The organism is Synechococcus sp. RedBA-s (genome assembly GCF_024345495.1).
In the GTDB taxonomy this organism is placed as follows: Bacteria; Cyanobacteriota; Cyanobacteriia; order PCC-6307; family Cyanobiaceae; genus Regnicoccus_A.
In genome coordinates this window covers 1-57671 of sequence record NZ_JAGQBF010000009.1, presented here as the reverse complement: position 1 = coordinate 57671, position 57671 = coordinate 1, and the positions used below count along the sequence as shown (strand labels likewise).

47 protein-coding genes, 1 tRNA gene and 1 pseudogene (1 of these 49 running past the window's edge) are annotated in these 57671 nt (G+C 65.8%); 31 read left to right on the top strand and 18 right to left on the bottom strand.

All coding sequences use genetic code 11. The features are described 5' to 3' along the window. The 3 genes from KBY67_RS05320 to KBY67_RS05310 all read right to left on the bottom strand — a co-directional run. A protein-coding gene (locus KBY67_RS05320; RefSeq protein ID WP_255109488.1) for a hypothetical protein crosses the window boundary here: on the bottom strand, positions 1 to 347 show its 5' portion. Its footprint begins 259 nt before the window's first position; 347 of the gene's 606 nt are visible here — the first part of the coding sequence; the start codon lies at positions 345 to 347; its stop codon lies off the left edge, out of view. A gap of 26 nt (positions 348 to 373) precedes the next feature. Continuing rightward, positions 374 to 1012, bottom strand: a complete 639-nt coding sequence (locus KBY67_RS05315; protein ID WP_255109486.1) for a pentapeptide repeat-containing protein — start codon at positions 1010 to 1012, stop codon at positions 374 to 376. A 150-nt stretch (positions 1013 to 1162) separates the two neighbouring features. Continuing rightward, a complete protein-coding gene (locus KBY67_RS05310; protein ID WP_255109484.1) occupies positions 1163 to 2131 on the bottom strand; it encodes a formylglycine-generating enzyme family protein in 969 nt (322 codons plus the stop codon). Positions 2132 to 2420: 289 nt separating this feature from the next. Here KBY67_RS05310 and KBY67_RS05305 point away from each other — a divergent pair, with 289 nt between their 5' ends. Together KBY67_RS05305 and KBY67_RS05300 are read left to right on the top strand one after the other, a co-directional pair. Further along, on the top strand, positions 2421 to 4808 hold the full coding sequence (locus KBY67_RS05305; protein WP_255109482.1) for an arylsulfatase: 2388 nt from the start codon (positions 2421 to 2423) through the stop codon (positions 4806 to 4808). A gap of 90 nt (positions 4809 to 4898) precedes the next feature. Further along, positions 4899 to 7628: a DUF1254 domain-containing protein gene (locus KBY67_RS05300; RefSeq protein WP_255109481.1), complete on the top strand. Its 2730-nt coding sequence runs from the start codon at positions 4899 to 4901 to the stop codon at positions 7626 to 7628. Positions 7629 to 7705: 77 nt separating this feature from the next. On the opposite strand, the gene KBY67_RS05295 is transcribed toward KBY67_RS05300, so the two are convergent. After that, positions 7706 to 8494, bottom strand: a complete 789-nt coding sequence (locus tag KBY67_RS05295; RefSeq protein ID WP_255109479.1) for a MarC family protein — start codon at positions 8492 to 8494, stop codon at positions 7706 to 7708. Between the two features lie 302 nt (positions 8495 to 8796). Between KBY67_RS05295 and KBY67_RS05290 the strand changes: the two genes are divergently transcribed. The 3 genes from KBY67_RS05290 (at position 8797) to KBY67_RS05280 (ending at position 13989) form a co-directional block, all read left to right on the top strand. Then, positions 8797 to 11151: an arylsulfatase gene (locus KBY67_RS05290; RefSeq protein ID WP_255109478.1), complete on the top strand. Its 2355-nt coding sequence runs from the start codon at positions 8797 to 8799 to the stop codon at positions 11149 to 11151. A gap of 347 nt (positions 11152 to 11498) precedes the next feature. Beyond that, entirely contained in the window at positions 11499 to 12776 is a 1278-nt protein-coding gene (locus KBY67_RS05285; protein ID WP_255109476.1) for a carbohydrate porin, read from the top strand. Positions 12777 to 12972: 196 nt separating this feature from the next. After that, positions 12973 to 13989, top strand: a complete 1017-nt coding sequence (locus KBY67_RS05280) for an HAD family phosphatase (RefSeq protein WP_255109474.1) — start codon at positions 12973 to 12975, stop codon at positions 13987 to 13989. 476 nt (positions 13990 to 14465) lie between these two features. Here the strand turns inward: KBY67_RS05280 and KBY67_RS05275 are convergent, their stop codons facing one another. Both KBY67_RS05275 and KBY67_RS05270 read right to left on the bottom strand, forming a co-directional pair. Next, complete coding sequence (locus KBY67_RS05275) at positions 14466 to 15968, bottom strand: arylsulfatase (protein ID WP_255109472.1); 1503 nt, start codon at positions 15966 to 15968, stop codon at positions 14466 to 14468. A 78-nt stretch (positions 15969 to 16046) separates the two neighbouring features. Continuing rightward, complete coding sequence (locus KBY67_RS05270; protein WP_255109471.1) at positions 16047 to 16172, bottom strand: hypothetical protein; 126 nt, start codon at positions 16170 to 16172, stop codon at positions 16047 to 16049. A 473-nt stretch (positions 16173 to 16645) separates the two neighbouring features. Between KBY67_RS05270 and KBY67_RS14890 the strand changes: the two genes are divergently transcribed. Next, positions 16646 to 16897 (top strand): helix-turn-helix domain-containing protein, encoded by a 252-nt coding sequence (locus tag KBY67_RS14890; protein ID WP_399213966.1) that lies wholly within the window; start codon positions 16646 to 16648, stop codon positions 16895 to 16897. A gap of 208 nt (positions 16898 to 17105) precedes the next feature. On the opposite strand, the gene KBY67_RS05260 is transcribed toward KBY67_RS14890, so the two are convergent. From KBY67_RS05260 to KBY67_RS05250, 3 genes are all read right to left on the bottom strand, one after another. Continuing rightward, entirely contained in the window at positions 17106 to 17852 is a 747-nt protein-coding gene (locus KBY67_RS05260; protein ID WP_255109467.1) for an HAD family phosphatase, read from the bottom strand. A 68-nt stretch (positions 17853 to 17920) separates the two neighbouring features. Next, complete coding sequence (rdgB, locus tag KBY67_RS05255; protein ID WP_255109465.1) at positions 17921 to 18559, bottom strand: RdgB/HAM1 family non-canonical purine NTP pyrophosphatase; 639 nt, start codon at positions 18557 to 18559, stop codon at positions 17921 to 17923. Beyond that, on the bottom strand, positions 18556 to 20064 hold the full coding sequence (locus KBY67_RS05250) for a phosphoglucomutase/phosphomannomutase family protein (RefSeq protein WP_255109463.1): 1509 nt from the start codon (positions 20062 to 20064) through the stop codon (positions 18556 to 18558). Before KBY67_RS05250 ends, rdgB begins: the two co-directional genes overlap by 4 nt. Positions 20065 to 20166: 102 nt before the next feature. Here KBY67_RS05250 and KBY67_RS05245 point away from each other — a divergent pair, with 102 nt between their 5' ends. Next, on the top strand, positions 20167 to 21759 hold the full coding sequence (locus KBY67_RS05245; protein ID WP_255109461.1) for a TM0106 family RecB-like putative nuclease: 1593 nt from the start codon (positions 20167 to 20169) through the stop codon (positions 21757 to 21759). Here KBY67_RS05245 and KBY67_RS05240 read toward each other — a convergent pair. Beyond that, positions 21648 to 22616 carry a folate-binding protein YgfZ gene (locus KBY67_RS05240; protein WP_255109459.1) on the bottom strand — a complete coding sequence of 323 codons (969 nt, stop codon included), beginning with the start codon at positions 22614 to 22616 and terminating at the stop codon, positions 21648 to 21650. The genes KBY67_RS05245 and KBY67_RS05240 overlap by 112 nt on opposite strands. Before the next feature lie 19 nt (positions 22617 to 22635). Next, complete coding sequence (pyrE, locus tag KBY67_RS05235; RefSeq protein WP_255109457.1) at positions 22636 to 23226, bottom strand: orotate phosphoribosyltransferase; 591 nt, start codon at positions 23224 to 23226, stop codon at positions 22636 to 22638. A gap of 252 nt (positions 23227 to 23478) precedes the next feature. Here pyrE and KBY67_RS05230 point away from each other — a divergent pair, with 252 nt between their 5' ends. Next, on the top strand, positions 23479 to 24033 hold the full coding sequence (locus KBY67_RS05230) for an occludin/ELL family protein (RefSeq protein ID WP_255109455.1): 555 nt from the start codon (positions 23479 to 23481) through the stop codon (positions 24031 to 24033). Positions 24034 to 24048: 15 nt separating this feature from the next. Continuing rightward, positions 24049 to 24121: transfer RNA gene (locus tag KBY67_RS05225), tRNA-Ile, on the top strand. Between the two features lie 12 nt (positions 24122 to 24133). Here KBY67_RS05225 and KBY67_RS05220 read toward each other — a convergent pair. Further along, positions 24134 to 24610 carry a redox protein gene (locus KBY67_RS05220; protein WP_255109453.1) on the bottom strand — a complete coding sequence of 159 codons (477 nt, stop codon included), beginning with the start codon at positions 24608 to 24610 and terminating at the stop codon, positions 24134 to 24136. A 230-nt stretch (positions 24611 to 24840) separates the two neighbouring features. Here KBY67_RS05220 and KBY67_RS05215 point away from each other — a divergent pair, with 230 nt between their 5' ends. After that, the gene (locus KBY67_RS05215; RefSeq protein WP_255109451.1) at positions 24841 to 25725 is read left to right on the top strand and encodes a CsgG/HfaB family protein; all 885 of its coding nucleotides are present in this window, start codon (positions 24841 to 24843) and stop codon (positions 25723 to 25725) included. A gap of 28 nt (positions 25726 to 25753) precedes the next feature. Here KBY67_RS05215 and KBY67_RS05210 read toward each other — a convergent pair whose 3' ends face one another. From KBY67_RS05210 to KBY67_RS05200, 3 genes are all read right to left on the bottom strand, one after another. Further along, a complete protein-coding gene (locus tag KBY67_RS05210; RefSeq protein WP_255109449.1) occupies positions 25754 to 25936 on the bottom strand; it encodes a hypothetical protein in 183 nt (60 codons plus the stop codon). Between the two features lie 80 nt (positions 25937 to 26016). After that, positions 26017 to 26832, bottom strand: coding sequence for a uroporphyrinogen-III C-methyltransferase (gene cobA, locus KBY67_RS05205; protein ID WP_255109447.1), 816 nt, complete (start codon positions 26830 to 26832; stop codon positions 26017 to 26019). Beyond that, positions 26829 to 28133 carry a CbiX/SirB N-terminal domain-containing protein gene (locus KBY67_RS05200; RefSeq protein ID WP_255109446.1) on the bottom strand — a complete coding sequence of 435 codons (1305 nt, stop codon included), beginning with the start codon at positions 28131 to 28133 and terminating at the stop codon, positions 26829 to 26831. The genes cobA and KBY67_RS05200 overlap by 4 nt, the downstream gene beginning before the upstream one ends. Before the next feature lie 149 nt (positions 28134 to 28282). On the opposite strand from KBY67_RS05200, the gene KBY67_RS05195 reads away from it, so the two are divergent. Then, on the top strand, positions 28283 to 28738 hold the full coding sequence (locus KBY67_RS05195; RefSeq protein ID WP_255109445.1) for a hypothetical protein: 456 nt from the start codon (positions 28283 to 28285) through the stop codon (positions 28736 to 28738). Here the strand turns inward: KBY67_RS05195 and KBY67_RS05190 are convergent. Further along, on the bottom strand, positions 28662 to 30242 hold the full coding sequence (locus KBY67_RS05190; protein ID WP_255109443.1) for a ferredoxin--nitrite reductase: 1581 nt from the start codon (positions 30240 to 30242) through the stop codon (positions 28662 to 28664). The genes KBY67_RS05195 and KBY67_RS05190 overlap by 77 nt on opposite strands. Positions 30243 to 30366: 124 nt before the next feature. Between KBY67_RS05190 and KBY67_RS05185 the strand changes: the two genes are divergently transcribed. The 7 genes from KBY67_RS05185 (at position 30367) to KBY67_RS05155 (ending at position 37694) form a co-directional block, all read left to right on the top strand. After that, positions 30367 to 31395 carry an anthranilate phosphoribosyltransferase gene (locus tag KBY67_RS05185; protein ID WP_255109592.1) on the top strand — a complete coding sequence of 343 codons (1029 nt, stop codon included), beginning with the start codon at positions 30367 to 30369 and terminating at the stop codon, positions 31393 to 31395. Continuing rightward, a complete protein-coding gene (locus tag KBY67_RS05180; RefSeq protein ID WP_255109440.1) occupies positions 31392 to 31847 on the top strand; it encodes a nitrate reductase associated protein in 456 nt (151 codons plus the stop codon). Before KBY67_RS05185 ends, KBY67_RS05180 begins: the two co-directional genes overlap by 4 nt. Positions 31848 to 32039: 192 nt before the next feature. Beyond that, positions 32040 to 33347, top strand: coding sequence for a CmpA/NrtA family ABC transporter substrate-binding protein (locus KBY67_RS05175; RefSeq protein WP_255109439.1), 1308 nt, complete (start codon positions 32040 to 32042; stop codon positions 33345 to 33347). A gap of 24 nt (positions 33348 to 33371) precedes the next feature. Continuing rightward, entirely contained in the window at positions 33372 to 34205 is an 834-nt protein-coding gene (ntrB, locus tag KBY67_RS05170) for a nitrate ABC transporter permease (protein ID WP_255109437.1), read from the top strand. Positions 34206 to 34207: 2 nt separating this feature from the next. Then, positions 34208 to 36235, top strand: coding sequence for a nitrate ABC transporter ATP-binding protein (locus KBY67_RS05165; protein ID WP_255109435.1), 2028 nt, complete (start codon positions 34208 to 34210; stop codon positions 36233 to 36235). A gap of 20 nt (positions 36236 to 36255) precedes the next feature. Further along, positions 36256 to 37095, top strand: a complete 840-nt coding sequence (locus KBY67_RS05160; protein ID WP_255109433.1) for a nitrate ABC transporter ATP-binding protein — start codon at positions 36256 to 36258, stop codon at positions 37093 to 37095. 41 nt (positions 37096 to 37136) lie between these two features. Next, a complete protein-coding gene (locus KBY67_RS05155; RefSeq protein WP_255109431.1) occupies positions 37137 to 37694 on the top strand; it encodes a Crp/Fnr family transcriptional regulator in 558 nt (185 codons plus the stop codon). Between the two features lie 3 nt (positions 37695 to 37697). Here the strand turns inward: KBY67_RS05155 and KBY67_RS05150 are convergent, their stop codons facing one another. Further along, entirely contained in the window at positions 37698 to 39899 is a 2202-nt protein-coding gene (locus KBY67_RS05150; protein WP_255109429.1) for a molybdopterin oxidoreductase family protein, read from the bottom strand. A gap of 241 nt (positions 39900 to 40140) precedes the next feature. Here KBY67_RS05150 and KBY67_RS05145 point away from each other — a divergent pair, with 241 nt between their 5' ends. The 8 genes from KBY67_RS05145 (at position 40141) to KBY67_RS05110 (ending at position 47909) form a co-directional block, all read left to right on the top strand. Beyond that, positions 40141 to 40656, top strand: a complete 516-nt coding sequence (locus KBY67_RS05145; protein WP_399213986.1) for a phosphate-starvation-inducible PsiE family protein — start codon at positions 40141 to 40143, stop codon at positions 40654 to 40656. A 39-nt stretch (positions 40657 to 40695) separates the two neighbouring features. Beyond that, entirely contained in the window at positions 40696 to 41376 is a 681-nt protein-coding gene (locus tag KBY67_RS05140; RefSeq protein WP_255109427.1) for a molybdenum cofactor guanylyltransferase, read from the top strand. Positions 41377 to 41461: 85 nt separating this feature from the next. Continuing rightward, positions 41462 to 42487 carry a GTP 3',8-cyclase MoaA gene (locus tag KBY67_RS05135; RefSeq protein WP_255109587.1) on the top strand — a complete coding sequence of 342 codons (1026 nt, stop codon included), beginning with the start codon at positions 41462 to 41464 and terminating at the stop codon, positions 42485 to 42487. Further along, positions 42487 to 42942, top strand: a complete 456-nt coding sequence (locus tag KBY67_RS05130) for a hypothetical protein (RefSeq protein ID WP_255109425.1) — start codon at positions 42487 to 42489, stop codon at positions 42940 to 42942. Before KBY67_RS05135 ends, KBY67_RS05130 begins: the two co-directional genes overlap by 1 nt. 244 nt (positions 42943 to 43186) lie before the next feature. Further along, entirely contained in the window at positions 43187 to 44638 is a 1452-nt protein-coding gene (locus tag KBY67_RS05125) for a glutamine synthetase (protein WP_255109423.1), read from the top strand. Next, positions 44635 to 45246: a transglutaminase family protein gene (locus KBY67_RS05120; RefSeq protein WP_255109421.1), complete on the top strand. Its 612-nt coding sequence runs from the start codon at positions 44635 to 44637 to the stop codon at positions 45244 to 45246. Before KBY67_RS05125 ends, KBY67_RS05120 begins: the two co-directional genes overlap by 4 nt. Continuing rightward, positions 45243 to 46433 (top strand): MFS transporter, encoded by a 1191-nt coding sequence (locus KBY67_RS05115; protein WP_255109419.1) that lies wholly within the window; start codon positions 45243 to 45245, stop codon positions 46431 to 46433. The genes KBY67_RS05120 and KBY67_RS05115 overlap by 4 nt, the downstream gene beginning before the upstream one ends. A gap of 99 nt (positions 46434 to 46532) precedes the next feature. Next, positions 46533 to 47909, top strand: a complete 1377-nt coding sequence (locus KBY67_RS05110; RefSeq protein ID WP_255109417.1) for an APC family permease — start codon at positions 46533 to 46535, stop codon at positions 47907 to 47909. Here KBY67_RS05110 and KBY67_RS05105 read toward each other — a convergent pair. Then, positions 47854 to 50151 (bottom strand): FdhF/YdeP family oxidoreductase, encoded by a 2298-nt coding sequence (locus KBY67_RS05105; RefSeq protein WP_255109415.1) that lies wholly within the window; start codon positions 50149 to 50151, stop codon positions 47854 to 47856. The two genes, KBY67_RS05110 and KBY67_RS05105, sit on opposite strands and share 56 nt — an antisense overlap. Position 50152: 1 nt before the next feature. Here KBY67_RS05105 and KBY67_RS05100 point away from each other — a divergent pair, with 1 nt between their 5' ends. From KBY67_RS05100 to KBY67_RS14885, 5 genes and pseudogenes are all read left to right on the top strand, one after another. Beyond that, positions 50153 to 51472, top strand: a complete 1320-nt coding sequence (locus tag KBY67_RS05100) for an MFS transporter (protein WP_255109585.1) — start codon at positions 50153 to 50155, stop codon at positions 51470 to 51472. Then, positions 51469 to 52767: a chloride channel protein gene (locus tag KBY67_RS05095; RefSeq protein ID WP_255109413.1), complete on the top strand. Its 1299-nt coding sequence runs from the start codon at positions 51469 to 51471 to the stop codon at positions 52765 to 52767. The genes KBY67_RS05100 and KBY67_RS05095 overlap by 4 nt, the downstream gene beginning before the upstream one ends. Positions 52768 to 53560: 793 nt before the next feature. After that, positions 53561 to 55699, top strand: coding sequence for an HAD-IIB family hydrolase (locus tag KBY67_RS05090; RefSeq protein ID WP_255109411.1), 2139 nt, complete (start codon positions 53561 to 53563; stop codon positions 55697 to 55699). A gap of 53 nt (positions 55700 to 55752) precedes the next feature. After that, positions 55753 to 56592, top strand: coding sequence for an HAD-IIB family hydrolase (locus KBY67_RS05085; RefSeq protein ID WP_255109409.1), 840 nt, complete (start codon positions 55753 to 55755; stop codon positions 56590 to 56592). 238 nt (positions 56593 to 56830) lie between these two features. Continuing rightward, a pseudogene (locus tag KBY67_RS14885) lies at positions 56831 to 57405 on the top strand (alpha-amylase family glycosyl hydrolase). Positions 57406 to 57671 lie beyond the last annotated feature (266 nt).

Genomic DNA, 57671 nt, shown 5'->3' with positions numbered 1-57671 from the left:
TGTCCGGCGACGCAACCGGCCAGGGCAAGACAACCGAGCAGCAGGGCCCTGGTGGCGAGATCTCCCTGCGGTTCGCTCTGCTGGAGTTTCTCCGCCAGCATCACGGCGGAGCCCAGCACCGCGCCACAGGTGGTACCGAGCAGGGCCCACCAGCGCAGCGGGCTGTGGTTACGGCCGATGACCGTGGAGGTGGCGGCCAGAACCAGGGAACTGAACAGCGTGGAAGGCAGAAAGGCCAGATGGCGGCTGATCGCGTAGGCCGCGGCAATGCCGACGAAGGCACCGGCGATCCGGCTCGCCTGGGCAGAGGGGGAATTGGCGTCAGCAACCGGGGGATGGGCCAGCATTCGGATCCACAAGGAGTCTTATCGAATCACGGACGATCAGTCACGACAGAGGCACTCGGATCGAGGACCGTTCCCCTGAGATCAGCATCCTGGAAGACGGCCCCGGTGAGTAGGGCAGCGGTGAGATCAGCGTTGGTGAGGATGGCTCGAGTGAAAATGGCCTGAGTGAGATCGACTCCGGTGAGATCGGCCTCCGTGAAGTTGGCTCCCTTCAGATCCGTACCCTGGAAATTCGCCTTCCGCAAGACGGAGTTGGCGAAGTTGGCCCCACGCCAACGGCTAAAAGGAATCCTCACTCCCTCAAGGTTCGTGTCTCGTAAGTCAACGCCATCCTGCCAGACACCGTCCGATGCGAGATCCTCGATGGCACGGATACGGCTGATACTGACCTGGATTCCCGCTTCTCGCTGCGATATGATTAGTTTCATCAACTCTTGATGTTCTCGCTCCTTGCGCCGACCAGCCTCCAGGATGTACACGAAAGCCGTCGTCACGATACTGAACGATTCCACATTGCCAATACTGATGACGTCCAGATAATTACTAGTTAGGCAGTCCTCTCTTGCTTCAGCCCCCTGGCAGTTGTCGAAACGATTCACAGCAGAGAGCAACACAAAGAACAGGGTCGCTGCGATCAGAATTCTAAAACCAAAGGATTGATCCACCAGCAAAAAGAACGGCGAGGCCCGGCGGCGCTGCTGGCGGGTGTACCAGGTGAACCTCTTTGGAGTTGACACAAGGGAAATGATTGCCGTGCGGCACGTGCCAGGGAAGGGGGAAGGGGCCAGATGTGTCGATAGGCGGAAGCCATGGCTTCAGAGTCGCACGACACAACGGAAACCCATGTGGCAGGTTGAGGTGTCGATGCCCTGGGCCATGCGTGCCGCCGGCCTGTAGCGGCGGCAGTAGCTGGGGGCACAAAGGAACGAGCCACCCTTCACCACCTTGCGGGGCATCGCACCGTGCTGGCTGGTGGGGTCGATGCTGGCCTCACGCGCTGCATCTGCCGCAACGCAACAGCCGCTTCTCCCCTCGGCCGGGAGCCCCCCATCGGCCGCCAGGACATGGTCGCCATACCAGCTGTCGGTCCACTCCCAGACGTTGCCGATGCAATCGAGGAGACCGAAGCCGTTGGCGGGGAAGGCACCCACCGGCGAGGTGCCCGCGTAGCCATCAAGCAGGCTGTTGTGGTGGGGGAAATCGCCCTGGAACGTGTTGGCCACCGGGCGGCCTTCCGGGTGAAGTTCATCTCCCCAGGCGAATTCGGCGCCTTCAAGGCCTCCCCAGGCGGCCCGCTCCCATTCGGCCTCACTGGGCAACTGCTTGCCGCTCCAGGCGGCATAGGCCGCCGCATCCTCATGGGCCACATGCACCACTGGATGGTTGGGGCGGTTCTTGATCGAACTGCCGCGGCCTTCCGGATGGCGCCAATCGGCACCGGGGATGTACTGCCACCACTGGTAGGGGTCCCCCTTTCCCACGGGCCCCGGCGGGGGTACGAACACGATCGAGGCGGGCGCCAGCAGCTCCGGTAGCGCGTCGGGATAGAGGGCTGGATCGGCCGGCCGCTCGGCCAAGGTGATGTAGCCCGTGGCCTTCACGAACTTCAGGAACTGGGCATTGGTGACCGGTGAGCGGTCGATCCAGAACCCCTCCACGCTCACCGGATGGGCCGGAGCCTCCTCGGGGTAGTGGACATCCGAGCCCATCAGGAAGCTGCCCGCGGGGATCCACACCATCTCCCTCGCCGGCGGGCGACCGGGGAGGTTGCGTGATTCCGGCATGGGGTTAGAAACGGAACTGAAGCGGGCCATTGGAGGAGTCTGGCCCCATCGATGGCCCTGGGCGCATGGGCCGGATGGAGGGGGACGCTGGCTGTCAGAGACAGGGCACGCTTCTTGCCAACCACCTCACAACTTAACGATTGGCGCCAATGGGCCTTCGGATCCTTGATGGGCAGGCGAGGCTGTTCGCTACAGGCAACAAGCTCCTGGGGATGCCTCCTGGCAGCGTCAGCTGACCACAAAAGCACTCCAGTGAAACAGAACCATCCAGTCAATCTTGAGGGACCCAATGAAGGCTGAAACGACCCCCTCGAATGCAGGTGACAATCCCGGGGCCGATCGGGATCGTTCAAAGCTCCCGCTGCCGGAATTGCCCTTTCGGGGCAAGGTCGGCAAGACCTATCTCGAATCCGAAGGGGACTGGCCCCGGCTTCCAGCACCGCCGGAGGGTGCCCCGAATGTTGTCGTCATTCTGCTGGACGATGTGGGCTTCGGCCAGGTCAGTACGTTCGGTGGTCCGGTACCGACGCCACAACTGGACAAACTCGCCGCGGAAGGGCTGCGCTACTCGCGTTTTCACACCACGGCGATCTGTGCGCCCTCACGCGCTGCGCTGATCACAGGACGCAATCATCACAACTGTGCTTCCGGCTTTCTCACGGAATGGGCCACGGGCTTCCCCAGCTACAACAACATGATTCCAAAGAGCACCGCGACCATCGGCGAGGTGCTGAGGGGCAACGGCTACAACACGTCGTGGTTCGGCAAGAACCACAACACGCCCGACTGGGAGAGCAGCGTCGTTGGCCCCTTTGACCGCTGGCCGACCGGCATGGGATTCGATTACTTCTACGGCTTCATCGGTGGTGAAACGCACCAGTACTACCCAGTGCTGTTCGAGAACACCGTCGCTGTGGAACCTGCGAAGACGCCAGAAGAGGGCTACCACTTCATGACGGACATGACTGACAAGGCGATCGACTGGATGCAGTACAGCAAGTCCGTGGCGCCGGACAAGCCTGTCTTCATGTACTTTGCCCCCGGTGCGGCCCATGCCCCTCACCATTCACCGCGAGACTGGCGTGAAAAATTCAAAGGTCAGTTTGATGCCGGCTGGGATGCCGTGCGTGAGGAGACCTACCGGCGACAGTTGGAGATGGGCATCATCCCGCCTGATACCGAACTGACGCCTCGCCCCGAATGGGTTCAGCCGTGGGATTCCCTCACTGCCGATGAGAAAACCCTGTACGCGCGGTTCATGGAGAACTTCGCCGGCTATCTCGCCTTCACCGATCACGAGTGCGGCCGCCTGCTCGATGCGGTGAAGGAACTGCCCGACGGCGAAAATACGTTGGTCTTTTACATCGTCGGCGACAACGGTGCCAGCTCCGAAGGAGGCTTTTCTGGCACCGCCAACGAGGTCATGAACCTCAACGGTGTTCCCTCCTCCCTGGCGGACACCATGAAGATCCTCGATGAGATCGGCGAGCCCCATACGGAGCCGCACTATCCGCTCGGGTGGGCCTGGGCAGGCAATGCCCCGTTCCAGTGGGTCAAGCAGGTGGCCTCTCACCTGGGTGGTACCCGTAACCCGATGGTGGTCTCATGGCCGGCAAAGATCAAAGACACCGGGACCATGCGCTCCCAGTTCACGCACCTGATCGACATTGCATCGACCATCCTGGATGTCGCGAAGATCCCAGCCCCGGAAAGCGTCAACGGTGTGGAGCAGAAGCCGATGGATGGCGTCTCCATCGCCTCAACCTTCTACGACGCCGAGGCACGCCCCGTGCGCGAGCGTCAATACTTCGAGATTTTCACCAATCGAGCCATCTACGACAAGGGTTGGATTGCCTGCGCCCAGCACTCGCTGCCCTGGCGGCAGGATCTTGCTCCTGCCCATTGGGAGAATGATCGGTGGGAGCTCTACAACATCGATGAGGATTTCAGCGAAGCCAAGGACCTGGCGGCTCAATTTCCAGACAAACTGGCAGAACTCAAGGCGATTTTCGACGAAGAGGCCGAGAAGAACCACGTCTACCCACTCGATGACCGAGGTTCCGGGAGGCTGGCCGTGCTGAAGCCATCTCCTGGCGGATCGGACCCGAATCGCAGGCACTTCACGTACTACAGCGGTTGTTCGCGGTTGCCGGAGAACGCGGCACCGAACACGAAGAACGTTTCCCATCGGATCACCGCGCAGATCGACATGCCTGAAGGTGGGGAAGGGGTGATCCTGGCGTTAGGTGGCCAGGCCGCGGGCTTCGCCTTGTATGTGCAGAACGGCAAGCTCGTTTATCACTACAACTGGTTTGAGCGTGAGCGCACCAACCTCGTCTCGAATTGTCCTGTCCCCGCAGGGGCGTCCACCGTCTCCATGGAGTTTGCCTACGACGGTGGTGGGTTGGGTAAGGGTGGCGAAGCCGTGATCGGGATCAACGGCAAGGAAGTGGGCCGAACCCGGATTGCCAATACCGTCGCTGGCCGTTTCGGCATCGATACCTTCGGCCTGGGCTCGGACACGGGTTCACCCGTCAGCGATACCTATCGCAAGCCGTTTGCATTTACTGGAACGATCAAGCGCCTGGACATCGAATTGGGGCCGCGCAATCTTAGTCCGGAGGATGAACTAAGGCTCCACGCCATGCATACGGCATTCGCTGGCGCCCATGACTAGGCATGGGGGCTACCGGCCATTCAGAAGATAAGGTAAACGCAGATCCGTCAGTTAACCCGCCCTTGGTCGGCAATTCTTGAGGCAATGTGCATGAATCTCGAACAGCTCATGGGACTATCGCCGCTGGCAGGCGCAGTCGCCAAAGAGGCGTTCATCTACGGCTTTCCGATCGTGGCTGGCTACGAGACGCTCTACAAGCAGGCGGTGGACCTTGAAGGCACCGCCTTCAAGGCGCCTTTCAACGCCATGGGTCACTCCTCTCGAGTGGCGACACCCCAGGATCAGCAGTTCATTACTCCGAACTCCGATACGCCGTATTCCTATATCTGGATGGATCTGCGCGCCGAACCTGTTGTCATCACGATGCCAAAGATCGATGACAATCGCTACTACTGCGCACAACTGATTGATCTTTACACGCACAACTTCGGCTACCTCGGTACGCGCACCCACGGTAACAGTGGTGGTGACTTTCTCATTGCCGGACCCGATTGGAAGGGCGAGAAGCCGGAGGGCATCAAGGCGATCATTCGCTCGGAAACCCAGATCGCCTATGCACTGATCCGCACCCAGCTGTTCAACCCGGCCGACCTTGAGAACGTGCGTGCGATTCAGGCGCGCTACCAGGTGCGTCCATTGAGCCGGTATCTGGGCAACCAGACGCCCCAGGCACCGAGCATCACCTGGCCCAAGCCTGAGGCGGGCATGACCAAAACCTCAGCTCTGTTTCCGTACCTCAACGTCCTGCTTCAGTTCTGCCCGACCCATCCTTCGGAAGAGGAGAAACTCGCGCGCTTCGCCACCCTGGGCATCGGTGCCGGACTGCCCTTCGATCCGGCGAAACTGCCGGCCGATACGGCCAAGGCAGTGGACGATGGAATCGCTGACGCCTGGACGGACGAGGAGGAGCTACGACGGCGACTGAACGCGGGAGAGATCTCGAAGATCGATCTCTTTGGCGATCGGACATTCCTGGAGGGCAACTACCTGCGCCGCTTCCTGGCGGCCAATCTGGGGATCTATGGAAATTCCAAAGAAGAAGCTGTCTATCCGAACTACGGCAATGACAGCGAAGGCCAGCCCTTGGACGCCTCCTCCAACTGCTACACCTTGCGGTTCGAGAAGGGGGCGTTGCCTCCGGCCCATGCGTTCTGGTCGCTCACGATGTACGACGGCAACACCCGCACGCTGGTGGAAAACCGTCTGAATCGCTACCTGATCAATTCACCGATGGCCGAGTCGTTCAAGCAAGACCCAGACGGCTCGGTGACGATCTATCTCCAGAAGGATTCACCGGGGGCGGCGCTGGAATCCAACTGGCTGCCGGCGCCAGCAGGTCCGTTCTACGCGGTGCTGCGCATCTATCTCCCCAAAGCTGAAGTGCTCGATGGCCGCTGGCAGCAACCGGCGATGCACCGAGTGGACAGCCCTGTGCTGGAAACAATCGACACGCGCATCGGCAGGCTCGAGTTCGAGCGCGGCTACCCCTCGCAAGCCACCGTCAAGACACTGTTTGATCAGATGGATTTCCAGCGGGCCACCCAGGCCTACCTGTGGTCGCTGCCGTTGATGGGCTTCGCCCGATGGCAGCAACAGCATGAGCAGGTGTTCGGGGCGAAGGACACCGACCTGGTCATCTACAACAGCTACCGCGACAAGCTGGGCCTGCTCACGGCCAACGCCACCACCCCCTATATCCTCGGCTTCCCCAATCTCGGGCGCACCGGGCCGCTGGTCGTCGAAATCCCGGCCGGGCCAACGGCCGGGGGCATCAGCAGCATGTGGCAACTCGGCGTTGACGGCGGCGAGTTTGGCGAAGCAGGCCCCGACAAGGCCATGGGCGACAAGATCCTCGTGCTGAGCCCGGTACACGAGGATCCGATGGCTGCGGGGTACCGCGTGGTGCGTGCACCGACCGTCAGTGTGTTCATCGGTTTTCGCGTGCTCAGTCCCGACCCGCAGGTCGCCAAGGCGCTGCTCGAGAAGTTCCGCATCTACCCCTACAGCGAGCGCGCAGCACCTCAGGCCACTCGATTCGTTTCTCCCGGCGGCAAGCCCTGGAGCGGCACCCATCCGCGCGGCATGGCCTATTGGGACTTACTTGCCGCCACACTCAACCAGGAGCCTGTTCGCGAACGTGACCGCCTCATGATGGCGATGCTCAAGCCCCTGGGCATCGAGAAAGGCAAGCCCTTCGAGCCGGACGCGCGACAGACCGAACTCCTGAGCGAAGCGGTGCTGGTCGGTGAAGCGATGGCACGTGCCAATGCCTATCAGAAACGCTTCGCGACTGCGGCCATCTGGCCGGACCGGCGCTGGGAGATCTCGCTGGGTTTTGAGCCCGGCGCGGAACCCGAGTTTTCGGCGCCGCTGGATGAATATGCGTCGTGGTTCTACGAGGCGGTGACCGCCGCCAAGGCCATGGCCACCAAGGTGCCCGGCGTGGGACAGACCTACCTCGAAGCCACCAAGGACCGGGACGGCAACTGGCTTGACGGCGGCAAGACCTATCGCCTGCGCGTGGACGCCCATGTGCCCGCCAAGCAGTTCTGGTCGGTGACCGCCTACGACAACGAGTCCCGCTGCTTCATCGACAACAAGGAAGAAATCGCCGATCGCTCGTCACGCATGGATTTGATCAAGAACGCCGACGGTTCGACGGACATCACCTTCGGGCCGACCGCTCCCACGGGGATGGAGAAGAACTGGGTCCCGACGATTCCCGGAAAAGGCTGGTTCACCTACTTCCGTTTGTACGCCCCGACCGAGCCCTATTTTGATCGCAGCTGGAAGCTCGCCGATATCGAGCCTGTGGAATAAGCCTTGATCCAAAGCCGGCGGATCGAATCAGGCCCAAGGTTTGGTGCCAGACACCTGAACACCAAGGGCCAGGCCGATCAGCTCAGGATCTGGCGCAGCACGAGCGCCTGAATCTCGATGGACGTGAAGATCATCGAGAAGCCGAGCGCCAGCTGGATCACGCTCAGCACCAATCCCAACAGCTGGAGGAAGCGAGGCTGGATCACCCGCAGGATCGGCCGGGCGAACAGCATCGCCAGGAGGTTCACCGCCATAACGGCCACCAGCAGACCCATCAGCCAGAACGGCGTGCCCTCCAGCTGTCGCACAAGGGCCGACATCGTGATCACCACGGCGATGCCGTAGGGCGTGAGAATTGTGGGGAACACCAGCGGTTGCACCACCTGGGCCATGGAGGGCTCGGCTGGGGGCGGATCGGGGCGATCGTCCTCGTCGCCGTACTGGGCCAGCACCATCCGCAACGCCACCAGAACCAGCACCAGTCCGCCGGAAAACAGGATCGCCGTGAGCGGGATGTTGTAGTTGATCAGCAGCTTCCAGCCCGAGAGAGCCAGGACGATCAGCACGGCCGTGGCGATCAGGGAGGCGCGCCAGGCCATGCGCCTGCGCAGGGGGGGATCGGCGTGGGCGGTGAGCTTCACGAAAGCCGGGATGATCTTCAGCGGGCCGATCGTGAGGATCAGGATCGGGATCAATGCCCGGTAACCACCCATCCCGCCGTAGAACTCCCGCAGCTTCGGGATCAGGCTGGCCTGGGCCTCGAACCTCGAGGCTGGCACGGCAGCCGCCGCCGCGGACGCAAGGCAGGCCACCAGAACGCCGCCAAACAGCAGCAGCAGGGAGGACCGAGGGGAAGGTGGGCGCATGGACCGGAATCTTGCACGGCCAGCGATGGTGGGCACGCCTGAAGCCGATTTCTGCAACGGAGTTTGGATGCCCCCAGATCCCCAATGAGCATCGCCGTTCTGGGTGGCGGCCCGATGGGCCTGGCATGCGCCACCCTTCTCCTCGCGCTGGGGCAGCCGGTGAAGGTGTGAAACCACGGCACCCTGACGATCTTTCAGGCTGACGCCCTGTTGCGGCAGGTGTAGTTCTCACCACAGCCGGAAGGCGCTTCCGGATCAGCTGGGTAAGTTCTCAGCAGTGCCTTTCCCTTCTGGCTGATCCGATGGCGTTGAACGAATACAAGCCCGGTGCCGCCTTCCCCGGTGTAATTGGCCGAACCGCCGATGTGTCCACCCCGGCCTGGCCCGAGCCGAACCGCGCCCCGGACGGCAGTCCCAATGTGCTGTACATCGTCTTCGATGACATGGGCTTCGGCCAGCTCGGTTGCTACGGCAGTCCGATCGCCACACCGAACATCGATGCCCTGGCGGCCGATGGCCTGCGCTTCAGCAACATGCACACCACGGCGCTCTGCTCGCCATCGCGCTCCTGCTTGCTCACGGGCCGTAACCACCACTCCAACGGACTGGCCTGCATTACCGAAGGCTCGATGGGCTATCCCGGCTCCAACGGCTACATCCCCTTCGAGAACGGTTTCCTCTCCGAGATCCTGCTGCAGAAGGGCTACAACACCTATGCCGTGGGCAAGTGGCACCTCACCCCAGCAGAGGCCACCTCGGCGGCCGGCCCCTACGACCGCTGGCCCCTGGGACGGGGATTCGAGCGTTTCTACGGCTTCCTCGGGGGTGACACACACCAGTACTACCCGGAGCTGGTGCGTGACAACACCCAGGTGGAACCCCCCGCCACCCCCGAGCAGGGCTATCACCTCACGCCGGATCTAGTGGAGAAGGCCAAGGCGATGATTGCCGACGCCAAGCAGGTGGCCCCTAACAAGCCATTCTTCATGTACTTCTGCACCGGCGCCATGCATGCGCCGCACCATGTGCCGAAGGAATGGGCTGATAAATATAAGGGCAAGTTTGATGGTGGCTGGAATGCCTACCGTGAGCATACCTTTGCTCGCCAGAAAGAACTCGGCATCATCCCGGCTAACACGGTGCTCTCGCGCCACGATCCCGATGTGCAGGCTTGGGAAGGGCTTTCAGCGGATGAGAAGCGCCTCTATGCCCGCATGATGGAGGTGTTCGCCGGCTTCCTCGAGCACACCGACCATTACATCGGCGAGCTCATCAAGTTCCTGAAGGATCTGGGCGAATACGACAACACCCTGATCATGCTGATCTCCGACAACGGGGCCAGCTCCGAGGGAGGGCCCAGCGGTTCGGTGAACGAAGGTAAATTCTTCAACAACGTTCCCGACAATCTCGAGCAGAATCTAGCCGCCATCGATGACATCGGCGGTCCGAAGTATTTCAACCACTATCCCTGGGGCTGGACCCACGCCGGCAACACCCCCTTCCGGCGCTGGAAGCGCGAAACCTACCGAGGTGGCACCAGCGATCCCTTCATCGTGAGCTGGCCGAAGGGCCTGACGGCCAAGGGTGAGATTCGTAGCCAGTATTGTCACGCCATCGATTTGGTCCCCACCGTGCTCGATGCCCTCGGCCTTGAGGCACCTACGGCGATCCGGGGTGTGACTCAGAGCCCGATCGAGGGTTACAGCCTGCACAGCTGCTTCGACGCCGCCGCTGCTCCGAGCCTGCATCTCACCCAGTACTTCGAGATGTTTGGCCATCGCTCCCTGTATCACCAGGGCTGGCGGGCGGTCTGTCCCTGGCCGGGCACCTCATTCAGCGAATCCGGCCGCAGCTTCGGCGATCCGATCAGCTACGACCAGCTGATCCAACTCGATGCCCATGGCTGGGAGCTGTACAACCTTGAGGAGGATTTCGCCGAAACCAACAACCTGGCCGCCACGGAGCGGGATCGGCTGATCGCCATGATCGGCATGTGGTACGTGGAGGCCGGCAAGTACAACGTGCTGCCGATCGACAGCCGCGGTACCCAGCGTTTCATGACCGAGCGTCCCCAGATCGCCCTGGATCGGCAGCGCTACATCTATTACCCCGGCACTCAGGTGGTGCCAGGCAATGCCGCCCCACGCGTCTTGAACAGGTCCCATTCCATCTCCGTGGAGGTGATCGTGCCGGAGACGGGCGCCGACGGCGTGCTGTTCAGCATGGGCGGCAACGATGGCGGTTTCTCATTCTACGTGCAGAACGGAACGCTCACCTACGGCTACAACTACGTGGCCGACACCTACTTCCGGGTGACGTCCACGGCGCAGATCCCGAGTGGCCACCACATCCTGAGTATGGAATTCACCCCAACGGGTCCTGCCGACATCGCCAAGGGGAAAGGGACGCCGGCCCACATTGCCTTGTTCGTGGACGGGCAGCCGGTGGGTGAAGGGGATCTGCCGGTCACGATTCCCCTGAGCCTCGGCCTGGCGGCCGGGGTTGCCGTGGGCGCCGACCCCGGTTCCCCCACCATGCCGGACTACAAGCCCCCCTTCGCCTACGCCGGTGTGGTGAAGCGGGCGATGGTGGACGTCTCCGGTGAACCGGTGGAGCACCTGCAGGAGCAGATGCGCATGATCCTGGCGCGGCAGTGAGCCTGGTCTCTCTGGTGGCCACTGCGCTCGGGGCAGCCTTGCGTCTTAGGCCTGTTGAGCTGCTGGTCGGTGAGCTAGGCCACGGTCCGGCTTCACCTATCAATCACAGAGGTTTGCGAAGTGCCGGACGAAAGCCGATGGGACAAGGCCATTGGCTCATGGTTCGTGCCTTAATCGGTTGGATCGCTGCCGGCATGCTGCCGCTGACGGCTTCGCTCGCCCTTCTGCCCCCCGAAGGGCGAGCAGAAGAGGGCGCAGGCCAATCGGCAGGGACAACAAAGGATCCTGGCTTCGGCTCCCTTGCTTGCCCAGGTCCGGAATGCCTTTCCGTGGTTGCGGCCCCGGCAGTGTCTTCGACTCTTTCTCAGGCCTCGACTCCGACTCCTTCACCTGAATCCGTCCCCTCCACAGCTGAAAAGGAGAGCGCCGACAAGCCCCCTTCCACGTTCTGGAACCGCCCCACCCTCACCGGTGACTGGGGCGGCGATCGCAGCCAACTGGCGGAGAACGGGGGGACGCTGCGCCTCTACGCCACGGGCTTCTACCAGGGGCAGTGGTCTGGGGATCAGGGCAGCCTCAGTAAGCACGGCCAGGGGAAAGACTTCTTCACGGGCGGGCGGATCGATGCTCTGCTCGACCTCGACACCAGCCGGATGGGCCTCTGGCGTGGCGGGGGCTTCCACCTGCACCTGGAGCTGGAGGGCGGGCGGCTGCCTGGATTCCGCGGCGGCGCCCTCTGGCCCGTCACTACAAGCGCGGTGCTCCCTCTTGGCTCAGAGGAGGAGCTGGTGGCGAGTTCGCTTTATTACAGCCAGCGCTGGGGCGGCACCAGCCTGCTGCTCGGGAAGATCAACGTGATCGACCTGCTCGCCAACGATCCCTTCTTCGGGGGCTGGGGAATCGATCGTTTCATGAATCTGGCCTTCGTGGCTCCCCCCGATGGTTTGGTGCCGCCGGTGATCATGGGGGGGATTCTGTCCCAGCAGATCGGTGAGGTCAGTCTTTCGGCCATGGTGTTCGATCCGGCCGATCAGACCAACAACTACTGGGTGGAGGATCTGTTCGAAACTGGTGCCAATGTCTCGCTGTCGGCGCAGTGGAACGGAAAGGCCTGGAATCGGCCCTCCAATCTCGGCCTCACCTACACGTTCAGTACGGAGAAGAAGGTGGACCTGGAGCAGATCCTCCTGCCACCAGGCCTTCAGGACAACAGCGGTGTGAGCTATCCCAACAATCTGAGCCTCCAGTTCGGGCATACGCTCTTTCCCAGCAAGGTGAGACCCGGCAAGGGAATCGGGCTCTACGGGAAGCTGGCTGGAACCAGTGGCAACCCCAATCCGATCGGCTGGTCGTTCGTGGGCGGCATCAGTGGCGAGGGGATGTTCGCCAATCGCCCCTATGACAGCTTCGGTATCGGCGTTTACTACTACAACTGGAGCAAAGCTCTAGAGGACACAATCGATCCCTTTCTTCCCCTCGATAATGAGAAGGGGCTGGAGATCTACTACAGCTTTGCCATCACTCCCTGGTTCATCCTCACAGCCGACCTGCAGCTCATCGATCCAGCCAGGGCCAACTTCGCCACCGAAACCGTCGCCGGTCTCAGGGGCAAGATCACGTTCTGAACCTCGCTGGATCGAACGCGCGACGCCAGGCTGGTTGCTGCCTAAATGGCGGAGCCGTGAACCAAGCTGTGATGCCGCCCGCCTTGCGCTACGCCTACAGGGATCGCCCCCATCGGGGCGGGGAGAGCCGATACGCACATCATCTACAGCACCAGGGGTTCTGGCACCATCGGGGGATTCGACCCACCCCATCGCGATGGACCTCCGCCTTTCCACCCCCGGCGCCGCCAGGGCCGTTGCTCTTGGGCTTTTGGTGGCAGCGACGCCGACGCTGCCCGTGGGGGCCCTCGATGCCCTTCCCTCCTGGAGGGAAGGGCCCGCCAAACGGGCGATCCTCTCCTATGTGGAGCGGGTGAGCCGGCCTGGATCGCCCGACTACGTTCCCGCCGCTGAGCGCATCGCCACCTTTGACAACGACGGCACCCTCTGGCCCGAGAATCCGCTGCCGTTCCAGATGTTCTACGCCCTCGACACCCTGCGCGAACGGGTGAAGCAGGAACCGGCCCTGCGCGAGGACCCCATGGTGCAGGCGGCCCTGGGCGGCGATCTGGCCAGGTTGCTGGAGGGCCCACGCCACGAGGGCCTCCTGCGGGTGCTCGCGCTCACCCACGCCGGCATGACCACCGAGGAATTCCGGACATCGGTGCAACGCTGGCTCGCCACCGCCCGCCATCCGCGCTACGGCAGGCCCTATGACCAGCTCGCCTACCAACCGATGCTGGAGTTGTTGCGCCATCTGCGTGCCAAAGGCTTCAGCACGTTCATTGTTTCGGGTGGCGGCGCCGACTTCATGCGGGTGTGGAGCGAGCGGGTCTACGGCATCCCGCCCGAGCAGGTGGTGGGCTCCACGGCCCTCACCCGCTTTGAGCTGCGGCAGGGCCAGCCGGTGCTGGTGAAGTCCAGCGACCACCTGTTCGTGGACGACAAGGCGGGCAAACCCGTGGGCATTCATGCCTTCATCGGCCGCCGGCCGATCGCCGCCTTCGGCAATTCCGACGGCGATCTGCAGATGCTGCAATTCACCACCATGGCCAATCCGCGGCCCAGCTTCGGCCTGCTCGTGCATCACACCGACCCCCGCCGGGAGTACGCCTACGACGCCCATCCGACCAGCAGCGGCAAGCTCGTGGAGGCCCTGCGGCAGGCACCGGAGCGTGGCTGGGTGGTGGTGGACATGGCCAAGGACTGGGCCGTGCTCTTTCCCCAGCCATGAACGACTGTCTCTCTGTGCCCCCAATCACCGCGTTCCTGCTTGATCTGCGCTCCGGCCTAGGCGCCGCGGTTTTCCCGGATGGGTGGAAGAAACTGGAAGGTCCGAATTGTGAGTACAACGGCCAGAGAGGTGATCAGGCCCGAAGGCTCCTGTCACAAACGACATGCTGGCCGTCGAATGGATCACCTTCGACACATGCCATGTCAACGGTGCTTGAGCGGTTGCCGCTGAAGAGAGGGACTTCCCTTTAAATCTTGCGCAGATCCTGTTGAGGTTGAGGGGTGATGGCCGCCAGTATCCCCGCCCTGTCCAGCGCCGGTAGGCGACGGGGCTGGTTCCGTGTGGCTGGCGGAGCGGTGGGAACGGAGTTTTGAATCGAGCTATTGGAAGACACTCGCCCCATGGAGGTCCCGGGGCGGGCGCAGGGAGCAAGGAGGGGCGCTGGCTGTCAAAGGAAGTACAGCGCCCCATGGGCCTCAAGTGGAGCCGATTGAGGCCGCGATCTTCTCCATCACCTGGCCAACCGTGAAGCTGGCCGCCTTCTGCCGCGGTGGGAACTCCTTGAAGGTTTCAAGCAGCTTGCCCACGAAGGGCTGCGCGGGGATCATCAGGTAGCAGTGATCCAGATACCAGTCGTAGTAGGTGTTTGAGGTGATGTCGGCCCGCTCATAGGGATCGGTGAGCAGGTTGAACAGTTTCGGACAGCGCAGCACGGTTAAGGGTTCGGCCCACACCTGCAGGGTGCCGGGGCAGCGCTGCTCCATGAAGATGATTTTCCAGTTGTCGAAGCGAAGCGCTGTGAGGTCTCCGTCGTCGGAGAAGTAGAAGAATTCCTGCCGCGGGCTCTTGTCGGTCTCGCCCGTCCAGTAGTCGAGCATGTTGTACCCATCGAGATGCACTTTGTAGGTGCGATTGCCGGCTGCATAGCCAGCCAGGAGTTTTTCCTTGACATCACTTTCACCCGCAGCGGCAAGCAAAGTGGGAAGCCAGTCGAGGTGGCTGACGATTCCGGTGAACAGGGTGCCGGGCTCGATGTGCCCGGGCCAGCGCACCAGCGCGGGCACCCGGTAGGCCCCTTCCCAGTTGGTGTTCTTCTCACTGCGAAACGGGGTCATGCCGGCATCGGGCCAGCTGTTCATGTGGGGGCCGTTGTCGGTGCTGTACATCACGATGGTGTCGTCGGTGACGCCCAGCTCATCGAGCAGGTTGAGCATCTCGCCGATGCACTCATCGTGATAGATCATCACGTCGTGATACTCCGACTGCCAGCGCCCGGAACGGCCGATGTCCTGGGCGCGTGCGTGGGTGCGGAAGTGCATGTGGGTCGTGTTGAACCACACAAAGAACGGTTCCCCTGATGCCACCGCATCACGGATGAAGCGCTTGGCCTCAGTTATGAACTCTTCGTCGCAGTTCTCCATCCGTTTTTTGGTGAGCGGCCCGGTATTTTCGATCCGCTGGGTGCCATCCTCATTGGCCCAACAATGCAATACACCGCGGGGGCCAAAGTTCTTCTTGAAGTTTGGAAAGTCTTCCGGCTTGGGATAATCCCGTTGCTCCGGTTCTTCCTCGGCATTGAGATGATACAGGTTGCCGAAGAACTCATCGAAGCCGTGCATCGTCGGCAGATGTTCGTCCTGGTCGCCGAAGTGGTTCTTGCCGAACTGGCCAGTGCGGTAGCCGAGGGGCTTGAGCAGGCCGGCGATGGTGGGATCCTCTGGCCGAAAGCCGAGCGGGGCACCAGGCATGCCCACCTTGCTGAGGCCGGTGCGGAACACGTTCTGGCCGGAGATGAAGGCGGCCCGGCCCGCGGTGCAGCTCTGCTCGGCGTAGTAATGGATGAAGCGGCCACCTTCTTTGGCGACCCGGTCGATGTTGGGGGTCTGATAGCCCATCAGCCCATCGCTGTAGCAGCTCAGGTTGCTCTGGCCGACGTCGTCGCCCCAGAGGATGAGGATGTTGGGTTGGCCTTTGGGCATGACAGGGGGAGGGGAGCGGGTGCCTGAGGGTCAGTCTGCTCACCAAGGCAAAATCAGTCCATACAAAAAGTGCAGTTCTCAACCCAATCCCATGCTCAGCTTCGGCTCCCCCTCGAGCTGACCCAGTTGGCGCCAGGGGCGCTCCGGAGCGATCTGCTCCACTCCCATGGCCAGACCCTTCCCGCCGCCGCGGTTCTTTGGCATGGCAACCCGTGGGGAGGTGCCTCTCACCGCCACGGGCCGGCGCTCGCTGGCGGTCCTGGCGATCGATCCGGCCCGTTTCCAGCAGGAGGCCATGGGACTGGGGCATACCTGCCTCGATGAGCAGGTGTTCCGCTCCAACTGGCTGCCGATCGAGACGGTGGGATTTCAGCGGCTGTGCCGCCATTTACACCAGCTGTTTGCATTCTCGGAAGTGCCCTCCCCGCATCTGAGCTGGCCTTCGAGGCAGGATCGGCTGCAGAAGGATCTGCTCCCCCTGCTGGTGGAAACACTGGCCCACTCAGCAGGGGGCGGCTCCCGCTTGCCGAGGCTTCCAGCGCGGATCGAGATTGTCAAGCAGGCCCAGGGCTGGATGGCCCTGCACCCGGGCCAGGTGATCAGCCTCGATGGGATCTGCCAGGAGGTGTGCACCAGCCGGCGCAGCCTGATTCAGGGTTTTTCAGGACCACCTCGGCATGGGACCGATGGCCTTTCTCAAGCTGCAGCGGCTCCATGGTGTTCGCCCTGGGCTGCTGGAGGCCCAGCCGGGGGCCGCGACGATCTCAGGGCTGGCGGCCTCCTGGGGCTTCCTCAATCCGGGGCACTTCGCCCGGGATTGCCGCCGCTTGTTCGGGGAGCTCCCCAGCGCCACGCTCTCCCGCAGCCCTGGGTTCGCTGGCCGGAGGCACGGCACAGCGGTCGACCACTGCTCCGCCTGGTCCGGTTGACGCTGGAGGGGGCGCAAACACACTGGCCCAGTCGTCGCGCATGCTCACCACCGTCCAGCCCCGCCGGGGCGCCTCGCTCAAGGCCCGATCGAGATGGCCGAAGGCGGATTGGCGGTCGTAGGCCACCTCCCGCTCGGGATCGTCGTGGTGAACGATCACCCCCAGACGTGGTCCCGGCAGGCTGGTGGTCCACTCCAGCATCTCCAGATCACCGTCGGAGTTGCCGAAGGCAGCTGATCGGCCTGCGGCCGATCAGCTGCTCGATCAGGATCGGCTTCATGGCCCGATCGGCGACCGTCTGCACCTCGCTCTGGCGCAGGATCACCGGCAACCCGCCGCGCAGGGCGTAGGTGGTGCCGATGCTGGAGCCGATCACCTGCTCCGGCGGGATTCCATACGCCTCCTCGGCGAACACCCGCATGAACTCCACGCCGCCGGCCGAAACGATGTAGGTACGGAAACCATGGGCGCGCAGGTGCTCGAGCAGCTCCCGCATCGGTTGATAGGTCAGGGCGGTGTAAGGCCGCTGCAGGGTCGGGTGGCAGGCGCTGTCCAGCCACTCGCGCACCAGGTCGCGGAACACATCGGTGCTCATGCCGGCATGGGTGATCCCCACCAGTTCCAGCAGATCCTTGATGCCCATGGTGAGTACGGCTTCACCGTTACCGGCTGCAGCCGCCGCGGCGATGATCGGATTGGTGGCGAGCTTGGGCTGCTGGGCCACCATGGCGCGGGCCCGCTCGATCGCGAAGGCCAGCTGCACGTACATCGGCTGCTCCGACCAGAGCGTTCCGTCGTTGTCGAAGACCGCGATGCGCTCCTCGGGCGGCAGATAGCTCTCTCCCCCCGGCTGGCTGACGCTGGCGACGAAGGCCAGGATCCGCGATCTGGTGGCACCGTCGCGCCAGGAAGGGAGGGGCTGAGCGGACCCTGCGGCGGTGGCCTGGCTGGCCATGGCAGACGCCAAAGGGGACATCATCGCCAGGCTTAGCAGACTTCCGGCAGCCGCCGCCAGGACCCGCGTCAGCACACCGTTTCCCTTCCTGCGTCCGCGAACAGCCGCTGCAGGGGCGGCAGCAGGGCTTCCAGGGCACGGCCGCGATGGCCTACACGGCGCTTGAGCTCTGGTGTCATCTGGGCAAAGCTCAGGCCCGTTTCAGGTACCAGGAACACCGGGTCGTAGCCGAAGCCGCCCTCCCCGCAGGGGGCGTCGAGGATCTCACCCATGCAGACGCCCTCCACCTCCAGCACCGTCTGGCCGCTGGGATCAGCCAGGGCCAGGGCTGCCGTGAACCGGGCCCGACGGTTGGGTTCCCCCGCCAGTGCCTCCAGCAAGCGGGTGATTCGCTCGGGGTCGGTGGGGGCATAGCGGGCGGAGTGGATGCCGGGCGCCCCGCCGAGGGCGTCCACACTCAGACCCGAATCATCGGCCAGCGCCCAGTGCCCCGTGAGCCGCGCCACGGCTTCAGCTTTGAGGCGGGCGTTGGCGGCAAAGCTGTCGCCGGTTTCCTCCACCTCCAGGCCCTGGGGCTGGCTGCGCACCTCCAGATCCAGCTCCGGGCCCTCAGTGGCCAGCAGTGCCGTGAATTCCCTGAGCTTGCCGGCATTGCCGCTGGCGATCACCAGCACCTTCGGCGCCGGCTGGGGGCTGGAGTCGCTCATGCCGCTTCGGCAAACTGGCGGGCCCACGCCAGGATCTCACCCACCCGCTCCCCGCTCGGGGCTTCGCTGTAGAGGCGCAGCAGCGGTTCGGTGCCGGAGAAGCGCAGCATCAGCCAGTGGCTGGCCCCGAGGCGCAACTTCACCCCATCGGTGCTCACCACCTCCTGCACCGGCCAGCCGGCCACGCTGATGGGGGGCTCCTGGGCCAGCTGGCGCTCCAGCCGCTGCCGGCTGGCCATGTCCCGCAGGCGCAGGTCGAGCCGGTCGTAGGCGCTGGCGCCGCCGTGGTCGGCCTGCAGCCGGTCGAGGCGCTCGCCCAGGGGCAGGCCGCCTTCCACGAGGGCCTCCAGCACCAGCAGGGCGGCGAAGAGGGCGTCCCGCTCGGGCAGGTGCAGGCCGAAGCCGACCCCGCCCGATTCCTCGCCGCCCACCAGCACCCCACCGGCGAGCATCTCGCTGGCGATGTACTTGAAGCCCACCGGCTTCTCGATCACAGGCCGTCCGAGACCCTCCGCCACCAGTTGCATCAGGTCGGAGCCGCTCACCGTCTTGACCACGGCGCCCGGCAGGGCCCGGGCCCGGGCCAGGTGATCGATCAACAGGGGCATCAGCAGCTGGGTGCTGCAGTAGCGGCCCCGCTCATCAATGGCGGCGATGCGGTCACCGTCGCCGTCGAAGACGATCCCCACCGCTGGCCGGCCGGCTTCGCCGCTGGCCCGCACCGCGGCGATCAGCTCCTGCAGGTAGGGCGCCAAGGGCTCGGGCGGGTGGCCGCCGAAGAGCGGATCACGCCAGGAGCGGATCTCCTCGATGCAGTCGTCGCCTGAGCCGTCCGCTACGCCACCGGCACTTCCCTCACCGCTCTGTGATCCGGTCCCCAGCAGGGCCGGCAGCCCACCGGCGGCCGAGCCGTGCATGGGATCCACGATCACCCGCAGACCCATCGACTCCAGCCCAAGGCGCAGGGCGCCTGTATCCACCAGCTGGCGCAGGCCCGCCAGGTAGCCGCTCCAGCCATCGAAGCGTGGGGTGTCGCCGGGGATCGGCACGGTGATGCCCCCCGCCTCCAGGCGCTTCTCCACGGCGGCGGTGAAGGCCTCCTCCACCGAGCCGCCGAAATGACCCTTGATCTTCAGGCCGATCCACTCAGGGGGGTTGTGGCTGGCGGTGATCACCAGAGCCCCGAGGGAGCCCCGCTCCACCACCGCCCAGCTGCAGGCGGGTGTGGGCACGGCTGAATCGGTGAGCACCGGCTCGAGATCGGCGCCGCGCACGGCGCTGGCAATGGCTTCGGCCAGCTCCGGTGCCAGGAAGCGGCGGTCGTAGCCGATCACCACCTCGCGGCTGTTGAGTTGCGCCGGCGCGGCGCGTTCCAGCTCGCGGGCTGCGGCCGCGGCCACCACCAACAGGCGTTCCAGGGTCACATCGACGCCGAGGATGCCGCGCCAGCCGTCGGTGCCGAAACGGATGGGACTGGGCTCCAGGGGCAGGGGGGCAGAAGGCATGGGGGCAGCGGGGTTCAGTAGCTCGTAGCAGCAGTCCGGCTGGCCTGGGGTTCAGCGGGTGCCGGCCTGGCGGCAGGCCACCGCCCGCCGTAGTCTGCCGCCATGTCTGCTGAACCGTCCAACCGGCTGGTGAGCGACCGGTTGCTGCGCAGCTGGCTGCGCTGTCGGCGCCGTGCCTGGCTCGATCGCCACGGGGATCCGGGGCAGCGGCTGTGGAGCGCCCACCGGGCCCTTCAGCTCGACGATCAGCAGCGCTGTTTTGTGAGCTTGCTGCAGCAGCAGCCCCTGGCCGGCGAAGCCGCCTGCGTGGCCGGTGCTCCCGCAGTGGTAGGCGTGCGCCTCAGGGGCCGGGGGCCCGCCGGCCTGGAACTGGAGGCCCATCCACCGCTGTTGCAGCGCTGCAGTGGCGAGAGCCGCTGGGGGGCCTACGCCTACCAGCCGGTGATGGCCCGTCAGGGCCGAAGGCTCACCCGGGAGCACCGGTTGGTGATGGGCCTCTGGGGAACGTTGCTCTCGGGCTGGCAGCAGGGGGCGGTCAGCCATGGCCTGGTGGTGGCCATGGGCTCCGGGCGCCTGGAGCGGGAGCGGCTGGCGCTGGGGGAGGGGCTGCAGCGCCAGCTGGAGGAGGCCCTGCCCAAAGTGGCGGCAGACCTGGCGCGCCCCCAGCCGCCACCGCTGGTGAGCGACCGCAAGAAGTGCGTGCTCTGCTCCTGGCGAGGTCTCTGCGACCGCGAAGCCGCCCTGCAGGGCCACCTCAGCGAGGTGAGCGGCATCGGCGCCAAGCGGCGGGAGCTCCTGATCGAGCTGGGCCTGCCCCAGCTCAGTGCCCTGGCCGCGGCCGACTCCGAAGCCCTGGCCGATGCCCTGGAGGTGCACGGGGAGCAGCACCGCGAGGTGGCGGCGCGGCTGGTGGCCCAAGCCCGCGTGCAGCAGCGGGGGGAACCCCTGCGCCTGCCGCCGGAGCCCCACCAGCCGACCACCGCCCTGCCCGAGCTGGCCAGCGCCAGCGGGGTGCTCGTCTACGACATCGAATCCGACCCAGACGCCCGCGACGACTTCCTGCATGGCTTCCTGCGCATCGAGCGGGGGGCCGATGGCCGCTGGCCCGAGGGGCAAGCGGCTGACATCGGCCGCTACAGGCCGCTGCTGGCCCTGCACGAGCACGGCGAGGCCAGGCTCTGGCAGCGTCTGCGCCGGTTGCTGGCGGCCACCCCCTCCGACTGGCCCCTACTCCACTACGGCGAAACCGAATCGATTGCGCTGGTGCGTCTGGCCCAGCGCCAGGGGGCCAGCGAGCGGGAACTGGCAGACCTGCGCAAGCGCCTGGTGGACCTGCACCAGCGGCTGCGGCGCCACTGGCTGCTGCCGGTCAACAGCTATGGCCTCAAGGCGGTGGCGGGCTGGCTGGGCTTTGCCTGGAGCCAGAAGGGGGTGGATGGCGCTCGCTGCCTGCTCTGGTGGCGCCATTGGCGGGGGGATGGCACACCGGAGGGCCGAGGCAGCCTCCATGGCCTGCGCCGGATCTTCCGCTACAACCACGACGACGGCCTGGCCACCTGGGCGGTGGCCCACTGGCTGCTCACTCAGGACGCCGCGCCGCCTGCCCCCACCGGTGGAGCCACCACCCCCGTGGGCTCGGAGATCTCCAGGCCGATCCCTTCGCCGGCCAGCAGCAGCGGTTCCAGCAGCGCCTGACGCCGCACCAGGGCCAGCCCCAGCCACAGGCTGGTGCCATCGGGCCCGGCATTCAGCCGCAGGCTGGAGGTGATCCGTCCGGCCCGCTCAGCACTGGGAGTGCGCAGCACCGCCCCCGGCAGCGGTGAAGGCCCGTCGCTGACGCTGCCTGCGGCCGGCTCCGCCCAGCACCAGCGCCGCAGCTGTTGCTTGACGCCGTCGTAGGTGGCCAGCTTGGCCAGGGTTTCCTGGCCCACGTAGCAACCCTTGCTCAGGCTGACCCGGTCCGCCAGACCGAGCTCGAAGGGGTTTACCTCTTCGCTGATTTCATTGGGGGCCAGCGGTCGCCCCTGGCTGAGGCGCCAGCGCTCGCTCTCGATCGGCCCCAGGGTCGGGAGGGCCTCCAGCTCAGCGGGGAGCTCGTCCCCCTCCCTGAGCACCAGCCGCTGGCCGGGCAGGGACCAGCCCGCGGCAGGTGCGGCGGGCGCCTCCAGGGATCCAGCTGCTTCCAGCCCTTCCAGACAGACCAGCGTTCCGGCCAACAGCGGCCCCAGGTTCACCTGATCGGCGGGGAAGAGCACCCGGTCAAGGGCCTGGTGGATGGCGGCCCCATCGCCGGCGGTGATCACCAGCCAGGCCCCGCTGGCCTCCACCAGCACCTCGGCCAGGCCGCGCACCCGGCCGGTGGGGGTGAGACAACAGGTGGCCAGGCACTGGCCGGGCTGGGCCCGCTCCAGATCCTGGCTGCTCTGGCCATGGAGAAAGCGCAGGCTGTCGGGCCCCTCAAGGTGCACCAGGCTCACGGGCTGCTCCCAGCGGCTGGGGCTGGCAGGCCGCCAGTCCCAGGGGCCTGGGGGGGTGGAGCGGTTCAGGTCCATGGCGGGCTCAGCGATGGACTCACCCTTGCAAAGTCTGAGCCGCGGCGGCAATCTCCTCCAGCAGGAAGAGGCTGCGCAGCTCCAGGCCCGCCGCTGTCATGGCCTCCAGACCCCCCTCCTGGCGATCAACGATTGTGACCACCCGCTCCACGACGTAGCCGGCCTCGCGCAGCTGCTCCACGGCCTTGAGCGAGGACCCCCCTGTGGTCACCACGTCTTCAAGCACGGTGATGCGGCCCCCTGCGGCGGGCAGGGGGCCCTCCAGCCAGGCGCCGGTGCCGTGCCCCTTGGCCTGCTTGCGCACGATCAGAGCGTCGAGGGGCAGCCCCGCCTGGGCAGCCGCCATCGCCACGCCACTCACCAGGGGATCGGCGCCGAGGGTGAGGCCGGCCACTGCCGCGGCACCCTCCTCCACCTGCTCCAGCAGGGCCATGGCCAGCAGAGCCAGCCCGTGGCCGCTGAGGCTCACCGGCTTGCAGTTCACGTAGTGGTCGCTGCTGCGACCCGACGCCAGGGTGAACTGGCCGTGGCGGTAGGCCCTGGTGGCCAACAGCTCCAGCAGCAGCTGGTGGCGCTCAGTGACGGTGGCGGGGATGGGTGGCAGGGTCATCGGGGGGGCAGTGTCATCCGGGGGGCAGTGTCATCGGAGCTGAGGGCTGGCGAGGGAGTGGGGCTGGCGGCAGCGCTCAGGCCAGGGCCCCTGGCAGAAGACGGCCCGGCGGCCTAGTTTGCGCGATGATCAGGGAGCTTGGCTCCACCCATTGCCCAGTCGGTCCCCTGTGCCATGAACAGTCACCACGTCACCACCGCTGGCGTCACACCTGTCGCCACCAGGCCTGAGGCTGCCGCATCAGTCGGCGCCATGGTTGCTCTGGCATCTGGGGTCCTGGCAGCGGGAGTGCTGGCAGTGCTTCCCGCAGCCCCGGCACTGGCGGGTCCGGTGATCTGCACCACCACCCTCGAGGCTCCCCTAGCCGGCACCGGCAACAGCACCCAGCCGCTCAGTGCCCCGGTGGAGGTCACCCGTTGCGGTGAGATTCAGACCACTGCCGAACTCTTCCAGGAGCGGGCCTACACCTGGCGCTCCACCTTCGCCCGTGGGGTCAGCCTCACCAACCAGATCACCGACATCCTCGGCATTGCCATGGGCGGTCCACAGGGCAACCGTGTGATGGGGCTGGGCTTCCCCGAGCAGGCCATCGTCTGGGATTCCTCCGCCATCAGCAACACCACAGCAGCCCTGCTGGAGGAGCAGAGCGCTCCCATGCCCTGGCGCAATGCCGACCTCCCCTCAATCTTTACCGCCAGCCTTCAGACGGCCCCCATCTCGGCGCCTGTGGAAGCGGCGCAGCCGGGGGCGAATGATTTCCCTGTGGCATGGCCCGTTGAGAGTGCTCCCGTGCGCGGCCTCTGGTAAGTCCAGAGGCCTTCCGGGGGTCTAGCAATCTGGTGAATGCAGCGGGCTCATAATCCGCTTAAGGCGAGTTCGATCCTCGCGACCCCCATGGCTCAGACGATCACCAGCTCACACCATGGAGCTTCGGCAGTGGTGCCGTCTGGCTGGTGACGGCGAACAGCCTGGGGATGTTATGGCTGTTGTAAACGCGGAATTCACTCACCAGCGAGGTCCCTTCCTCGCGCACCGCCTGGTTGAGCACCAGCGAGCCGTCGGGATCCGATACCGAGCGGTGGAAGGTGCCGGGGGGGATGCGCAGGATGTCGCCGCCAGTGTCGAGGCGGACGATGTGGAAAGGGTAGTTCCAGCCCAGATTGACCAGAAAAAAGGTGCGTCCGCCGTGCATCGCCAGCAGGTTGTCCTCCTGGTGGGGATGGAGATAGAACTGCCAGGATCCGGTTTCCGGGTCGTCGGGGGGACTCACCGCCGGGCCGGTGTGCACCACCAGATCCCGGGCGTTGGAGGTGGGCACCGTGATGTCGAAGAAGCGCACCGCCGGGGTGTCACGGAATTTCTCGTAAGGAATCAGTTCGAACATCGGGGCCGGCCTGGGCCCTTTCTGTTCACTGTTACGGAGCAAGGATGCGGCCATGGCGGCAACCGCCGGCACCGAAGGCCTGGCGATGTGAAGTCTCTCCATTGAACAGAAGAGCGGTCCCGATCAACGTGCAGGACGCTACGGAACAGGTCCCTGCGGACAGAAGCCGATCCGGTCGTGCCAGGTCTGGCCAGCATTGTTTGAATGGATGTGCACTGGAGTTCTACGCCTTGTCCGATCGCCTGACCTCCTGCCCCACCGCGCCCCTGGCCTGGCTGTCGCTCCGCCCCATGCCCCTGCTGCTGGCCGCTGGACTCGGCCTGGTCGCGGTGGCGGCACCGGCCCTGGCACAGTCCCGGCCCGCCGGTCGGCCCACGGTCTCGGTGCCTGATTTCAAGAACACCGTCACCCAGCAGGCCTGGTGGTGGCAGGGACCCGTGGCCACCGATCTGGCGGCGATGCTCTCCAATGAGCTCCAGGCCACCGGCGACATCCAGGTGGTGGAGCGCAACAACATCAAGGCGGTACTTTCCGAACAGGAGCTCGCTGAACTGGGCATCGTGCGCAAGAGCGCCAATTCCGCTCAGCGTGGGCAGATGACCGGGGCCCGCTACATCGTGCTCGGTACGGTCAGCTCCTACGAGACCAACGTCGAGAGCAAGACCTCCGGCAGCAACTTCGGCCTGCTGGGCTTCGGCACCGACAAGCAGCAGGCCGAAACCAAGGACTACGTGGCGATCGACGTGCGAGTGGTGGACAGCACCACCGGTGAGGTGGTGGGCCAGCGCACGGTGGAGGGGCGGGCCAGCAACACCGCCGCCGCCCGTGAAGACGGGGTGAACCTGCTGCCGGCCGCCGGTCTGGCACTCTTCCTGGCCCCCAACATGGGTCGTACCGGTCAGGGTCTCACCGCGGCTGCCGGCACCCTGCGCTTCGGCTCCAACAGCTCCGAGGCCCAACGCACTCCGGCCGCCAAGGCGATCCGAGCCGCCCTGATCGATGCCTCCAGTTATGTGAGCTGCCTGCTGGTGCCCAAGGGGAACTGCATGGCCGACTTCAACGCCCAGGAGCAGCAGCGGCGGGAGCGCACCCGTGGGGTGTTGCAGCTGGAGTGACCCTGGGCCCTGGGTTGAAGCGGGCTGCTCAGCGGGGTTTCATGTTGAGCAGCTGGGCGCCGTAATCGGCGGTGAAGGCGGCCTGGAGCTGCCAGGCGCGCAACAGCGTCTTAGCCACTTGGCGCAGCTCTTCAACGTCGTCGCAGTTGTCGATGGCGCGGGCGTGCACGGCCATGGAGAACTGGCGCGAGAGGGAAAGGGGGTCGTTCATCACGCCTCTTTACATTGCATTACAAACAGAGACTGGCGTCCCATGGGGCGGCTTGCCGTACCACCCCTCCCCAGGCCCGTTCAGAATGGGATAGGCATCTCCACATCCGCTGGTGGGGGCGCGCAGCTTTCCACCCGCTCCAGCACCACCTGGCCGATCACCACGATCGAGGGGGAGCCATAGCCCTCGGCTTCGGCCGCATCGGCCAGCTCCCCCAGGCAGCTCACCAGCAGCCGCTGGCCGCTGACCGTCCCCTGCTGGATCACCGCCGCCGGCGTCTCTGGCGCCAGCGCACCGGCGATCAGCTCATCGCAGATGCGGCGGAGGTTGTGCAGGCCCATGTAAATCACCAGCCCATCGCTGCTGCGCGCCAGGCCCTGCCAGTCGACCCCGGGGCGACCCTTGTCGATCTCCTCGTGGCCGGTCACGAAGGTGACGCTGGAGCCCGCTTTCCTGTGGGTGATGGGGATGCCGGCGTAGGCCGGCGCGGCGATGCCGGCGGTGACGCCCGGCACCACCTGCACCGGCACCCCATGGCTGGCCAGGTGGGCCGCTTCCTCGCCGCCTCGGCCGAACAGGAAGGGATCGCCACCCTTGAGGCGCACGATCGTGCGGTGGCGCCGGGCCAGGTCCACCAGCACGGCATTGGTGCTGGGTTGGGGCACGGAATGGTGCCCCCGGCGCTTGCCCACGAAGTGGCGCTCACAGTCCACCGGCGTCAGCTCCAGCAGGGCCGTGGGCACAAGGGAGTCGTAGACGAGGGCATCGCAGCACTGCAGCAGCCGGTGGGCCTTGAGGGTGATCAGTTCCGGATCACCCGGGCCGGCGCCCACCAGATAGACCGTGCCCAGCAGATCAGCCGCTGGCAGAGCAGGATCCTCACTGCCGACACTCATGGCAGGGCCCCGAGCTGATCGAGCAGCAGGGTGCGGAAGCGCCGGCGCTGCAGCAGCGGCGCCCCCAGGGCCGCGGGCAGGCTCTCGGTGAGCCGGTTCGCGGCCAGGGCAAGGGGGAGGGCAGCGCCGCGGATCGCCAGGGCAAGGTCCTCAAGTTCTGTCGCAGTGTATGGAGCGGCTTGACAAGTCGCTGCGCAGCAGCGCTCCAGATGGGCCAGATAGCGGTCGGCCACGCCCGCCTCCAGCGGGTGATGCAGCAGCAGCGGCGGGGCCCCGAGGCCGTGGCTGGCCGCCTGCTGAGCCAGTGCCGCCAGCTCGTCGGCGAGTGCCCCCTGCCAGCTGGGCCAGGCCCCCAGGAAGGGAAGCCGCCGCAGGGGGCCGCGCTGGCGGCAGGCCGCCGCGATCGCCGGGATGTCGTGACGCACGTGGTTGCCGGGCAGCAGCAGCAGGGGCACCAGGGTGAGCGGCCGCTGGGGCTGCCCCGGCCCAGGGGCGGTTTCAGGTTGAGCCGGGTTGCCGCTGAGGGTCTGCAGTCGCACCGGAGCGCGCCGGCGCTGCTCCAGCTCGCCGGCCAGGGCCTGCAGCTCCTCGGGAACCACCCCCCCGGCGCGGCCATGGACCACCAGCAGCAGCGGGCAGCGCGGCAGGGCGGCCAGCCGGCGCCGGGCCCGGGCCTCTGCACCGGGGTCGAGGGGGCGGTCCAGCACCAGCTCCAGCCCCCGGCGGGCGTTGGGCAGGCGGGCGAGCAGATCCACGGCCTGGGAGGCCAGGGGGGCGTCGAGGTCGGTGCAGAGCTCCTGCAGCAGCTGCTGCAGCGCCGCCTGGGGCCAGACGCTCAGCCCCACCGCCAGGCCCTCCAGGGCCGCGCGACGCCATGGGGAGGGGCCGGCCTGGCGGGCCTGTTGCTCAAGCAGGCCAAAGTCAAGCCGGTCCCGTTGGTGCCCGATCAGCGGCAGCAGGGCCGGATCAGGCCGCTCGGCCACGGCTGCGCGCAGCAGGGCGGCGCAGGCGGGATCGCGGCGGCGGCCGATCAGATCCAGCAGCTCCCGCCGCTGGGCCAGCACAGCTGGCTCACTGGAGGGGGGCAGGGTCAGCCACCAGCGCAGCAGCCGGACCGATCCAGCTCCATCGAGCTTCTCCACCAGCACCGCCATCAGGTCGCTGGCGACAGGCAGCGCGCCCTGCTCAAGGGCCTCCAGCCAGGGATCTGTGGCCACCGCCTCCGAGCGCCTGAGACGCTGGAGCCAGGGCCAGCGCTCCGGGCTGCCTTCGGGCGGCACTTGGGAGGGCAGGGGTGTCAAAAGGCTCGTTCCTGCGCCATCAGCTGGATCCACCGGCCTGATCTGGGCAACAAAGTGTCTCCATTGATACGTTTTATGGGGCGGAGCTGGTGCGCTGCCGCCGCTCGCTTTAGCAAGGAATCAGACACAGCCTTCAGCACGAGGACGCCATGGACCAGGCCCACGCCAGCACAGAACCTTCGACCCATCGTGAAGACTGTGCCCGCAGCGGTGGCAAGCCCAGGGCTCCGTTGCCCTCCAGTTTCGCCGAGGTCAAGAAGCAGCAACTTGTCTTCACCCTGGTGGGCCAGTTGGCCGAAGCTCAGTTCGTTCGCGCCGATCGGGAACTCACCCGCCGGCTCTGGCAGGAAGTGGCGGCACTGGAGATCGATCCCGCGCGCGTCACCGCCCTGCTCTACGGCGGTCAGGCCTGCGACGACCGCCAGGCCCTGATGGAGCTGGATGCGAGCTGGAGTGAGCCTGTTGCCGTTGAGCCCCGGCGCGGCTTCCGCTGGGGTTGGGGTGGCTCCGCGCCCCGCCAGGGCAGCCTCAGCACGCCGCCGCACGCTGGCGGGCGCCGTAGTGCTCCACCAGCAACGCCTCCAGCACGTCGGGCAGCTGGCTGAGGGGCACGCCTTTGTCGTGCAGGGCCGCCAGTTTCGGATTGGCGTCCATGGCGCCACCGAGAAAGATCTTGACGGCTTCCACCATCTGGCCATCCACCCGGGTCTTGGCGCCCATCAGGCCGATCTGGCCCATATAAGGCTGACCGCAGGCATTGGGGCAGCCGGTCCAGTGGGTGCGCACCCCATGGGGCAACTCCAGCCGCCGCTCCAGTTCGTCGACCACCGCCTGGGCGGTGCTCTTGGTGGGAATGAGCGCGAAGCTGCAGTAACGGTTGCCGGTGCAGCTCACCGCTTCGGCCTGCAGGGGGCCAGGAGTCGCCTGGAAGTGCTCCAGCAGAGGCTCCACCAGCAGGGCATCCAGCTGGCCTTCGGGCACATGGGCGATCAGGGCGTTCTGGCTCTCGCTCAGCCGCAGTTCGCCCGTGCCGTAGGTCCTGGCCAGGCGGGCCAGTTCAGCCATGCTGCCGGCCTCCAGCCGGCCCATCGGCACGTTCAGTCCCACCCAGTGCAGGCCCTCTTGTTTCTGAGCGTGGACCCCGCAGATGTCCCGTGGGGCCCGACTCACCAGATGGGAGCCGTCGTGGGTGGGGGTGGCGTCGGCCTCCTCGACGCCCACGAACTCCGCGAAGGTGTCCAGCACCTGGGCGCGGTAGTCCTCCAGGCCGAGGGCGTCGATGAGATACATCAAGCGGGTCTTGTTGCGGTTCTCGCGGCTGCCCTCCCGCTCGTAGTGGCGCAGCAGCGCAAGGCTGAAGGCCGGCAACTGCTCGCCCCGCAGCCACAGCCCCAGGGGGATGGCCAGTTCGTTGCGCTGGGCTGAGAAGAAGCCCCCCACCATCACCGTGAATCCCAGCTCATCGCCGTGATGGGCCGGCAGGAAGGCCAGATCGTTGTGCAGCAGGAAGCTGTCGGGCGCTCCGCCCACAGCCACGTTGAACTTGCGGGGCAGGTTGCGCGGACCCTCGGGCCCCAGCAGGGCCTCCTGGATCGCCTCCACCAGGGGGCGGGTGTCGAGGAATTCCTCTGGATCGAGGCCCGCCAGGGGATTGCCGGTGACGTTGCGGGGGTTGTCGTGACCCGACTGGCGACTGGTGAGCCCCACCGACTCCAGGGCGGTCATCAGTGGAGCCATGTCCTCCAGCAGCAGGCCCCGCAGCTGGATGTTCTGGCGGGTGGTGATATCGGCGCTGCCGTGCTCTCCGCAGCGATCGACCACATCGGCCAGCACCTCCAGCTGATCGGCGCTGAGCACGCCGTTGGGCAGGCGCAGGCGCACCATGAAACGCCCCGGCGTCACGGGCCTGAAGAAGATGCCCAGCCACTTGAGATGGATGGTGAGGGTGGCCTCATCCAGGGATTCCCATCCTTCCGCTCCCAGTTCCGCCAGGCGCGGGGCCAGATCCAACCCGCAGGCTTCGGCCTTGGCCTTCTCCACCTTGTTCAGCTTCACGCCGGTGGTGGCCTGGTTGCCAGGCCCTGCGGAGGATGGTTGGGTTGAGGTCACGGATGCTCCCGAACACTGAGGCCTGAGCGCTTAGCGTCTCAGCAAGAGCCGCTTTTTCGTGTTGCAGGTGGTACCAAACAGGGTTCAAGAGCGGGTCTGTGGGGAGGTGCCGAGGCGGCCGGCGCTGGCTCCAGATGCGCTGCGGTTCCGGGAGCTGCTGGCCAAGGTGGGCAGCGGCGAGCACACCAGCACCGGCCTGACCCGAGCCGAGGCCCGTGAGGCCATGGATCTGATGCTAATGGGAGAGATCAGCGACGCCCAGCTGGGGGCCTTTCTGATCGCCCACCGCATTCGCCGGCCGTCACCGATCGAGCTCACCGGCATGCTCGACAGCTACCGGCTGCTGGGCCCCAGCCTCAGGAGCCCGGGGCGCAAGCCCCTCTGCTTCGGTGTCCCCTACGACGGCCGCAACCGCACGGCACCGGTGCTGCCCCTGCTGGCCCTGGTGCTGGCGGCGGCGGATCAACCGGTGGTGCTGCATGGCGGCGATCCCATGCCCGTGAAGTACGGCGTCACCCTGGTGGAGTTGTTCGCAGCCCTGGGACTCGAATGGCGGGGCCTGAGCCTGGAGGCGGTGCAGCAGCGGCTGGATCGCCACGGCCTGGCCCTCACCCACCAGCCTGAACACTTTCCCCGCGCTCAGCGCTTGCTGCCCGTGCGCGACGCCATCGGCAAACGGCCGCCGGTGGCCAGCCTGGAGTTGCTCTGGACTCCACACCAGGGAGAGCACCTGCTGGTGAGTGGCTTCGTGCATCCCCCTACCGAAAGCCGTGCCTGGGAGGCCCTGGGTCATGCCGGCGAAACCGATGTGTACACGGTCAAGGGCCTGGAAGGCTCCACCGACCTGCCCACCAACAGGGCCGGCATCACCGCCCGTCTCCGCCACGGGGCCATGCATCGGATCCTGCTGCATCCCCGCGACCACGGCATCACCGCCCAGGAGGTGGGCTGGCAGAACCTGGAGATCTGGCGCGATCAGGCCCTGGCGGCCCTGGTGGGGGTGGGCCCCCTGGCCGATGCCCTGCTCTGGAACCTGGCGGTGTACTGGTGGCAGGCCGACCGCTGCGACTGCCTCGAAGCCGGACTGGAGCAGGCCAGGGCCCTGCTGGCGGCCCGCAGTGGTGAGCGCTTGCGCCAGGAGCTTTCGGCATGAGCCTGCACGACCGTTGCTTCGCCTTCGAGGCCGATTTCGTGGCTGATCTGCGCTGCCTGCCGATGGCCGTGCGCCGCAAGCTCGATCTCGCCGGCGTCAAGCTCAAGTTGAGCCATTGGCATGGCCTCGACCCCAGCGAGCGGGCCGAGCTGCTGGCGTGGCCGGATCACCCTGGAGCGATCAGTGATCTGCGGGGCTGGCTGGAGCGGCGTACCGCCAAGCTTGCCGATGGCCCCGCCAGCAGGATCGAACCAGCCGCCGGCGTCGACTGGCAGCAGAGAGACGACATTCCCGAGCGGCTGCAGGCCGCCTGCGCCCAGCTGGGCGCGTCCCTGGAGCCCAGGCAGTGGCAGTCGCTGGATGAACTGCAGCGCTTTGCCCTGGCCAAGCTCAGCCATCCCGGTCACGAGCACCGAAATCTTCCCCGGGCCCTGCGGGAGTTCGGCCTTTAGGGGTGGAGAACCTTCGTCACACCCTTTGGTTGGTATCAACAAACACCCCGAGAGGTAGCCATTAGTGATGATGTAGGCGAGCTGGTCAGCCTGAGCGCCAGCGTCACCCCCGGTTCGGTGCGCTTGATTGCGGAGCCCGTCCGGATTGCGATTCGTCGCAGCCCGACACTGTCCCCAACCGTTCCAGGCTCCATGTCAGATCTTTCACGCCGCAGATTTCTCATCACCGCTGCCGGCACGGCCGCAGGTGCTGTTTGGTTGAGTGCCTGCGGTGGTAAGAAGCCAGAAACCACTTCCGCTCCGGCCGCTTCCGGGTCCAGTGATTCAGAGGTGAAAGGGGCCACCCTGGGGTTCATTGCCCTCACAGACTGCGCCCCTTTGGTCATCGCCAAGGAGAAGGGATTCTTCGCCAAGCACGGCATGCCCGATGTGAAGGTGGTGAAGCAGACCTCCTGGGCGGCCACCCGAGACAACCTGGAGCTGGGTTCAGATGGCGGTGGCATCGACGGTGCCCATATCCTTTCGCCGATGCCCCTGCTGCTCACGGCAGGCACGATCACCAAGTCCAACCAGCCGTTGCCGATGGTGACCCTGGCGCGCTTGAACCTGCAGGGCCAGGGCTTCTCCGTCTCCAAGGACTTTCTGGCCAACAAACTCACGATTGACAACAAGGCCGGCCTGGAGGCAGCCGTTGCGGTTGCTGCTGAGAAAGGCAAGAAGTTCAAGGCAGCGGTGACATTCCCAGGCGGGAACCATGACCTTTGGATGCGTTACTGGCTGTCGGCCAACGGCATCGATCCCAACAAGTCAGCCGACCTGGTGGTGGTTCCGCCACCGCAGATGGTGGCGAACATGCAGACCGGCACCATGGACACGTTCTGCGTGGGCGAGCCCTGGAACCAGCGGCTTGTCAACAAGAAGCTGGGCTACACAGCCGCCCAGACCGGAGAGTTCTGGAAGCTCCATCCGGAGAAGGCCTTCTCGATGCGGGCCGACTGGGTGGAGAAGAACCCCAAGGCGACCCAGGCCCTGCTGCAGGGCGTTCTGGAAGCCCAGATGTGGTGCGACGATCCCGCCAACCTTGATGAGATGTGCGCGATCCTCGCCAAGGACAAGTACATCAAAGCGTCTGTCAAAGACATCCGTCCCCGCTTGGCAGGTGATGTGGACTACGGCGATGGCCGGGTGGTGAAGAATAGCCCGTTCAAGATGCGCTTCTGGGAGAATAGCGCCTCCTTCCCCTACAAGAGCCACGACCAGTGGTTCGTGGTTGAAGATATCCGCTGGGGCTATCTGCCGGCCAGTACCGACATCGATGCGCTGGTGAACAAGGTGAACCGGGCCGATATCTGGAAGGAGGCCGCTAAGGCCATCGGCCAGGAGAAGGCGATCCCGGCCAGTGATTCCCGCGGCAAGGAAACCTTCTTCGATGGCGTGGTCTTCGATCCCGAGAATCCCAAGGCATACCTCGACGCCCTGAAGATCAAAGCCCTGGCCTGAACTGAACTGACCTGAGCTGACTCCATGACTCTCACAGCCGCCGCCGGAAGGCGCCATCCTCGATCACGCCGATCGGCCCTGCTCAAAGGCTTTCTGCCTTATCTGGTCTGTATCGGTGCCTTCCTTCTCCTTTGGCAACTGCTCTCCGGCTTGCTTGGAGTCGCGCGATTGCCAGGACCAATCAATGTGCTGATCGACACCTGGGATCCCTACATCAGTCAGCCATTTTTCGATGACGGCGGCACCAGCAAAGGGCTGGGCTGGCAAATCCTGATTTCGTTGCAGCGTGTCGGAATTGGCTACGTTCTTTCAGCTGTTGTAGGCATAGCAATTGGTGGGTTGCTCGGCCTGAACCGTTTCATCGGTAAAGGCTTTGATCCTGTCATTCAGGTGTTGCGGACAGTTCCCCCGCTCGCCTGGTTCCCCATCGCTCTGATGCTGTTCCAGGACGCGAATACGTCAGCTGTTTTCGTGATCTTCATCACCGCCATCTGGCCAATCATTATCAATACGGCTGTGGGAATCCGCCAAATTCCCCAGGATTATACGAATGTTGCCAGAGTATTGAAGCTTAGTAAAAGTGCCTACATCCGTGAAATCGTGATCCCGTCCACGGTCCCGTATGTTTTTACTGGTCTAAGGATTGCAATCGGTCTGGCTTGGCTGGCCATCGTGGCCGCAGAAATGCTCAAAGCCGATGGCGGGATCGGCTACTTCATCTGGGACGCTTATAATGCTGGCGGCGACTCCAGTTCAAGCCAGATTATCCTGGCGATTGTTTATGTCGGCCTTGTGGGCCTCGCCCTCGACCGCATGGTCGCCTTTGTCGGCTGGAAGATGAGTGGTGGAGGGCATTGATCATGCCATCTCTGTTCACAGTTGACAACGTCACACAGAGCTTTCCCATGCAGGATGGCAGTACCTATGTGGCGCTCAAGGACATTTTCCTGAACGTGGCTGAGGGAGAGTTTCTCTCCCTGGTGGGTCACTCCGGTTGCGGCAAGTCCACGCTGCTCAACCTGCTCGCTGGCCTCACCAGAGCCAGCGAAGGCGGGATTCTGATGGCTGGGCGTGAGGTCACCGAGCCCGGGCCCGACCGGATGGTGGTGTTCCAGAACTACTCTCTGCTGCCCTGGAAAACGGTCCGTCAGAACATCGCTCTGGCGGTCGATAATGTGATGCGGGGCTCCAGCAAAGAGGAGCGCGAATCCATCATCGACTACAACATCAAGTTGGTGGGTCTCAATGCCGCTGCCGACAAGTTTCCTAGTGAGATCTCCGGGGGAATGAAGCAGCGGGTGGCGATTGCCCGGGCCCTGGCCCTGCGCCCCAAGCTGCTGTTGCTCGATGAACCTTTCGGGGCTCTCGATGCCCTCACCCGGGGCAATCTCCAGGAGCAACTGATGCGCATCTGCGAGGAGGCCAAGGTCACTACGGTGATGGTCACCCACGATGTGGATGAAGCCTTGCTGCTCTCCGATCGGGTGGTGCTGATGACCAATGGCCCCGAGGCCTACATCGGTCAGATCCTCGACGTGCCGATGGCACGCCCGCGCACCCACCTCACTGTGGTGGAGGATCCGGGCTATTACAGCCTGCGCGGTGAGGTGGTCCAGTTCCTCACCCAGCAGAAGCAGGCCCGCAAGCAGCGGCTGAATCCCTCGGCCGCCATCGCCGCCAACGATCTGGAGAAGGTCAACCTCAGCCTCGGCTTCATCCCCCTCACCGACTGTGCCCCTTTGGTGGTGGCCAGCGAGAAGGGATTCTTCGCCAAGCACGGCCTGGATCAGGTCAGTCTGCGGCGTGAGAGCAACTGGAAAACCCTGGAGACCGACCTGCGCGAGGGGGTAACCGACGGAGCTCAGATGGTGGCCGGCATGCCCTTGGCCATCACCCTCGGCGCCCAGGGCAAGCCGCCGCTGGCCTTGGTCACGGCGCTCACTCTCTCGCGCAACGGCAACGCCATCACCCTGCATCGCCGCTTCCACGACGCCGGTGTGCACAGCCTCGCCGATTTCAAGGCCTGGATCGCGGCCCACCCCGAGCGCAAGCCGGTCCTGGCCATGGTGCATCTGGCGTCGATGCACAACCTGATCCTGCGGGCCTGGCTGGCTTCGGCCGGAATTGATCCCGAGCGCGACGTCAGCCTGATCGTGATCCCCCCGCCCCAGATGGTGGCCACCCTCAAGGCGGGCACCATCGATGGCTTCTGCGTCGGGGAGCCCTGGAACACCCGGGCTGTTCAGCTGCAGCTGGGCACGGTGATCGCCACCGACAGTGAGCTCTGGCCCGGCCACTGCGAAAAGGTGCTGGGGGTTCGCGAAGACTGGGCCGCAGCCCATCCCCGCACCCATCAGGCTCTGATCAAGGCACTGCTGGAAGCCTGCCGCTACTGCCAGGACCCCGCCAATCGCGCCGAGGTGGCTGAACTGCTCGCCCGCCGCGAGTACGTGGGCACCGAGCTGGCCACGATCCGGCCAGGGCTGGTGGATCCCTACGACCGTGGCACCGCCGAGCCGGCGCTGATCCCGGACTTCAACCAGTTCCACGGTGCCCAGGTCAATGCCCCCAATGGCGGCGATGGTCTCTGGATCCTCACCCAGCTGGCCCGCTGGGGCATCACCGCGTTCCCCGAGAACTGGAGCGAGGTGCTGAGCCGCGTTCAACGCCCCGATCTCTTCGCCCAGGCCAGCGCCGAACTGGCGCCCGAGCCCAGCGCCAATGGCCACCGGCTTCTGCCTGTGCCGTTGTTCGAGAACCAGCCCCTCGACCCCAGTGATCCGATGGCCTATCTCAGGCATCTGCAGGCCTCCAGGGCCATCCGCTACGAAACGATTGCGCTGCCCGAGCGACCCACCACCCTCGAGCCCGCTGCACCGCTGCGCTGAGACTCCCCTCCTTCCAACCGATGCAGACCCTCCCCTCCACCACCTCAGCCGCAGCCACCAACCAGGAATCGGAGCCGTTCCTGGTGATCGATGGCGTCTCGAAGGTGTATCCCACACCCAAAGGCCCCTACACCGTTCTCGATGATGTGCACCTGGAGGTGCGCGAAGGCGAGTTCGTCTGCGTAATCGGCCACTCCGGGTGCGGTAAGTCCACCTTGCTCGATATGGTCTCCGGCTTTCGCGAGCCCACCAGCGGCCAGGTGCGGCTGGAGTCGCAGCCGATCGTGGAGCCCGGCCCCGATCGCATGGTGGTGTTTCAGAACTACTGCCTGCTGCCCTGGCTCTCGGCCTACGACAACATCGCCCTGGCAGTGAATAACGTCTTTCCCGAGCTCAAGCGCAACGGCCAGGCCAAGGCCCTGGTCGACAAGCACCTCGCCATGGTGGGTCTCACCGAAGCCGCCGCCAAGAAGCCAGGGAGCCTCTCCGGTGGCATGAAGCAGCGGGTGTCGATCGCCCGGGCCCTGGCCCTGCAACCCAAGGTGCTGGTGCTCGATGAACCGTTCGGCGCCCTTGATCCGATCACCAGGGAGGAGCTTCAGGAAGAGCTGATCAAGATCTGGGCCGAGCACAAGGTCACCGTCTTGATGATCACCCATGACATCGATGAGGCCCTGTTCCTGGCGGATCGGGTGGTGATGATGACCAATGGACCGGCGGCGAAGATCGGCGAAATCCTTGACCTTCCCTTTCCACAGCCCCGCGATCGCGCCCGGCTGATGGAGCTTCCCGAATACTTCGACTACCGCAACCGCGCCCTTGATTTTCTCTACCGCCGTTTCGCCCACGACGACACGTGAGGACAGCCCTTCCGGTTCATCAGTCCTTCTGCCAGCTGTCGATGGCCGTTGGTCAGACCCTGCTGCTTGATGGTGGTCACGCTGCCGCCACCTCGCCGATGCGGGTCCTCTCCGGCATCCTGCGGGTGTTTCTGCTGGCCTCCGCGGGCCAGGAGATCACGATCGGCTTTCTCCAGCCCGGTGATGTCTGCGATGCCCTCGCCCTTCGCCGCGACTGGGTGGGCCTTGAAGCCCTCACCCAGGTGCAGATCGAGCGGGTGGAGCGAACCGAGGCTCTGCACGATCTCACAGACCTCAGCACCTGGACCTTGGAGTTGCTGATGATCCGCCACCACCCGGACACGGAAAAGCGCCTGAGGGCGCTGCTCACCCTGCTGGTGGAGCGGCTGGGGCGGCGCAGTGGCCTCTGGTACGAACTGCCGATCCGGATCACCCACGAGCGCCTGGCCGAGTTGATCGGCAACACCCGCGTCACCGTCACTAAAATGTTTTCGCGGTTGCGTCAGTCGGGATTGGTGGACGACCATCCCGCCGGCAGTGGCCCCCCCGTCCTGCGCCTCTCGCCCGAGCTGGTGGAGGCCATGCTGCCGATCGGCTGAGCCTCAGTCGGCTCTCTCAGCTCGCTCCACCTGTACGGCTGCCGCCTTGAGTTCGGGTTGCTTCGAGATCGGGCAGCCCAGGGCATGCATCAGCCGGTTGGCCTCGCAGGCCTGCTCCTGGGCGGCCCCCCAGTGCATCGGCAGGAACACCGTGCCTGGGCGAATCCGATCGCTGATCTGCACCTTCACGGTCAGACCGCCGCGGCGGGAGCTCACCCTGGCCAGACCGCCATCGTCGAGGTTGCAGCGCTCGGCGTCGGCCGGGTGGATCTCCAGCAGGGGTTCCGGGTGGCTGCGGCACACCCGCTCCACATGGGCGGTGCGGGTCATGGTGTGCCAGTGGCCGAGGTATCGACCCACCGTCAGCACCAGAGGGAAGCTGTCATCCGGCGGCTCCCCCAGCCCCAGGGGTTGCTGGGCCACCAGGCGGGCCTTGCCGTTGGCGGTGGGATAGACGCCCTGGGTGTGCAGTCGCGCCTGGCCGCCCCCCGGAGCGGTGCCTGCCGGGAACGGCCATTGCTGGGGCCCGTGCTCGGCCAGCAGGCCGTGGCTGAGTCCGCTGTGGTCGCAAACCCGCCCGGCGGTGATCGCAGCGAACTCGGCGTAGACCTCAGCTGAGGAGCCGTAGGCGAACTGCTGGCCAAAGCCCAGCCGGCGGCCCAGCTCCGCGAAGATGGACCAGTCGGGACGGGCTTCGCCCGGGGGCTTCCGGAACGCCTGGGACAGGGTGACCCGGCGCTCCGAGTTGGTCATCACGCCCTCCTTTTCGCTCCACTGGGCGGCCGGCAGCACGAGGTGGGCCACCGCTTCGGTTTCGGTGCCCGCGTAGGCCTCGCTCAGCACCACCAGGGGGCAGCGGGCCACTGCCTGGCGCACCCGATCCAGCCAGGGCAGGCTCACCAGCGGGTTGGTGGCCGCCACCCACCACAGGTCCAGCTCGCCGCGTTCCATCGCCTCGATCTGCTCCCACACCGAGAGGCCATCCCGCTCGGAGATCGCCCCGGCAGGAAAGCCCCAGTGCTGCTCGATCGCGGCGCGGTGACTGGCCTCATGGATCGAGCGGTAGCCAGGCAGCAGTGCGGCCAGACCGCCGGCTTCCCGTCCGCCCATGGCATTGGGCTGCCCGGTGAGCGAGAAGGGTCCGGCGCCGGGTCTGCCGATCTGGCCGCTGACCAGATGCAGATTGATGATCCCCGCCACGGTGGCGGTGCCCTCCACACTCTGGTTCACCCCCATCGACCAGAGGCTGAGCACCCCGGAGCTGGCGGCCCAGAGCGCCGCCAGGTGTCGCAGCGCCTTCTCCTCGATTCCGCACAGGGCGCAGACCTTCTCCGGTGTCCAGCCGGCCCAGAGGGCCGCCAGCTCCGCGAAGCCGTCGGCCGTGGCCGCCACCCGCTCAGGGTCAACGGCACCCCGTTCCAGCAGCAGATGGCCCACCCCGTGCAGCAGCGCCAGATCGGTGCCTGGGCGGATGGCCAGATGCAGGTCGGCCACATCGCTGGTGGCGGTGGCACGGGGATCAATAACGACAAGTTGCAGCGCCTCTTTCTGGCGGCGCTTGCGCTTGAGCAGCCGCTGGAACAGCACGGGATGGCACTCGGCCGTGTTGGTGCCGATCAGCACCACCGTCTCGGCCAGGTCGAGGTCGTCGTAGCAGCAGGGGGGGCCATCGGAGCCCAGGCTGAGCTTGTAGCCCGACACCGCGGAACTCATGCACAGCCGTGAATTGGCATCGAAATTGTTCGTGCCCAGGGCCCCTTTGATCAGTTTGTTGGCGACGTAGTAGTCCTCGGTGAGGAACTGGCCAGAGCCGTACATCGCGATGGCGCTGGATCCCCGCTCCGCCTGGATCGCCTGGATCCTCTCCACCAGAATCGTGAAGGCCCGCTCCCAGCTGATGGCCTCAAAGGGCTGGTCGCGCTGCTCTCGCCACAAGGGTGTGCTCAGGCGATTGCGGTCCAGGGTCTCGGCCACCGTGGCCCCCTTCACGCACACCTGGCCAAGGGAGGAGGGATGCTGCCGGTCCCCCCGCACCGACCAGATCGCAGCGCTGGCGGCTGGGCTGTCTGGTTGGTTGTTGCTGTTGGTGGTGGTGTTCGCCGCCGGTGGTTTGAGCTCCAGGCCACAGCCGACTCCGCAGTAGGGGCACTGAGCCTTGGCGGGAGCGGGCACTGGGCAGGTGGTGCAAGGGGAGCCGAACTCCATGCTCTCCCATCGCTTGTGCTGGCTGGGGTTAGACGCGGACGCGAGAGTAGGAGCCTATGGCGCCAATCAGCAAATCTCATCATTCACTGGTTGACCCATAAGAATCGTGCCGCCTAAGGTTCGCCCACAGATCCCCGATCGCTGAGCCCGATTCACCGTGAGTTCACCCACCCCAACAGTCACTCCCACCACCACCGCTGAGCCGATCAGCGTCGATCAGCAACCCGCCCACGCCGAACCGTTGCCGGCCTCGATCGGTTCAGGTACGCCATTACCCGGCGAGGTGCGCTGGTACCAGCAGTTCCGCCGTGTCCAGATCGTTCAGTCGCTGGAAGCGATTCAGGACCTGATCGCGGTGTCTCTCTGCGTGGGCCTGTTCTGCGTGATGGTGTTGCAGATGCGCATCCTCTTTTCAACGCTGCTGATGGCGCCGCAGTTCCATGCCATCACCGCCGACATCCTCTTCATCCTGATCCTGGTGGAATTGTTCCGCCTGCTGATCATTTATCTGCAGGAGCAGAGGGTGTCGATCGGTGTGTCGGTGGAGATCGCGATCGTGTCGGTGCTGCGGGAAGTGATTGTGAATGGTGTGCTCGAAACCGACTGGCACCAGATCCTGGCGGTCTGCATGTTCCTGATCACCATGGCCCTGCTGATGGTGGTGAGGGTCTGGCTGCCACCCACCTTCGCCGGTGTGGATCCGGAGAAGAAGGTCTCGGCGCGGATGATGAAGGAGGGTCCCTTCGCCAACCACTGAGCGCGGAAGTGGAGGTCGCCAGCGTGCTTCAGTTCCAGGATGAGCGGAGCAGCTGCAGGCCCGTTGCGCCTTGACCCCAGGCCGCAGCCGGCCCCCCTGCGGGCCTGCCTGCTCAGCGGTGGCGACAGCCGTCGCATGGGCACCGACAAGGCCCTGCTGCCCCACCCCCAAGGTGGGACCTGGTTGGAGCGGGCCCTGCAGCTGCTCGCTGGCCTCGGAGCACCCCTCACCCTGGTGAGCCGCCATCGCTCCCACGGCCGGCTGGCCCATGAGTTGAACCGGCAGCTCGGGCTGGAGATCGAGGTGCTGCTGGAGCCGCCGCCCCGGGAGGGTCCCCTGTTGGCACTCACCCGGCTGATGGCGCTCCACCCTGGCCAGCGCCTGCTGCTCGCACCGGTGGACATGCCCCGCCTGCAGCTGGAGAGCCTGAGGGCCCTGGTGGCCGCTGCCGAAGCCGGCTTCGATCCCGACACCATTCACCTGGCCCATGATGGCCACCGACTGCAGCCCCTGCTGGGCCTCTATCCGGCCACCCCCTCCAACCGGGCGGCGGCGGAGGCCTTCACCGGCCGGGGCGGCCGCAGCCTGCTGCGCTGGCTGGAGCAGACCCGTTGCGTCTGCGCCGTGAACCTTGATCCCGCGCAGCTGCTCAATGCCAACACCCCGGCCGATTGCGCGCCCGCGTCAGGCGACGGTTTCAGCAGGTCTGCGCCAGGCTGAAGCCCCGGCAGCCGGCCGCCCCGGCCGGGCAGAAGTGGCAGCTCCGACCCCACCCCTTGATCAACTGGGCCGCCCGGGTGGAGTGCTGCGTCTTTCCCTCACCGCCCGATGCAACCTCGCCTGCCCCTACTGCTGCCCTGACAGCCACGACCCTCCGGAGCTGCTGACCCAGGACGAACGGCTCCAGCTGGTGAGCGCGGCGTCGGCGCTGGGCTTCCGTCGCTTGCGGCTCACCGGCGGGGAACCCCTGCTGCACCGGGGTCTGGAGGAGCTGGTGGCTGCCCTGCAGCCCCTGCGCTCAACCCCGGCCAGCCCTGGCGAGCCGGGGTTGAGCGAGATCGCCCTCACCACCAATGGGGTGCTGCTCAGCGCCGAGCGGGCCCAGGCCCTGCGGGCGGCTGGCCTGGATCGGATCACCGTGAGCCTTGACGGCACCGATGGCGAGAGCGTGGCGCTCATGGCAGGCCTCGCCGGCGGGGTGGCGGCGGGCGAGGCCGTGCTCGACAAGGTGCTGGCCGCCCTCGACCATGCCCACGGCGCCGGGTTCGATCCCGCCGGCGGCGCCCTCAAGCTCAACGCCGTGATCGCCAGGGGCCGCAACGAGGATCAGCTGCTGCCCCTGGCGCAGCTGGCCCGCCAGCGGGAGATCGAGCTGCGTCTGATCGAGTTCATGGACGTGGGCAACCGCAACGGCTGGCAGCCGGATCTGGTGCTTCCCGCCGCTGAGATGGTGCGCCGGATCGGTGCCCACTGGCCCCTGGTGCCGCTGGGTCGCCAGGCCCACGGCACGGCCAGCCGCTGGCGCTACCGCGATGGGGCCGGCCATCTGGCCGTCGTGGCCTCGATCTCCGCCCCCTTCTGCGGCGACTGCGATCGCCTGCGCGTCACCGCCGACGGGGTGGCCTACACCTGCCTGTTCGCCTCCAGCGGCCTGGATCTCAAACCCTGGTTGCGCGGGCCTGCCGCCGCGGGCGAGAGCCTGAACGGGGCCCTGCGCAGCCTCTGGAGCGGGCGCCACGACCGTTACAGCGAGGAGCGCGCCGAAGGGCAATCTTCAGGGACTGTCACAACTCAACGCCCCCATGCGGAGATGGCTTATCTGGGCGGGTGATGATCGAAGCAACGCCCATGCGTTCCGCTCAGCTGTCAATCGCCTTGCCTTTCATGCGCCACACGTTTCAGGTTGCGCTCGCCCTCTCGGTGCTCGGCTTGCCCCTAGCCGCCGTCGCCCTGCCGTTCAAGCCCGATCCCACCTCCTTTGCCATCTATCTCGGCAAAAAGGCAATGGAAGACGGATCCCGGGTGAGCTTCACCAACCTGGTCGGATGTGCGGCCAGCGGTAAAGGGATGAAGGAATCCTTCAGCTGCCAGACGGCTGACGCTTTGCTCACCACCTCTGCGGGAGTGCAGCGATCGTGCAAGGCGGTGGTGCGTGACGGCCGCCCCGGCGTCATCTGGACGGCCAAGTCGAATGGCGTGGGTTTGTGGCAGGGGAACCTGGCCTGTCCACCTCTCCCCGTTCCGACCTCGGCAGCAGGCGAAGGTGAGCCGCTGACCCCCCGCTGAACGCCGCCACGTTCAGCTGCCGGCAGTAGCCCCGGAAGCACGTCAGGGCCGAGCGGTGGCGCTCGGCAGATTCGGCCATGCAGGCCTCGACCAGGCCGGCCATCACCAGTTCATCGGCGAGGGGGCCAGGGGCTTGATCACCAGGCCCTCCCGGCGGGCGGGCGCCAGCGCCAGGTGCCGTTCTGGACATCGACCATGAGCAGGGCCGCGTGAGCCAACGGAACCAGCGGCGCCGGTCCCCACGATGGCCGGTGCCGCCGAATCGGGCAATGATTTCGGGGTGAGTGCCTGCCTTGCAGTGACGGATCTTCCCAGGGCCATCGCCAGCCACGACGCCGATGATTCCGTCCATGCGCACGCCGCCACGCTGATGGCCGAGCTTCTGGAGCGCGGCCTGCGCCGGTTGGCGGTCACCTTCGTGAACCACGCCGGCTCCGTGCTCGTGAAGGGAGTGCCGCTGGAGCGGCTGCCGCAGGTGGCTCGCCACGGGGTGGGCTTCTCACCGGTGGCGGATGCCTTCGGGGCCACGGGGCTGATCGATCCCCAGCAATCTCTGGCGCGGCCCGATGGCGACCTGCGCCTGAGGCCCGATCTCACGGCCCTGGGTCCGCTCGACCCTGCGTCCGGCTGGGCCTGGGCCCCCGGCGTCCGCCACGAGCGCAACGGTGACGTCTATTCCCTCGATCAGCGAGGCTTCTGTGCCCGGCAGCAGACGGCCCTGCTCGCTGCAGGCTTGAGCGCCCAGGTCGGTTTCGAGATCGAGTGGATGGTGGGCCTGCCGGAGCCGGATGGGGAATGGATCCCGGCGGTGGTGGGGGGTCCCTACAGCGCCGATCGTCTGGTCCAGGGTCTGGATTACCTCACGGCTGTGGCCGAGGCCCTTGATGCCGCCGAGCTGCCCTGGCTGCAGTTGCACCCGGAATACGGAGCCGGCCAGTTCGAGCTGTCGCTGGCCGCGGCCGAGCCCCTCCGGGCGGCCGATCGCCTGGTGGCGGCACGCCTGGTGATCCAGCAGGTGAGCCGACGCTTCGGCTGGATCTGCAGCTTCGCTCCGCTGGTGACCGCCGAGTTGGTGGGTAATGGCGGCCACCTGCACCTGAGCGTGGCGGAGCACGGTGTGGCGCTGCTGGGTGGTGGGGCTGGCCCGGCCGGGCTGACTCCGAAGGGGGAGGCGCTGCTGGCGGGTCTGTTGGAGCATCTGCCGGCCCTGATGCCCCTGGCCTGCGCCCTGGCGGTGTCGTACCGCCGGCTGGCGCCGGGCCGATGGGCGGCACCATTCCGGGTGTGGGGGGTGGAGAACCGGGAGGCGGCGTTGCGGCTGGTTCCCGCCGCTGGCGGCGAGTCGGCCCATCTGGAGCTGAAGGTGGCCGACCTGAGCGCCAACCCCTACCTGCTGGTCGGTGCGGTCCTGGCGGCGGTGCAGGAGGGTCTGCGATGTCCCCGGTGCCTGCCACCACCGTTAACGGGGGACCCCGCCACAGCGTCCCCGGCCGAGGCCCCAAGGCTTCCCCAGACCCTCACCGAGGCGGTGCTGGCCTTCGCAGCGAGCCCGTTGCTGCGGGAGGCCATGGGAGAGGGTCTGCAGCGGACTGTGGCGGAAGCACGTCAGGCTGAGGTGCGTCGCAGTGACGCACTTACGGATGCGGACTTGATCGCCTCCACCCGCGCCTGGCCCTTCGCCACCGGACCCGCATGAGCCCCCCGAGCGCAATCCATCTGGCCAGCAGCGCGGTCGTCGACTGGCACTCACCCGGTGTGAGTGCCCTGGCGCGACGACTGGGCAGCGCTGGCACCCAACTCCAGGTGGTTAAGCGTTGCTTCCTCTGGGTGCGTGACCGTGTGCGCCACAGCTTTGACGATGGGGGCCCAGGCCAAACCTTCACCACCACCACCGCCGGATCCGTGACCTGCGCCGCTTCCGAGGTGCTGGAGCAGCGCAGCGGCATCTGTTTTGCCAAGAGCCATTTGCTCGCGGCCCTGCTCAGAGCGAACGGGATTCCGGCAGGATTCGGGTACCAGCGCCTCTCGATTGACGACAGCGGCCCACCCTTTGCCCTGCATGGGTTCAACTGGGTGGCGCTCCCTGGTTTCGGCTGGCATCCGCTCGATGCCCGCGGCGATTGTGAGGGGGTGGCGACCCGCTTCGAGCCCCCCGCCATCGTGCTTGCCTACACACCTCACCTCCCCGGCGAGCACACCAATCCACAGGTGTTCACCGAGCCCCTGCCCGAAGTGGTGGCGGCCCTGCGGAGTGCCCCCGACCTGGCCGCCCTGCGCGCGAGCCTTCCGGATTGGCGACCATGAGCCAGGTCCCATCGTCTCCCATCCGCTGGCGTCTGGCCTGGGGCGTGGTGGTGCTGCAGATGGCCCTGCTGCTGGGTTGGATGATCTATCGGGCTTATCAGCCTGAGCTGCTCAGCAGCCACGGATTCAGCCAGCTGCTGCTGCCCTTCGCCCTGCTGCCGGGACTGCTTGGGCTGGTGATCGAACCGCTGGCGGGCTGGCTTTCCGACCGGCGCGACCCCAGCGCGCGGGGACGGTTGCTGCCGGTGAGTGTGGCTGTGCTGGTGGCTGGCCTGATCTTTCTTGGGGTGGTGGGCCTGCTGCAGCAAGGAATCCCCGCCGGCAGCCTGCTGCTGCCGCTGCTGATGGTGGCCTGGATGGTGGCAGTTCAGAGCTCGGCCAGCCCGGCCCTGGCGGTGTTGCGCGAGGCTGCCCCCCTGCACCAACTGCCCCGGGTCGCGGCGCTGTTCACCTGCGCTCAGGGGCTGCTGGGAGCTCTGGAATCACCATTCACCGCAGCGGCTCTGCGGCTGGGGCCGGCCCTCACCTTCGCCCTGGGTGCCGCCGTGCTGGCCCTGGGGCTTGCCGTCCTGCGGCGCTTGCCGCCGTTTCCGCCCTCAGGCGGCAAACCGCCCACCACAGAACGCGTTCCGCCCAGCCAGGCCCTGCATCTGCTGTCCCTGGCCCTGGCGGTGGGGGTGGTCACAGGCAGCCTGTTAACACTGTTGCCCCGGGTGTCGATGGCTGGGGCCCCGGCATCGGCCGAGCGAAACGTAGCGGCGGTGGTGCTGATCGTCTCGGCCCTGGTGGCCCCCTGGGGAGGAGAGCTGGCGAGTCGCTGGGGGAAGCGGCGCTGCCTGAAGCTCGGTCTGACGGCCTTGGCGGCCCTGCTCACCCTCGCCCTGCTGGGGCCGGCGGTCCTGCTCCCGGTCTTGCTGCCGCCGTTGGGTCTGGCCCACAGCCTGGTGGTCACCAGCCTCACCGCAACGGCCCTGGCCACCCTGCCCGCCTCCCGTACCGGCCTGGGTGCGGGCCTGGTGCTGGGGGGGGTGGGTGTCGCCGGCACGCTGCTGAGCCTCGTCTTCAATGGCGGGGGACCCGTGGCCGCAGGTCCGTTGCTGGCCGTGGTGGCTGTCGCCACGGCCCTGGCACTGGTCGTTGGGCAACGGTTGCCGTCGCAGGCCGGACACCGTGGCGGCCAGGATTGACCTGAACGGCGACGGTGGCCATCGATCAGGCTTGCCCGCCGAGCAGACTTGCCAGCGTTGGGAGCCTGCTCGGGTCCCGCGGCGATCGCAGGGTGCCTGATGTCCAGATCCGAACCAGCACCGGCCCAGCCGGGGGCGCTGCTGCAGATCCTCGGGGTCAGCTTCGGGATCGCCGGGGCAGTGGGCGGCACGATCGGTGCCGGCATTTTGCGCACCCCGGGGCTGGTGGCCGAGCAGCTCGGCAGTGCGCCCCTGATCGTGGCCGCCTGGGTGGCGGGGGCGCTCTATGCCCTGCTGGGGGCCTTGGCCGTGGCCGAACTAAGCACGGCCATGCCCCGGGCCGGCGGCTGGACCATCTACGCCCGCCGGGCCCTGGGGGATCAGGCCGGCTTCTCCGTGGGCTGGATCGACTGGGTGGGCCACTGCGCCGGCCTGGCCTGGGTGGCGGTCACCATCGGCGACTACACGATCGGTCTGCTGCCGGCCCTGCCCGTGGGCAGCAAGGTGGTGGCCCTGCTGGTGCTGCTGGCCTTCGCGCTGATTCAGCAGCTGGGCCTTGAGGCCGGCAGCCTCAGCCAGAAGATCCTCAGCCTGGGCAAGGCCATCGCCTTCCTCGGCCTGATCACGGCCTGCTTCCTGCACCCTCCGGTGAGGGAGCTGGCGGGCGTGTCCGAACCGCTGCTGGAGGCCGCGGGCCCCGCTGATCCACTGGCGGCTGGTGGGATCAGCCTCGGCATCGGCGCGGTGTTCGCCATGCAGGCCGTGATCACCACCTACGACGGCTGGCACAGCCCGATTTATTTCGCCGAGGAATTCGCCGAGCCCAGCAAGGATCTGCCCCGCTCCCTGGTGGGCGGCGTGCTCAGCGTGGCTGGGCTGTATCTACTGGTGAACCTGGCCCTGCTGCGGCTGCTGCCGGTCTCGCGCATCGCCGGATCGGTGCTGCCCCTGGCCGATGCCGCCGAAGTGATTTTCGGGTCGTGGAGCTCCCAGCTGATCGTGGTGCTGGCGCTGATCTCCTCCTTCGGCCTGGTGAATGCCGTGGTGATGGGTGCGCCGCGCATCCTCTACGGCCTCAGCCGCGATGGCCTCTTCCTGCCCCAGTTCGCGGCCGTGAGTGCCGGCGGCACCCCCGTGCTGGCGCTGGTGCTGACCGCCTCCACGGCCGGACTGCTGGTGGCGTTCGGTGATTTCACGATCCTGCTGGGGATCGCCTCCTTCCTCTACGTGCTGCTGTATCTGAGCGGCATCACCTCGCTGCTGCTGCTGCGCTGGCGGGAGCCTGGCCTGGAGCGGCCCTTCCGCGATCCGGGCTATCCGATCAGCGCGCTGATCGTATTGCTGGGCTCCCTGGTCTTCCTGATCGCCGCCATCGGCAACGACACCGCCAACAGCGCCGCTGCCCTCGGCCTGATCCTGCTCAGCCTGCCCCTGCACCAGCTGACGCGGCGCCTGGCACTGTCGCCAGAGGCCTGAGCCCGCCGCGCACCAGCACCGGCACCCGCTTGAAGGCCGGCGTGCCGCTGCGGGGATCCACCGGGGCGCGGATGATCGCATTCACCTCCGGGTAAAACATCAGGGCGGCGCCCTCGCGGATCTCGCCGGGGATGATCTCGATGCCCTCCAGGGTTCCGGCCTCGCCCTGCACCGTCACCCGCTGGTGGGCGGCCAGGCCGGTGCGGGCCAGGTCGGCGCGGTTCATCAGGATCGTCTGGCGGTGGGGCATGGCCCTGTAGGCATCGCCCGCCTTGTAGACCACGGTGTTGTGCTGGCCGTAGCTGCGGGCCGTGATCAGGGCCAGCACCAGGCCGCTCTCCCCCGGCGCCAGGCCACCGAAGTGGGCCGGCTCGGGCAGCTCCAGCGCCGGCAGGGGTGTGGGCTCCATCCGTGCTTTCCCTGAAGGCGTGGGGAAGCTGGGCTGCTCGAACACCCGCCCCTCCACGCTGAATTCTTGCCTGGTGGCATCGATACCGGCAATCGGGCCATAGCCGGGTACGGTGCGGCCGATCAACTGGCGGACATAGACAGGGTCCTGCAGGCGGCCCCAGTCGATCGGATCGTGGCCCATCAGCCGCCGGGCCAGCTCGGCGAGGAAACCCACCTCACTGATCAGGTCGGCGCGCTTGAGGTGGGTGGTGCCGGGTTCGTTCAGGCGCACGAAGTTGTTGCCCGATTCGGTGGTGGTGCGGTGCGGGGTTTCGAAGCGGTTGAACACCGGCAGCACCAGGGTCTGGCGGGCGCCGAGGCCATGGAAGTGCCCCTGGTTGGGCTTGGTGGCCAGGTACATCACGGTGTCGATGCGGCCGAGGGCACGGCGGGCCTGCTGCGAATCCGGGTTAGCGCCCCAGAGGTTGCCTCCCAGGCAGAGCAGGGTGTCCACCTCTCCTGCTTCCGCCGCTTCGATCAGGGCGCGGGTGTCATAGCCGGGCACGCTGCTGAGCGGGCGGCCCAGCAGCGCTTCGAGGGCCTGCTGCATCTCGGCGCGCAGCTTCACCGTCACCCCCATGGAGCCGAAGCCCTGCACGTTGGAGTGGCCGCGGATCGGCATCGTGCCCGCCCCCGGCCGGCCCACATTGCCGCTGAGCAGGGCGGTGTTGGCGATGGCATGGACGTTGGCGGTGCCGTTGGCGTGGTGGGTGATCCCCATCGCCCAGGCGAAGACCACGCCGTTGGAGCGGGCGATCACGGCGGCGGCATGCTCCAGCTCCTCGCGGCTGAGGCCGCAGCAGGCGCTGATCGCCTCCCAGCTGGTGACGCGCAGCTGCTCCAGCACCGCGTCGGAGCCTTCGGCGTGGGCCGCCAGGAACGCGTGACGGATCTGGCCGGCCTCCAGCAACGCCTTCTGGATGCCCAGGAACACGGCGGTGTCGCTGCCCGGCACCGGTTGCAGGAACAGCGAGGCGATCTCCGAGCCCCGCAGCATCGACTTGATCGGGAAGGCGGGCGAGCCGAACTTCAGCAGGCCCACCTCCAGCACAGGGTTGATCACGATCACGCTGCCGCCGCGCTCGCGCAGGCGGATCAGCTCGTTCATCAGCCGCGGGTGGTTGGCCGGTGCGTTGGAGCCCACCAGCACCACGCAGTCGGCCTGCTGCAGACTCTCCAGGCTCACCATCGAGGTGCCTGAGCCGAACACCTCGTTCAGCCCCACGGTGGAGGGGGCGTGGCAGAGGTCGGAGCAGTCGGCCAGGTTGTTGGAGCCCCAGGCCCGCAGCAGCAGCTGCAAGAGGTAGGCGGCTTCGTTGGAGGAGCGGCCGGAGCTGTAGGAGGCCACCCGCTGCGGTGGGCGCCGGAAAGCCGCTTCGGCCAGCTTGAACACCTCGTCCCAGCCGAGGCGTTCGTAGTGGCTGCCGCCTTCGCGCAGGATCAAGGGATGGCTGAGGCGGCCGAGCCGATCGGCCTCCAGGGAGGTGAGGGCCTGCAGCTCGGCGACACTGCGGCCGGCGAAGACGGACTCGGGCACAGCCGCCTGCAGCTCCGCACCGATCGCCTCCACGCTCTTTAGGCAGCGCTGCAGCGGTTCACCCAGCTCGTCGACGAAGCCGCCGTTCTGGCCGCCCGTGCCCCAGGCGCAGGAAAGGCAGGCGCTCTTGTGCAGCAGCGTCTGCCAGAGCAGGGGGCCTTTGGGGGAGAGGGTGGCCTTGGCCCAGCCGGTGATCACCGGCCAGCCGCCGCCCACCTCAGGGGCGCTGCTGGATTCGGGCGGTTCTGCCTTCACAATGCTCGCTGCGGCGGCCACCCTTCAAGAATGGCGCGCCCTGCCACCAGAAAGGCCCTGCCGCAGGGTTTCGGCTTGTTGCCGCCGATACGATCAAGGCCAAGCTGCAGGATCCGGCATCACTTCAGCGGCGGCGCACCGAAGCCAGATTCTCTACGGCTGCGCCGGCACGTTCCTGGGCCAGTCGGGGCTGTTCATCGATCTGCCCTCCCTGCCGCTGTTGGCGCGCGACTTTCAGGTGAGCGCCGCTGGCAGTCAGGAGTCGATCACCGCCTATGCGCTGGGCTACGGCCTCTCGCAGTTGGTCTGGGGACCTCTTTCCGATCGCTGGGGACGACGGCCCACGGCCCTCACGGGTCTTGCTCTGTTCAGCCTGGCCAGCCTGCTGCTGGTGGTGGTCACGGGCTTTGCTCCATTCCTGATCATGCGCCTGATCCAGGGCATCGGCGCCGGCTGTGGCACCTCGGTGTCACGGGCCTGCCTGCGCGATGTCTTCAGCGACCGGCTGCTGACCCGGGCCATGTCGTTCGTGGCCATGAGCTATGCGATTGCCCTCGGCCTGGCGCCCTTCCTGGGCGGATTGATCGCCCGAGTGGCCCCGTGGCGCGTCGATTTCCTGCTGCTGGCGCTCCTGGGGGCAGCCACGGCAGTGGTGCTCTCCCGTGGGCTCAAGCAAGTCCGCCGACTGCCCCCGACAGAGCGGAGAGCAGGTTTGGGCCTGGGCGGGATCGCCTTGGGTTATGGCCGCCTGGCCCGTGATTCCCGCTTCCTGGTGCCCACCTTGATTGCCACCTTCGGCACCGGGCTGATGGTGGTCTATGGGGCGGTCAGTCCGTTTGATTTCGAGCAGGGATTTGGCTTCAGCCCGTCTCAGTTCGGTGCCATCTCCCTCAGCCTGAGCGTGCCCTATCTGCTGGGCGCCGCCATCGTGAGCCGCTGGGTGGTGGGCCTGGGCCAGGAGCGCTTGCTGCGCGGCGGGCTCGGCGCCGTGCTGGCCGGTGCGGGGTTGATGCTGGTGCTGGGGTTGGCGGGCCGCTTCGATGCCGCCTCCCTGCTGCTGCCGATGCTCGTGGTCACCCTGGGGGCCGGCCTCTTGGTGCCGATCGGCCTGGCCATGCCGATGCAGGCCTTCCCCGCCCAGGCTGGACAGGCCACGGCACTCACGGGCTTCCTGCAGCAGGAGGGGACAGGCCTGCTGGTGGCCATGGCGGTGGCTATACCGGTCAGCTCCCAGGTGCCCCTGGCCCTGGCCCTGCTGGCCCTTGGCGGGATCCTGGTGCTGCTGGTGCGCGCCTACGGCCGCCTCGCTCCCAGCCGGTGAACGGTCCACGCCTTTCTCCTTCCCCTGCCACCGGCCTGCGCGCGGCCCTGGCCTGGTCGCTGACGCTGCTGCTGGCCGGCTGTGCCATTGGCCTGGTGGAGCTTCCGTACCAGTGGCTCTCGGAGCTGGGGTTCCGCCTGCAGGCGCTCTGGACTCCGGGCGGGCCGGCGGAGCGGCCCTGGCTGCTGCTGCCCCTGGTGCTGGGCACGGCCCTGTTCCTGGTGCTCGCCTGGGGGCCCCTGGCACCGGGGCGTGGTGGTGGCATCACCGGGGTGCTGGTGCTGCAGAACGCCAGCGGCGAAGCAGAGCGAACCAGGGCTGGCGCCAGCCTCGAGCTGAGGCGCCAGCTGGCACGCCTGCCGCTGGTGGCCCTCACCCATCTGGCCGGCCTGAGCGTGGGCACCGAATCCCCGTCCGCGGCCCTGGGCGCCTCTGTGCTGCTGGCGCTGCGCCACCGCTTCCTCCTGCTGCGGCAGCTGCCTGTGGCCCTGGTGGCCGCCATCGGGGGCGGCGCCGGCCTTGGGGCGGCCTTTCGCTCTCCCCTGCTGGGAGCCGCCTATGCCCTGGAGGAACTCAGCGCTGTCCATGGCTTGCCGCTGATGGTGCCGACCCTGATCCTTGGGGGGCTCGGCGGAGCGCTCAACTCGCGGCTGGGTCAGCCGGCCCGCCTGGCAGAGGGCATGGGCGCGGCGCTGGAGTTGCAGTTGCTACCGCTGGCGTTGCTGATCACCCTGGTCACGGCCCTGCTGGGGGTGCTGCTGGTGCGCCTGCTCATCCCCCTCTCCGGCTGGCTGGCCCAGCGGCTGCGCTCCCGCAGCCGCTGGCTCACCGCTGTGGGGATCAGCCTGAGCCTCGCCCTGCTGGCCGTGCTCAGCGGAGGCCTCAGTCTCAACGACGGCTCGCTCGCCCTGGGACCGGCCCTGGCGGGCGCACCCGCAACAGCGTGGTGGGCGGCTCTGCCGCGCCTGCTGGGACCCCTGCTCAGCATTGCGATCGGGGCCCCCGGAGGGCTGATGCATGACTCCATGACCCTCGGGGCTGTGCTGGTGACCCCCTGGCTCGGCGCCTTGCCGGAGCAGCAGCAGGCGGCCCTGGCGGGAGTGGCCGCGGCGGCCCTCTTCAGCGGGGCCTGCCGCACTCCTTTGTTCTGTGCTCTGTTTGTGTTCACCCTCCAGGGCAATGCCGCTCTGCTGCCGTGGCTGCTCACGGCTTCGGCCATCGCGGCGGCCATGGGCCGCTGGCTGGGCGGCCCCAGCTGGAACGAGGCGCAGGTGGAGGCGTTCCTGACTCGATAGCCTCGACGCCGGTGCCGGGGATCAGCTTCCCCTGGGACATGACACGATCCCCGCGGCTGGCTCTACTGAAAACCTGCTGTCTGCCTTCGATCTCCGACCTGCTGCAGCGAAGCGGTGAGTTCGAGGCCCGCCCCCGCAAGCGCTACGACGACTACCTTGATGTGCACTCCTCCGTGTGGCGGAACCGATTCGCTTCTGGGTCGTGTTTGGCTCCCGGATGGGCATCGCGGACATCCCGCCCACCCCTGCACCCCCTGTCGCGTCGTCTGCTGATGGGCCTGCTCACGGGACCGGTGGCCGGCAGCCTGGGATGGAGTGAGCCGCCCAGCTGGGCTGGGTGCAGAGGCTGGTGCTGTTGGCTCTGAAAATACGCAGCCTCCTGGCCTCGGTTCTCGAGGGCTGGAGGCCTCAACACACCACCGCTCCCGCCAGGGGCGCCCCACAACCCGAGGGGTGAGCGGCAGAAGTCCCCCGACCGCGACTGCGACCGCGACTGAGGCCCCTCTCTCCCTCTCTGTGCAGACGCCTTCGAGTTCGCTATTTCTGGAGGAAATTCGGGCGTTGCAATAAAGACTTGACGGAATGCCTAGTTATATGTATTATCAAACGATGAACAAGTTAAGGGAGGTCTGTTCTCGCGCCCAGCTGTCTCCAGGTTTTGTCTTTGTGGTTCCTCCTCCGAGTTTCTATCTCCGCATCAGCGTTCCGAGCGATTGGCATGGACGGCTATTCCCGCTCAGCCACTCCAAAGCAGTTGCCGAGAATTCTTGAATCACTTTTTCGGTAGGCGATCATGGTTGATGCGGCCAACCCCAGTGGGCTCTACATCCTGCTTATCAGTGTGCATGGATTAATTCGAGGCCAGAATCTCGAGCTCGGGCGTGATGCAGACACAGGGGGGCAGACAAAATATGTGGTTGAACTGGCCAAGGCACTGGCCAAGCAGGATGGCGTAGAGCGGGTAGATCTGGTCACTCGGTTGGTCATGGATGATCATGTCAGTCCTGACTACGCGGTTCCCGTTGAGAAGCTGGGCGAGAACCTTCATATTGTACGTATCAAGGCAGGTCCCAATGAGTACCTACCCAAGGAGCAGCTCTGGCCTCACATGGATAGCTTTGCTGACCACCTCTCCACATGGCTGGCTGAGCAGCCGAAGATGCCTGATGTCGTTCACACCCACTACGCCGATGCTGGATATGTGGGGGTGCGCCTCGCGAATCTCACCGGCCTGCCGTTGATCCATACGGGTCACTCCCTCGGCAGAGACAAATACCGCCGCTTGCTCGCCATCGGCATGGGCATCGAACAAATCGAGCAGCGTTATCATATGCAGGCACGGATCAGTGCCGAGGAAGACACGCTCAGCTGTGCCGAGTTGGTCATCACCAGCACGCGCAATGAAATCGTGAGCCAGTATGAGCTTTACGATTACTACACGCCTGAAAAGATGGCGGTCATCGCGCCGGGTACCGATCTCGAGCAGTTCTACCCGCCTACGCAGGGGCAGACGTCAACCGCCAAAGACTTCCAGGACACCCTCAGTCTGTTTCTGCGTGATTCAACAAAGCCGATGATTCTGGCCTTGTCGCGGCCGGATGAACGCAAGAACATCGTGTCCCTGCTGGAGGCCTATGGGCAGAGCAAGCGCCTGCAGGAGTTGGCCAATCTGGTGATCGTGGCGGGCAATCGTGATGACATTCGTGAGCTCAATGATGGGGCCCAGTTAGTGCTGACCGAATTGCTCTGCGTGATTGATCTCTATGAACTCTACGGGCGCGTGGCTCTCCCCAAGCATCACTCTGCCGATGAAGTGCCTGAGATTTACCGCCTGGCTGCCGCCACCAAAGGGGTGTTCGTCAATCCCGCCCTGACCGAGCCCTTCGGTCTCACCCTGCTGGAGGCCGCCGCCAGCGGATTGCCGCTGGTGGCCACCGAAAATGGTGGTCCTGTCGACATCATCGGCAATTGCCACAATGGCTTGCTGGTGGATCCCCTCAGCCGTGAGGCCATCGCTGAGGCCATCCTCTCCATCCTGGAGAAGCCCAGCCGCTGGGATGAGCTTTCCGCCAACGGACTGCGCAACATCGCACGCTTCTATTCCTGGGAAGCCCACGCCAAGGCCTATCTGTCCATGCTGCAGCCGGTGGTGTCGAAGCTGAAACCGCTGGCCCAACCCCCAGCCACCCATCAGTTCAGCAGTTACAGGAGCCGAGCCCTGTTCACGGCCATCGACAACACCTTGATGGGCGATGCCGAGGCCCTGGAGCAATTCGCCAAAGTGGTACGCACCCATCGCCGCCAGTTCCTGTTCGGGATCGCCACAGGCCGGCGCCTGGATTCTGTGCTGACCATCCTCAAGCGCAACAACATCCCCACTCCAGATGTGCTGATCACAAGCCTTGGAACGGAAATCTATTACACCTCCGAGCTGTTCGCAGATATTGCCTGGAGCCATCACATCGATCACTCTTGGACCCCCCAGGTGCTGCGCCGGGTGTTGGAGTCTCTACCTGGGCTGTCCCCCCAGCCCAAGAATGAACAGAGCCGCTTCAAGCTGTCGTACTACTACGACGCCGAACTTGCACCGACCCTCGAAGACATTCAGGCCTTACTTAGACAGCAGGAACTGTCGGTGAATGCCACCCTCTCATTCGGCCAATATCTCGATATCGTGCCGGCCCGGGCTTCCAAGGGTCAGGCTTTGCGCTATGTTGCCAACCAATACAATATTCCGCTAAATCGCACGCTTGTGACCGGCGGCTCCGGAGGGGACGCTGACATGCTCAGTGGCAACACCCTGGGTGTGGTGGTTTCCAACCGACACCAGGAGGAACTCTCCATCCTCAGTGAGAACGAGCAGGTCTACTTCGCTAGTGGGGCTCACTGCTGGGGGATTCTCGAGGCAATCAGGCACTACGGCTTCTTCTGATCCCGAAGCGTTGTCTCCGGTCGATTCGCTCAAGTCATTTCTCTCCCTGACCCATGGATCGAATCCTTGTCTGCACGGACCTTGATCGCACCCTCCTTCCCAATGGCGAACCCCTGGAGTCGCCGTTGGCCCGCGATCGCTTTGCTGCCCTGGTGGCCCGGCCTGAGGTGACGCTGGCCTACGTCTCCGGTCGTCATCTGGCTCTGGTGGAGCAGGCGATCGAGCAGTTCGGCATCCCAACACCGGATTGGGTGATCAGCGATGTTGGCAGTCGCATGTACGGGCTGAAGCCCCCGGCGGAATGGATCTATTCCCAGACCTGGGAGGATGAAATCGCCAGGGACTGGCCTGGGCTGAGCAGCGCTCAGATTGCCAAGGCCTTCCCCACCATCGAGGACCTCACCCTGCAGGGGCAGGATCGCCAGAGCACCTACAAGCTCAGCTACTTTCTGCCCCTGGACGTTGATCTGGCCAGCCTGCGCCAGGTGATGGAGGCCCGGCTCAAAGAGCTGAAGGCCCAATCCAGCTGGATCTACAGTGTCGATGAGCAAGCTCAGGTGGGCCTTCTCGACATCCTGCCCGAGCGGGCCACCAAGTTGCATGCTGTGGAGTTCTTGATGCAGCAGAGGGGATTTGGGCCCGCCAGCACGGTGTTCGCTGGTGACAGCGGCAATGACCTTCCGATTCTGGTGAGCCCCATACCCTCTGTTCTGGTGGCCAATGCTCATCCGGATGTGCTCCGGGATGCCGACGAAGGCTCCAGCCAACGGGGAACCGACCAGTCGTTGTATGTGGCCAAGGGCGACTTCCTAGGCATGAATGGTAATTACAGCGCAGGCATACTTGAAGGTCTGGTGCACTTTCATCCTGAAACTGAGGGCTGGATTCTGTAGACCAGCATTCTGTAGACCAGCATCGCGTTCACTGGTTGGCATTGCTCGCTGATTTTACGAGACAGAAGCCAGGGGCTAAGTCCCTGTCGCAGTCCCAGTCCCAGATCCAGTCCCAGATCCAGGCCCAGATCCAGGACAAGATCCAGACCCCCCGCCCCGGCTCCAAGCCCTTGGAGCGCTCGAACCAGCCGATTCGATTCTCTTTTCGAGGCCCTCCTCTCCCACCATTGACGTCCTGATGTACGAGCAGGATCATCACTGGCTCCTTTCACAGAAGTGGGCGGGCGTGACCCTTTCCACCAATGGATTCGCCAATGGCCTGGTGGACTTGACTAGCAAGATCAGTTACATCCAGGAGTTGAGAGCGAACATAGTTCATATCATGCCGATCCAGAAGTGTCCGGTGGGCAAGAGTGATGGCGGCTATGCCATCAGTAACTTCCGCGAAATCGATAGCCGTGCTGGAAGTCTTGACGACATTCAGCACATCTCTGAGCAATTCAGGAAAAACGGTTTTTGTTGGTTCTGGATATCGTACTGAAGCACACTTCAGATGAGTATGAATGGGCCTTGAAGGCGAAGGATGGGGATCTCCGCCACCAGGGCTACGACCTCACCTTCGAGGACAGGACCGTGCCGGATGTGTTTGAGCAGGGTATGCTGATGGTTTTCCCGGAAGCCGATCCAGGCAATTTCACCTGGAATGAGGAGATGAAGCGCTGGGTAATGACGGCATTTCACGACTACCAGTGGAATCTGAATTACAGCAATCCCGAGGTCTTTATCGAGATCCTTTCGATTGTGCTGTTCTAGCCTAATCAAGGTGTGGATGTACTCAGGCTCGACACTGTCGCCTTCCTCTGGAAGAAGCTGGGATCAACCTGTCAGAATGAACGCAAAGCCCATCTGATTCTGCAGCTTCTCAAGGACTGTTGTCAGGCTGACTGCCCGACACAAGTCTGAGAACCCTTGCAACAGCATGCGTCTCAGTCAATGGGGTGGGCAGGGAGCCATGGGAGCTTGGGGCTGCGAAACCAATCCAATCCCCAGTGGATCCCCAGACCCGGCTCCATCGTGAG

Excerpts from the sequence above, each read along its gene's own strand:
- KBY67_RS05310 (WP_255109484.1), bottom strand. The coding sequence starts at position 2,131 with ATGCCGGAATCACGCAACCTCCCCGGTCGCCCGCCGGCGAGGGAGATG.
- KBY67_RS05305 (WP_255109482.1), top strand. The coding sequence starts at position 2,421 with ATGAAGGCTGAAACGACCCCCTCGAATGCAGGTGACAATCCCGGGGCC.
- KBY67_RS05300 (WP_255109481.1), top strand. The coding sequence starts at position 4,899 with ATGAATCTCGAACAGCTCATGGGACTATCGCCGCTGGCAGGCGCAGTC.
- KBY67_RS05295 (WP_255109479.1), bottom strand. The coding sequence starts at position 8,494 with ATGCGCCCACCTTCCCCTCGGTCCTCCCTGCTGCTGCTGTTTGGCGGC.
- KBY67_RS05290 (WP_255109478.1), top strand. The coding sequence starts at position 8,797 with ATGGCGTTGAACGAATACAAGCCCGGTGCCGCCTTCCCCGGTGTAATT.
- KBY67_RS05280 (WP_255109474.1), top strand. The coding sequence starts at position 12,973 with ATGGACCTCCGCCTTTCCACCCCCGGCGCCGCCAGGGCCGTTGCTCTT.
- KBY67_RS05275 (WP_255109472.1), bottom strand. The coding sequence starts at position 15,968 with ATGCCCAAAGGCCAACCCAACATCCTCATCCTCTGGGGCGACGACGTC.
- KBY67_RS05270 (WP_255109471.1), bottom strand. The coding sequence starts at position 16,172 with ATGCCAAAGAACCGCGGCGGCGGGAAGGGTCTGGCCATGGGAGTGGAG.
- KBY67_RS14890 (WP_399213966.1), top strand. The coding sequence starts at position 16,646 with ATGGGACCGATGGCCTTTCTCAAGCTGCAGCGGCTCCATGGTGTTCGC.
- KBY67_RS05260 (WP_255109467.1), bottom strand. The coding sequence starts at position 17,852 with ATGGCCAGCCAGGCCACCGCCGCAGGGTCCGCTCAGCCCCTCCCTTCC.
- rdgB (WP_255109465.1), bottom strand. The coding sequence starts at position 18,559 with ATGAGCGACTCCAGCCCCCAGCCGGCGCCGAAGGTGCTGGTGATCGCC.
- KBY67_RS05250 (WP_255109463.1), bottom strand. The coding sequence starts at position 20,064 with ATGCCTTCTGCCCCCCTGCCCCTGGAGCCCAGTCCCATCCGTTTCGGC.
- KBY67_RS05245 (WP_255109461.1), top strand. The coding sequence starts at position 20,167 with ATGTCTGCTGAACCGTCCAACCGGCTGGTGAGCGACCGGTTGCTGCGC.
- KBY67_RS05240 (WP_255109459.1), bottom strand. The coding sequence starts at position 22,616 with ATGGACCTGAACCGCTCCACCCCCCCAGGCCCCTGGGACTGGCGGCCT.
- pyrE (WP_255109457.1), bottom strand. The coding sequence starts at position 23,226 with ATGACCCTGCCACCCATCCCCGCCACCGTCACTGAGCGCCACCAGCTG.
- KBY67_RS05230 (WP_255109455.1), top strand. The coding sequence starts at position 23,479 with ATGGTTGCTCTGGCATCTGGGGTCCTGGCAGCGGGAGTGCTGGCAGTG.
- KBY67_RS05220 (WP_255109453.1), bottom strand. The coding sequence starts at position 24,610 with ATGTTCGAACTGATTCCTTACGAGAAATTCCGTGACACCCCGGCGGTG.
- KBY67_RS05210 (WP_255109449.1), bottom strand. The coding sequence starts at position 25,936 with ATGAACGACCCCCTTTCCCTCTCGCGCCAGTTCTCCATGGCCGTGCAC.
- cobA (WP_255109447.1), bottom strand. The coding sequence starts at position 26,832 with ATGAGTGTCGGCAGTGAGGATCCTGCTCTGCCAGCGGCTGATCTGCTG.
- KBY67_RS05195 (WP_255109445.1), top strand. The coding sequence starts at position 28,283 with ATGGACCAGGCCCACGCCAGCACAGAACCTTCGACCCATCGTGAAGAC.
- KBY67_RS05180 (WP_255109440.1), top strand. The coding sequence starts at position 31,392 with ATGAGCCTGCACGACCGTTGCTTCGCCTTCGAGGCCGATTTCGTGGCT.
- KBY67_RS05175 (WP_255109439.1), top strand. The coding sequence starts at position 32,040 with ATGTCAGATCTTTCACGCCGCAGATTTCTCATCACCGCTGCCGGCACG.
- ntrB (WP_255109437.1), top strand. The coding sequence starts at position 33,372 with ATGACTCTCACAGCCGCCGCCGGAAGGCGCCATCCTCGATCACGCCGA.
- KBY67_RS05165 (WP_255109435.1), top strand. The coding sequence starts at position 34,208 with ATGCCATCTCTGTTCACAGTTGACAACGTCACACAGAGCTTTCCCATG.
- KBY67_RS05160 (WP_255109433.1), top strand. The coding sequence starts at position 36,256 with ATGCAGACCCTCCCCTCCACCACCTCAGCCGCAGCCACCAACCAGGAA.
- KBY67_RS05155 (WP_255109431.1), top strand. The coding sequence starts at position 37,137 with ATGGCCGTTGGTCAGACCCTGCTGCTTGATGGTGGTCACGCTGCCGCC.
- KBY67_RS05150 (WP_255109429.1), bottom strand. The coding sequence starts at position 39,899 with ATGGAGTTCGGCTCCCCTTGCACCACCTGCCCAGTGCCCGCTCCCGCC.
- KBY67_RS05140 (WP_255109427.1), top strand. The coding sequence starts at position 40,696 with ATGAGCGGAGCAGCTGCAGGCCCGTTGCGCCTTGACCCCAGGCCGCAG.
- KBY67_RS05130 (WP_255109425.1), top strand. The coding sequence starts at position 42,487 with ATGATCGAAGCAACGCCCATGCGTTCCGCTCAGCTGTCAATCGCCTTG.
- KBY67_RS05125 (WP_255109423.1), top strand. The coding sequence starts at position 43,187 with ATGGCCGGTGCCGCCGAATCGGGCAATGATTTCGGGGTGAGTGCCTGC.
- KBY67_RS05120 (WP_255109421.1), top strand. The coding sequence starts at position 44,635 with ATGAGCCCCCCGAGCGCAATCCATCTGGCCAGCAGCGCGGTCGTCGAC.
- KBY67_RS05115 (WP_255109419.1), top strand. The coding sequence starts at position 45,243 with ATGAGCCAGGTCCCATCGTCTCCCATCCGCTGGCGTCTGGCCTGGGGC.
- KBY67_RS05110 (WP_255109417.1), top strand. The coding sequence starts at position 46,533 with ATGTCCAGATCCGAACCAGCACCGGCCCAGCCGGGGGCGCTGCTGCAG.
- KBY67_RS05100 (WP_255109585.1), top strand. The coding sequence starts at position 50,153 with ATGCTCGCTGCGGCGGCCACCCTTCAAGAATGGCGCGCCCTGCCACCA.
- KBY67_RS05090 (WP_255109411.1), top strand. The coding sequence starts at position 53,561 with ATGGTTGATGCGGCCAACCCCAGTGGGCTCTACATCCTGCTTATCAGT.
- KBY67_RS05085 (WP_255109409.1), top strand. The coding sequence starts at position 55,753 with ATGGATCGAATCCTTGTCTGCACGGACCTTGATCGCACCCTCCTTCCC.